Source organism: Anabaena sp. CA = ATCC 33047, from assembly GCF_963870205.1.
Lineage (GTDB): Bacteria > Cyanobacteriota > Cyanobacteriia > Cyanobacteriales > Nostocaceae > Trichormus.
On sequence record NZ_CAWMSA010000040.1, the window covers coordinates 235739 to 293409 of the forward strand.

Sequence of the window (57671 nt, forward strand, 5' to 3'; positions counted from 1 at the left end):
GAAGTATTTTTACTTTGAGTGGTGGACTTTTGACTTTTGACTATGAACTAATATCACTTGCATGATTCATTTGACATTTACCACACAAGCCGAAAAACTCTAGGGTGTGGTAAAAAATTTTAAATTTGTGGGTGGCTTGTAGTTGCGCTTCTAAATCATGCACAGGGCATTGATGAATGGGAATTGACGCACCACATTGCAAGCAAGTAAGATGATGTTTGTCTTGGTGTACTAGACTATACAACGCTTCCCCGTTAGACAAAGTACGTACTTGTACCAAACCTTCGAGCTTTAAGGCTTCCAAGGAGCGATAAACCGTAGCTAAACCCATACTTTGATTACGATTACGTAGTTCCACGTAAATATCCTGGGCGGAAATACCTTGTTTGACGGTTTGCAGCAGGTTTAAAATTCGCTCTTGGCTGCGGGTGCGGATGGCTCTCATAGACATTTTGATAATTTGCCACTGTAGTTGGAACTGTGATACTGGCTAACTCAATCAATCAACACTAACTGTTCCATAATCTTATTTTTACTTAGTTGGGGCAGAAAGTTATCGAAAAAAAGGTCTAAAACCCCGTCATTCTACGACTGCTTTTTGGTAAAATATTATTTAGGTCGCTGACCGTGAGAACGATGTTCGCGAAGCGTCTCGTTCGCGTAGCGTCCCGCAGGGAAGAGAGGAAACAGGGAAAACGTCCTACTCCGTACTGTAAGGACAGAAAAAATCAAATAGGGCGGGGCGCGTCCAAATTAACGCTTGTGGGAGTAGCTCGTCAAGAGGCTTGCCCCTAAAGGGTGTAGTCGAGCTAGACATGATCGTGTAAGACCAAGATTAGCATTGCTAGTGGAGGCAGTGATCAGCCCAAGAATCACCGAACTTTTAGGGCGGTGAGTCGTCAAAGTATAGCGATCGCAGTATTCAAAAAAAGCCCGTGCAAAGCAAGTATTTAGCCAAAATTTTTGTAACTCTTCGTCCTTCAGTCTTAGATCCGGCTGGTGTGGCTGTACAATCTGGTCTAAAGCAAATGGGATACGGCAACGTAGAAAATGTGCGGATTGGTAAGTACATTGAATTAACGATTACCTCATCTGATGGGAGTAAAGCGCGTCAAGACATGGAACGCATCTGCGATCAAATGTTAGCTAATCCTGTGATCGAAAATTACCGTTTTGATTTGATTGAAGTCGAAACCCAAACGGGAGTGTTTTAAGGGCAAGTAGGGGGAGATGAGAGGCAAGGGAGCAGAGGAAGCGAAGGGGAAAAATCCCATCCCTTCCAATCCCCATTGACTATTGACTATGGACTAATCATGAAATTTGGTGTAGTAGTTTTTCCAGGTTCTAATTGCGATCGCGATGTGGCTTATGTCACCAGAGACATACTAGGGCAACCCACGCGCATGGTTTGGCATCAAGACACGGATATCGATGACTTAGATGCGATTATTGTACCAGGGGGATTTAGTTACGGCGATTATTTACGCTGTGGTGCGATCGCGCGGTTTTCGCCGGTGATGCAGCAGGTAGTTAGCCATGCACAGAAGGGTAAGTTAGTCTTGGGTATTTGTAACGGTTTCCAGGTGTTAACTGAAGCCGGACTTTTGCCGGGGATATTGACAAGAAATCGGGATTTGCATTTTATCTGCGATCGCGTACCTTTAAAAGTTGAGAATACAAGTAGTCCTTGGACTCAAGCTTACACCACTGGTGAAATTATCACCTTACCCATTGCCCACGGTGAAGGAAGATTTTACGCTGATCAAGCAACTTTATCTGAAATTGAAGAGCATGGGCAAGTGGTGTTGCGTTATGCTGGAGACAATCCCAACGGTTCATTAAACAACATTGCTGGGATTTGCAATCGTCAAGGTAATGTTGTAGGTATGATGCCACACCCAGAAAGAGCAGCTGATTCTATGCTTGGCGGTAGTGATGGCTTGACTTTATTCAAAGGTTTATTAGAACAGGTGGCGGCGTTGGTGTAATCTTCACCTTCCCATCCCAGTTAAACAACATCAAGGCACAGTCAGACTGTGCCTTTATGACGTTATCTTTCAGGTGACTGTTGACATACTCCCCACCCTAGAAGGGCGGATATTCTAGGTTCAACCAGCGATTGCAGGCTTTGCCCGTCTTATATCGCCTCGCCCAACAGACAATGCCCTGCCTGCTTCTGCTATTCTATCAGAAAGCCGTCCTAGAAGGACGGGGAACCTCAAACCCATTTCTTCGGTAACATCAAAATTTAATTAAATTTATTTGAATTTTATTAAACTTAATTAATTCCGTCTGAATAGTTACTAATTTTAGTGAATAAATAATTTGAATTGGCTCAGATTCAAACAGCATAACATCTGGTGGAGTTGTATATTATCTGTCAAATTTTGTACAGTATTTATCATGCACTATGGCATCCACACTGACTTGATAAATTGCTAAGTAGATCAAGCATATAAACAATTATTTTATCCAAGCAGGTGGATTAACAAATGTCAACCACTGATGCAAGTAAAGAGTTTATACAATGGATACAAACTTTTGATTATCGGTGTTTACATAACAAAGAGGATGTAGAAAAAAATTTTGTTATCCCGTTATTTCGTTATTTATCTTATCCAGATAAATGTTGTGTTAGTAAATATAACTTAAATAGTGACAATCAGCCAAATCAAGAGAAAAAGCTAGAAGATGTCAAAATTTATTTTGCTCATGATGATGTAGCTCAACAAAATGCTGAAACATCTTTGATTATTGTTGTATTTTTAGAATCGAAAGCCAATAACTTTCAATCAGCTATAGAACAAGCGATATTTCATAGCACTTATCTTAAACCCTTATTATTTGTAATTACTAACGGGCATCAAATCAAAATTTTTAAGTATTTTAAATATCATAAAGAAGAATGTATATATGATAAAAATGTTTATTCATTGAAACTTAATTCAACAGCTTTAGAATTTTATAATGAATTTAACTTTTATACTATTAAAACTATTGATAAAGATACAGTTAATCTTTTGAGATATTCACAGTATAATCTGATTGAAAAACATTTACGACGGTATGATTTACAAGAGATTGTAGATAGAACTGATTTTAAACCGGAAATTGTGCGAGAAGGCGATCGCTTAATTGTAGCAAAACCAAAAGTAGTTATCGAGTGTAATCTTCCCAAAGCTTTTAAAGAAGGGAATTGTCAAATTCAATTCAGTGGTGTAATTCTCAGAGGCTTAAAAATTCAATTAAATCATCAGGATATTTTAGGACAATTAATCACAGGTTTAAACACTCGTCCTGAGTGGGGATGTCGGAGATTTATCAAACAAATAGATAGTAACGCGTTTGAAATTTCTTTAGGACAAACCACAGTCATTTTATCTGATGTCGAAACACTAGATTTATGCTTGTGTCTTGATGTGGTGTGTCAAGAATACAAACAATCAATTATCGAATGTGAGAATAGTTTAGAAACCTGGGATTTTGAATTTGTAGAATTTTTAGGAATTCGGGGATTTCATCTGTTTTCTGTAGATGCCAAACTCTGGCGATTAATGCACAATTTTGCTAATGAATTTAATTATATACAAGGTAAAACAGAATGGCATTTATTTCAACAAGAAGAAATGTCTATTCGTGTGAGTCGAGGAATTCGTGATCATGCGTTTATTTTACCTTGTCCAGTTAATTATTTATCTTTATTACCCAACGGCATCATTAATATTGTTTATGAAATCAATGAAATTCACCTACAATCACTAGAAACAGGTGAAATTAATTCATGGAAGCAAGATATAGGAAGACGGGGAACTTGGACAGCTAAATATACAAAAGAGTGGTTATTAAACAGTTTTATTCCCAAAGTAATTGATTACTACTCCCAAAAATATCAACTATCAGCAGCAGAATTAAAGAAGAATATAGCAGATTATGATAATGACCGCACACCCATTGCAGAAATTCATGATATTAGAGAACTAATACCTTATTTGCAAGATATACAAACATGGTTACAGAATTATGTTGAGAATATTCCTAGTTTTTTGCTGAGAGAATATTACCAAGCAATCACAAACTTAGTGCGAAATACTGACTCAGCGATAGCAGGTATAGATTATATTATCCGCAACTTGTCGTTAATGGAGGTAGGTAACACAAAAGATAGAATGAATAGTAATTTTTATAAATGGAATTTTAAAGACGCTTTGTCTTATTTAGATGCTCAAGTCGGTAGGATAAATAATTATCAGTATGAGGAAAGTTTCAAAGCAGATTTAATGACTAGGATTTTTATCTGGATTATTGAACATGGTAGAATTAGATTTTCACAATCTCAGTTAAATGCTGCCAAACAGGCTTTATTACCATTGTGGGAACAGAGTCGGTTTGAGATGCGTTATGTAAATGCACATCGTTAGTTTTTTGTATGAATTAAGGGATTTAGGTAGGGTTGGAATTAGAAAAATCGCTTTGTATAGTTGTCGGACTATTTTTATCATGCAGAGGCGCACAGACGCAGAGAGTTTAAAGAGTTTGTCATGAGAATAGATAAATTTAATTGCCTGTTACAGAAATATTTGCATGGCTAAAACCCACCAAACTCCGCAACATCCCTACTTCATAACACCAAACAAACCACCCTCAAAAAACCTCAGCGTTCCTTTGCGTTTACCTCCGCGCTCCTCTGCGTTAAAAAAAGAAACCCGCTAACACAGCACATTTACTGTAAACAACGAATCGCCACAAGCAAACCTCTAGCCTTATTTAAAGTTTCCTCATATTCCTTCTCAGGCTCAGAGTCAGCCACCAAACCCGCGCCAGCTTGCACAGTCACCGTATTATCTTTAACAACCATAGTACGAATAGCGATCGCACTATTTAATTGACCTTCAAAATCATAATATCCATATACCCCAGAATACACACCCCGACGACTCGGTTCCAACTCATTAATAATCTCCATCGCCCGAATTTTCGGCGCACCGCTAACCGTACCCGCCGGAAAACAAGCCTTTAATAAATCCCAAGCAGTTTTCTTTAGAGCTAATTTCCCTACCACATTGCTGACAATGTGCATCACATGAGAATAGCGTTCAACTACCATTAATTCATCAACTTTAACGCTACCACTTTCACAAACACGCCCTAAATCATTCCGCCCTAAATCTACTAACATCACGTGTTCCGCAATTTCCTTGGGATCTGCTAATAAATCTGCGGCTAAGGCTAAATCTTCCTTGGTAGTTTTACCCCGTGGACGTGTTCCCGCAATTGGACGAACTGTAGCTATTATCTCATCATCTGCATCCCGTTCTGCTTTGACCATGACTTCGGGACTAGAGCCGATAATTTGCCAATCTTGGAAGTGAAAATACGCCATGTAAGGCGAAGGATTAATTTGACGCAGGGAACGATACAGCGAGAATGGATCACCTGTGTATTGTGTAGACAGTCGCTGGGAAATCACGACTTGAAAAATATCCCCAGCTTTGATGTATTCTTTAGCTTTTTCGACGTTAGCGCAAAATTCGGAACGGGTGAAGTTGCTGCTATATTGTGGTGCTTCCCCAATATTGTTACTACTTGGGGGTGTCCATGCCAAGATAGTTTTTTCTGGTGATAGGGGCAAAGATAGTTTACTCACCATTTGGGTGACGCGATCGCAAGCTTGTTGATATGCTGCCTTGATATCGACTGTCGGATCACGTAAATCAGCATAGGCGATCGCCCAAATTTTCCGCTTTACTTGGTCAAAAATCAATAAGTGGTCTACCTGCATCCACAAACCATCAGGAATGTTGCGCTCATCTTGTGGATGTACAGGGACACGCGGCTCAATCCAGCGAATCAACTCATAACCCCAAAATCCGAATAATCCCCCGATGCCTGGGGGTAATTGGGGTAATTTCACCGGCTCAAAAGGAGCAAGACAGTAAGCTAAAGCTGTAAACGGATCTCCTGTAAATTTAACTTGTGAACCGTCGCGGTGTGTCTGGGTGGTAGAGTCACCCCTAGCTTCTAAAATCCAAAGCGGATCACAACCCACCAAACTGTAACGCCCAATTTTTTCCCCACCTTCCACCGATTCCAGCAAAAAGCTATAAGGTTGTCCGGCACAAACTTTGTACCAAGCAGAAACAGGCGTATCTAGGTCTGCGACCCATTCCTGATACACTGGCACAAAATTACCTTGTGTAGCTAGTTGAGAGAATTCGGAAAAATCGGGGAATATCATCGGCAAATTGGGAATTGGAGATTGGGGATTGGGGGTTGGGGACTGGGTACTGGGGATTGGGTAATGGGCATGGGAAATTGGGCATATAGGATAATATTCTCCTGTGCGCCTCAAGTCCCTCTGCTGCTTCTTAGTCCCCAGTCTCCAGTCCCTAGTCCCTAGTTACTACGCATCGTAGGTAGCTTTACCAGAGAATTTCAGTTGTGCAGGGTTGGGATTTTCCCCAATGCTGCGGGGAACGTGACGGACTTTTTCACGGCCAGCATTGACTTTTTCTGGGAATACGCCATCAGCAGGGTGAATAAAGGTAGTTTCGCCACTGGGCAGAATCCGGTAAATTTTATAGTCTGTGATTTTGAATTTCCGGAGTTGACCGCCTAGAGCAATACCATATTCTTTCCGAGCCAAGTATAGGAGGTTTTGGCCTTCCAGCATAGTAGCTGCACCGCCGGTGGGCAGTTCAAAAACTTGCTGCTTGGGGCTAGTCCAGGTGATCGCGTATTTTTCCTCTACTTGTGCTTTGGAGAGCAAGCCGCCTGTGCTGCCCGCAAATAGTGGAGTTTGTCCAGAAAGTGTTTCTGCCATAGGGTATTCTCTCAACTTTTTGTTTTTAGGGCATCCTAACACCGTCATCAACATGATATTGCGATCGCGTCACAGTCTGTAACAGTTGTTCGTCAATTTTGATTTTTGAATAGGGATTGGGGACAAATCAATTCAAAATACCCTACGGGAAGGCAAGCCTACAAAATTCAAAATTCAAAATTCCAGAGTTTTTTGGGAAAAATCTCCCCTGCTTCCCCTGCTTCCCCTGCTTCCCCTACTCTCTACTCCCCCGTTTCTTAACCTTAGAGCGACTGTCCTCTTGGCTACCCTGAACAATGGGAACGGTGAAATGAAACTGACTACCTTGATCTTTACCGCTTGATTCTGCCCAAATTTTCCCGCCCCAACCGTTGACGATTTGGCGGCAAATCGCCAAACCTAGCCCTGTACCGCCAGCAGTTCGCCGCAAAGCCCCCTCTTCTTGGTAGAAACGGTCAAAGACGACTTCTAGACGATTAGGTTCAATCCCGCGCCCGGTATCAGCTACTGTCACTTCTACCATGCGATCGCCATTGTGATTGGCATTGATGGTAATTAACCCTTGGTTGGGGGTAAATTTACAAGCATTATCTATCAGTTTTGCTAATACTTCTACTAACCAATCACCATCAGCTTTAATCAAAGGTAAATTTTCGGCGATTTCTGCGATAATATGCGGTGGTTTTTCAGTTGTGGTACGGGTTTTCAGGCGACTGAGTGCTAAATCTACACATTCTTGTAAAGTCAAAGTTTCTGGATGCCATTCTACGCGACCACTTTCTAGGTTAGAAAGAGTCAAGAAATCCTGTACGAGTTTTCGCATCCGTTCCGAGTCATCTAGAGCCGTATGCAGCATTACCTGACGTAATTCTAAGGGCATATCTGGCTCAGTGGCGAGACTTTCTAGACACACTTGAATTGTTGATAAAGGTGTGCGAAGTTCATGTCCGGTGATAGCGATCAGGTTGCTGCGGGTGCGGTCTAGGGCTTCTAGTTGCTGGTTGAGGACTTCTAAGTTAGCATAGGCTTCAGCTTGGATTAAAGCGGCTCCAATTTGGGTAGTGATCGCTTCTACTAAATCCAATTCTCCTTGTTGCCATTGATGCGGCGGTACAGTGCAGTAGTGTAACTCGACAATCCCTAACAGTCGCCCCTGAAATAATACTGGTTCGATCAACCAAGAACGCACGCCAAATTTTTTCACAATCAAGGACAGTGTTGGGGAACTGGTGACGCGAAAATCATTTACCGTATCACTGACACAAACACCTTCACCTTGTTCTACCACTTCTTGAAATAGGCTATTGTTCTTTAACTCCCAGGTTTCCCCGTAAATGGACACTACCCCAGGCATCAAAAACTCATGCTCAATCGTAGCTTGGGCATCCGAGGCTTGAGCGCGGTAAATTAAGCAACGACTCGCCCCCAGGTGTTGCCCTAGTTCTTGCGCCGCGATTTGTAATACTTGATGCGGGTCAAGCGATCGCCGAATTGCGGTACTAATAGAGTTGACTAAACGTTCCTTTCGTGCTTGGGCAGCGATAGAACGGTAAGCTTTATGTAATTTATACTGACTAGCTTGTAGGTAAGTAACTAAACGTTGGACAAAGGGGTCTGTATCAATATCACAAGCATATTCAGCAATAATACTTGTAGATTTGTTACTGTTACGATCACCAATACCAAATCGCTGACACACGCGCTCAACTTTGCTTGCTAACTCTGGTCTGTAAACCAAAATCCTGTCTAAGAGCAATTGGGCTGCTTTGATACTGACTCCCCGTTCTGATGTCCAAATTCCCTCAAATCGCCTCCCCGTGTCCATCTCTAAATGAGGAAACCAGTCAGGCACTTGCTGATTCTTAGTGATTGAACCCAGACTTTCCCGACACACTAAGCAAGTAGCATAATTATCAGCAATTACTACCAAATGCCACTCTTGGCTTAAAGCATCTTCCGGTTCAAACGCCACCTTTTCATAGTATCCTGAGCTATTGCTAAAATCAGTTTCTGGCGCAGCTAATACGTATATTTGGTTACTGCGTTGAGATAAACGCTGATAACGGTGAGCTTCTTGGCGATAGAATCTCTCTCGTTGAAAACTAGCAATTACTAAGGGCTGATCTAAAGTCGCAGCCAAAACCTGATCTTCCATTGCGTGGGATAGGGCTGTTAATGAAGCCTTAAAGTATAGCTGGGGTCGCAGGTAAGGTAGGGACTGTAGCAGATCACTCAGCACAGAAGTTGAAATGCTCATGAATATCTTTAAATAAGCCCAATCTGAAATATATCCACGTCACATCTGCATTTTACAAATTACAACGTTCTCTCAAGTTAAATAGAAAGTTGCGAAATGTAAATAATTTTAAACAACACTGTCGGCAATGTATTTGTGGTTTACGCTTAAACGTGTCCTATGTCTAGGCACGTTATAGCCACTTTAGTGTTCACCGCAGTTTTTCTTAATCCATTTGCTGGCATCGTGATATTGAAAAAAATAAGCTCCTAAGCCCACTATACATTCTCAAACACTCTGCTTATCAAGCAATTGATTGGGAAGTTTTGCCAATTGGAAATCAATTTAAAATACCCTGCGGGTAGGCTTACGCCTACAAAATTCCCAATTCGCCCATAGCTTGCGGCTAGGCTTACCCCGCCATAGGGAAGGCTTGCACCTACAAAATTAAAGAATTTTGGGGAAAAATCTCCCCTACTCCCCCTACTCCCTCATCTCAAAAATCTAGGTTCTGCCTAAATTTGGATATTGTTGTATCTTGGGTAAGTGTTAGCACTTATCAATGCTGTTTTGGCTTTTCTTGGGATAAAACGACTGAAAGCACGACTTTTTCAAGCTTGACTTCTGATTTAAACAAGATAAATTTATAAACTTATGATGTGGGTTTTATGTCTGGTTTTCTGCCAGCACTAAGTGAGTATTTATCGATCTGTAATAGCTCTTGTGAATTTGTCCTAGCATAGTTTGGCTGTTGACGCTGAATCTGATCGCAAAAGTTTAGACTTGACCTGTACACGGAATTTTGGCTAATGACACCGGATACACTGACAACCCCGGAAAAAGTTTTATTGGATGGAAAAACCTTTATCCCTGCTGATCAATTACCTATCCCAGAGTGGCCTTGTGTGGTGAGTGAAAGACCTCAGCCAACGCTGACGGTGAAGGATGATGATCTATTTTTGGTGACAGACACAATGGGGAACATTTCTGGTTGTTCCCTCCATGATGGCGGTAATCCCAGCATGGGTTTATTTTGCTGTGATACGCGGTTTCTGAGTCGTCTGGAATTGCAAATCGACGGGCGATCGCCTGTCCTCCTCAGCAGCACGGCGGAAAAAGGCTTTTCTCTGTCAGTGTTGTGTACTAACCCCAGAATCGATGAACGCATGACGGCTGATACTGTGGGGATTCGCCGGGAAATAGTACTCAATGGCGCATTATTTGAAGAAATCGAGGTAGCCAATTACAGTACAACCACCGTCAGTTTTGAACTCAGTATCAGCTTTGATGCCGATTTTGCCGATTTATTTGAAGTCCGGGGTTATGACCGCGAAAAACGGGGTAAGCTTTTACGCCAAGTAGAACCCATCTCTGAAAATGTCACCACTTTTCATCCTGATGGTGTTTCTCCGGCATCAACTCACCCTTCAGCCCCGAAAAATGAGTTTTTAACCCTCGCCTATCAAGGTTTAGATGGTTTGGTGATGGAATCCCGCATCCAGTTTCAGTATCGTCAACCAGACTATTTCAAGGGTTACACGGCGGTTTGGCGGCTAGAGTTACCTTCTCACGCTACCCAAAAGTTGGGCTATCGAGTGAATTTGTTGACTAACAACAGTTCTAGTTCCAATGTCAGTGCAGCTGTGACTTTAGGACAGGCTAAAGCAGCTGAGATGATGGAAGAACAACACTGGGTAGAACAAATTACTAGCATTCGCTCAGATAAAAGCCTGTTTAATCGTGTCCTTGAACGCGCTGAACAGGATATGTATTTACTGCGTCAGTCTATTGGCAAGTATAAAACTGTATCGGCGGGTGTACCTTGGTTTTCTACACTGTTTGGGCGAGATTCCCTGATTACAGCTTCTCAAACCCTGATGCTTAATCCCCAAATTGCCAAAGAAACCTTGATGTTATTGGCAGAATATCAAGGTAAGGTTGAGGATGACTGGCGGGAAGAAGAACCAGGGAAGATTTTACACGAGTTGCGCTTGGGTGAAATGGCTCGCTGTCAAGAAATCCCTCATACACCCTACTACGGCACTGTCGATGCTACTCCCCTGTGGCTGATGTTGTATGCTGAATACTACGCTTGGACTCATGATCAGGAAACTCTAGAGCAACTTTGGCCGAATGCACTGGCGGCTATGGACTGGATTGATCGGAATCTGGAAGCTACTGGTTATCTCACCTACTATTGCAAATCTCAACGGGGACTAGCTAACCAAGGTTGGAAAGATTCTGGCGACTGTATTGTAGACCGGAAGGGAGAACTAGCCAACGGCCCCATAGCTTTAAGTGAAGTCCAAGCTTATGTTTATGCGGCAAAGACGCGCTTGGCGGATATAGCTAAAATTAAGAAACGCCTTGACTTAGCTGAACGCTGGCAAGAAGAAGCTAAAAAACTCAAGGTGCGTTTTAACCGAGATTTTTGGCTAGAAGAGCAAGATTTCTGCGCTTTGGCTTTGGATGGTGACGGTAAGCAGGTTGATAGTATTACGTCTAACCCCGGTCATTGTCTGCATTTGGGGATTTTTACGCCAGAAAAAGCCTACAGTGTGGCGGAAAGGTTACGCGCCCCGGATATGTTTAATGGTTGGGGTATTCGGACTTTGAGTAGTTTGTCACCAGCTTACAACCCAATGGGTTATCACATTGGTTCGGTTTGGCCTCATGATAATGCTTTGATTGCAATGGGATTGCGATCGCTGGGTTTAATTGATCAAGCTTTGGAATTGTTCCAAGGTTTATTCGACATGACGAGTCAGCAATCTTACCAACGTCCCCCAGAATTATTTTGCGGTTATGAGCGGAATGGCGATCGCTCTCCTGTACAGTATCCTGTAGCTTGTACTCCCCAAGCTTGGGCAACTGGTAGCATTTTCCAGCTACTCCAAATGATTGCTAATTTAGTCCCTGATGCGCCTAATAACTGCTTGCGAATCATCGACCCTGTTTTACCAGAGTCCATCAGTCGTCTATCATTGCACAATTTGCAAGTCGGTACTACTGTCTTAGATTTGGAATTTGAGCGTTCTGGTGGTACTACAGCCTGTCGTGTAGCGAAAAAACGCGGCAATCTCCGCGTAGTGATTGAAGCTTAACCAGAGAATAGCTCATGCAGTCAAGCGCAATGGGGATATTCACAGATTAGTCCCCATTGTTAGCTTGCGCCCATCATCTTCGGTAAGGAGAATATCAGCTGCAAAAAATCCCGAACAAGTTACTCACAAGTTCGGGATGTAATTCATTTCTAGCTTCACCATCACAAAACAGAAAAAGCTGTGTATATTAATTCTTATGCTACGAATTGTAAAATATTTATGCTTCTTCTGAATTTTCTCTTTTGTGTCCTGGAGAAGATTCATACAGAGCATCTAACTGTTGACGCGCATCTTCAACGTTGATGGAACGCATTACCAACAAAGGCTCTTTGATGATGTTACCTGCGCTATCCAATAATTCTGGATGTGGTGTTAACTGTCTTTTCGCTAAAATTCCCTGATTCCCGATTTGCGCGTTTCTAGCTGGATAATTTCGCTCGCGCTCAAAACTAAACATAATTAAGTTGCGAATTAGGTTAGCAACAGCTATAACCGCAAGAATTGTAAAAGCTAGAATGTAGAGTAGGTGTAACATCGGATTTTCCTCCAGGGATAGCAAATTTCAAACCTGATGAATGTAAAGATTTGTTTAGCCAATGTTGTTACCATTGGCGAGGATAAATAGAAAACACACTTGTTGTGTGACTTTATCTATGATGGGAATTTTGTCAACAACTATTCAGATAATTGTAACATAATATACATTATTAGTTAATAAAAATATTGTTAAGGATTTGCTTTGAGTGCTGTGACTGGCATATCGTCATGCTGACTCTTAGCTAGCCTGTTGAGAGCGAAAGTGAGCCGCTACCTTCCAACATTCTGTGACTAATTGATGCCAGGGGGTTAATGTTGCCATATCAATCCCAACTTGTCCGTCAGTGGCATGAAATAACATCTTGGCTGTAGTCAGTTCTTCCTGGGCTTGCTGAATCCGCAAAAGCAAGTCTAATTGCTCTTGCTCGTTCATAAATGAAAGTTGTTCTGTTTCCAGAAAATTACGCGATCGCGTAAACCAATATTGAAAATCGTCTAACAACGGTTCTAGAACCGCTTTGAGTAGATTAGCGTCCGGTATATTTGAGTCTCGCATAAATTAGAAAGAATCTTTTAACTTCTTTAATAATATTAACGTCTTTTACATTTCTTAATACTATTATAATCTCCCTCCCAAGAAAGATTTCTTTCAAATCCGCCATACATACTACAAGCGTGTAGCATATATTGTGTATAACAGTCCTCATATCCATTGCCCAACTCAGAGGTATATCTGCATACAGAGCCTAATATATAGATGTAGTTGCCAGTAGAGCCAAATACTGATAATAGCTAATGTCTGCATCTACAATGAGTATAAAAACCTCAGTTTATTACGCAGATGCTCAGGTAATAATTGCTAGCAATCTCATGAAATGAGAGTAAACTTTACTCAAGGTGAAACCGCACGCAGCAAGGCAATAACCGCGTGTTATATTTGGGTAGGTTTTCCAGAACATTTATTGATAAATTACTTTTGCAATCACTTCGCCAATGGTTCAGCAGCCAATGTCTTCCAATCAAGACTCCAACAATCAGCCAGCACAACCTGAAAAAATGTATTTACCGCGTACCAGCGAATCAGACACCTTAAAGAAGATTCGCCACACCACTTCCCATGTGATGGCAATGGCAGTACAAAAGCTGTTCCCCAAGGCGCAAGTAACAATCGGCCCCTGGATAGAAAATGGATTTTATTATGATTTTGACAGTCCAGAGCCATTTACTGACAAAGACCTCAAAGCTATCCAAAAAGAGATGGCTAAGATTATCAATCGCAAGTTGCCAGTAGTTCGGGAAGAAGTCAGCCGTGAAGAAGCACAACGGCGCATTCAGGCAATCAATGAACCTTATAAATTAGAAATCCTGGCAGATATTCAAGAAGAACCGATCACAATTTACCACCTAGGGAATGAGTGGTGGGACTTGTGCGCCGGGCCTCATCTGGAAAACACCAAAGATTTAAACCCCAAAGCCATTGAATTAGAAACCGTGGCGGGTGCTTATTGGCGGGGAGATGAAACCAAATCCCAGCTACAGCGCATTTATGGTACTGCTTGGGAAACCCCCGAACAACTAGCTGAGTACAAGCGGCGTAAAGAAGAAGCACTACGACGCGATCACCGTAAACTGGGGAAAGAATTAGGTTTATTTATTTTCTCAGACCAAGTGGGGCCGGGTTTACCTTTGTGGACACCCAAAGGGACTTTATTACGCAGTATCTTAGAAGATTTTCTCAAGCAAGAACAGCTAAAACGTGGTTATTTGCCTGTAGTCACCCCCCACATTGCCAGAGTAGATTTATTTAAGACTTCGGGACACTGGCAGAAATACAAAGAAGATATGTTTCCCCTGATGGCGGAAGATGAAGCCGCAGCAGCTTTAGAGCAAGGTTTTGTCCTCAAGCCAATGAACTGTCCTTTCCACATCCAAATATATAAGAGCGAGTTACGTTCTTATCGGGAATTACCGATGCGTTTGGCTGAGTTTGGCACGGTTTACCGCTACGAACAGTCAGGAGAATTAGGTGGTTTAACGCGGGTACGCGGTTTTACTGTAGATGATTCCCACCTGTTTGTAACTCCAGAACAGTTAGACGATGAATTCCTGAATGTCGTGGATTTGATTTTGTCGGTGTTCAAGAGTCTGCAACTGAAGAACTTTAAAGCTAGACTGAGTTTCCGTGACCCAGCTAGTGATAAATATATCGGTTCTGATGAAGTTTGGAACCAAGCCGAAGGTGCAATTCGCCGGGCGGTGCAAGAGTTGGGAATGGAATACTTTGAAGGTATTGGGGAAGCGGCGTTTTATGGGCCGAAATTAGACTTTATTTTCAGCGACGCTTTAGAGAGAGAATGGCAGTTGGGAACTGTACAAGTAGATTACAACTTACCAGAACGCTTTGATTTAGAATACGTCGCTGAAGATGGTTCTCGCAAACGTCCGGTAATGATTCACCGTGCGCCTTTTGGTTCGCTGGAAAGGCTGATTGGTATCTTAATTGAAGAGTATGCGGGTGATTTCCCCTTATGGTTAGCCCCGGTGCAAGTGAGATTGTTACCTGTGGGTGAAGCACAGCTAGATTTTACTAAAGATGTAGCGGCGAAACTGCGGGCTGTGGGTATTCGTGCGGAAGTTGACACCAGTGGCGATCGCTTGGGTAAACTCATCCGTAATGCGGAGAAAGAAAAAATACCTGTGATGGCGGTAGTAGGAGCTAAAGAGGTTGAAACCAATAGCTTAAGCATCCGTACCCGTGCTTCTGGGGAGTTAGGAGCGATACCTGTAGATGAAGTGGTGCAGAAAATGCAGGATGCGATCGCAAAATTCGAGAACTTCTAACACAACCAGAAGCTTTTAGATTAAATATCCCGCTATCAAAATAGAAATGGTAGCGGGTATTTTTTATAAAATCTCCCTTATACTGGGTGGGCTGTGGCTTAAAGTTTTTATTAAAGATTTAAATGGAATGCGATCGCTAAGGTAATATGATTTCGCATTTCTGAATATTTGGTATGGTAAAGCACTATTTAATTTTCATTCATGGAATCGGTGAGCGTCAGCGCGATGAAAATCCCAATTCCAGCTACGATACACTCTGGGAGCAGTTGATCAAAAAATCGGGAATCAGCCAAGAAAAGTTTGAAAGCAAGTTTGATAAAGTCTTTACAGACTGGCACATAGATTTGCTAGACAACGCAGCTCGTACTATCTTTGATGCAGCATTTCCTAACTTAGAAAAGCAATCCTTTAACCCTATGCGCGGCATCCGTGGCTTCATGACCTTTTTTCTAGGTGATGTAATCGCCTACGTGTCTGAAGACGTAAATTTTATCCGTCGCACTGTGTGGACACAACTCTGGGAAGAACTCAAAGAACCATTGCAGCAGGGCGCAACCTACAGTATAGTCGCCCATTCTCTCGGCTCAGTGATTGCTTTCGATTATCTGTTCCACTTGTTTTATCCGAAAAATCCAAATGATTTTTCATTCATTCCCCAGCTTGATCCCGATGCTAGACCTGAAGACACCAACTTGCAGCCGATAACAGTAAAGCCGGAAGAAATCCAGCTTTTGAGAAACCAATTCCGCCACTTGTTCACAATGGGGTCTCCTATCGGCTTGTTTATGATGCGTAAAGGCTCGTTATGGATGCAAGGAGAGCCATTTGATAAACTTTACAATCCAGTCCAAGGTGAAGGTCGTTCTTGGTATAACTTCTGGGATAGTGAAGATGCAATTGCTTATCCTTTAGCAGAACTGTTTAAACGCAATCCACAAAACCAAAATCAAGTTTTAGTGGACATCCCAGTAGAGACAGGTTTTCTGGTTTCTGCCCATACTGGTTATTGGCGTAATTCTGATGTTGCTCAAAAGATTGTTAACACCATTTTTTGAAACATTGGAGTAAGTGGTAAGTTGAAGAACTTTCTTTTTTACCTTTAGTCTGATTTTAATGCGATCGCCCAACGTGAGTCTTTGATCATCGCGCAAATATGTTGCCAAACTTCCGTACCATACTGATATAGAATTAAATCTGAGGAATTTGCTACACCTTCTGACTCATATTCAATGCCTACCATCAAATCCTCCTCGACTGGATTGCAAATCATCAAACAAACTCGCAAAGAAAAAGGTTGGGCGATTGATAACCCATATTGGTTAGAACAAGCCAGTCAAATTCTCGAACCTGAGCTTAACTGGAAAGATGCGGTAGTCTTTGCAGAGGGGGTATCTTTACCGACATGGAAACGCTTCCTCAAAGGTGATGCCATTAATGCGTCAGTATTTAAAGCATTTTGTCAGGTTTTGGGTTTAAATTGGCAAGACGTAGTAGAACGCCCCATACCTATTACAACCCCAATTCCTAACATTCCTTTATTTTTTGGACGGGGTTACGAATTAGATACACTCAGTCAAGCCATTGAGCAAGGAAAACGCCTAATTGCAATTACAGGAATTGGGGGGATTGGGAAAACGGCTTTAGCTGTAAAATTAGCAGAAAATGGACTATCCCATTTTCAACAAACTCTGTGGTTTTCCTTTCACCACAACCCACCAGCAACAGATACACTACCGACTTTAACACCGCACAGCCTCATAATTTTTGATGGTTGGGATGGAATTTTAGGGGGGGAGCGTGGAGGACAATATCGTGCAGGATATGAAGTATATGCAGACTTTCTCCGCACCGTTGTAGAAACGCCTCATAATAGTTGTGTGATAATCACTAGCCGAGAACAACCAGAGGGGTTAAATCTTTTAACTGCTGCGGGTGCGGTGATTTTCCCCCTCGGTGGACTCATGGAAGGTGCAATTGAACTTTTGCAACATCATCAACTTACCTTTGATGCTCAACAGTGGATAGCTTTAGTCAATCAATATGGTGGTAATCCCTTGTTTCTCAATATGGCTGCGGATTTCATCAAGGAAATATTTGCTGGGGATGTGGGCGAGTTTTTAGCCTCTGGAACATTAGTTGTGGGTGAATTTGAACCCCTCGTTTCCCAATGGCTCAACCACATTTCCCCTTGGGAAAAAATGATCATGAAATTTTTGGCTACCAACGTAGAAGGATTTACTCGTCAAGAGATACTCTTACACCTAGCAAGTCATACTTCCAATGGGGAGATTATCAAAGCACTCTTATCTTTAAAACGAAGGGCGTTGATAGAAACGATGAAAGACGTTGATGTAGAACGCTTTTATTTACAGCCAGTAATTCTCAAATGTGTACAGCGTTTATTTAATTGTTAGCAGAACGACAACTCAACAATTGCGCTTTTGGATAAGTTTTTTGTAGCTGAGATTGTCGTTTTAAATTGGCTCGTCCGTAGGTTGATAACTGGCTGATGACTGATGGTTGTGGTGGTGGTGAAAATTTTTCTTGGCTCAAATCATCAAATAAAATGACTGTGTGCAACTGGGAATTTTGATATTTTTCTGCATAAGTTTGTGCTAGTTTCTGCCATTGTTCGGGAGGACAATAACTTTTATCAATGAGTAAAATTAGAGGTGGAGAAATGTGAGAAATTGCCACTCCCGCGACTAGAAATAATCCCCAACCCGATGCTAAAATGGTGAAGCAATAACGATTCATATATTTACAAGTTGGTTTGAAACAATTCGGTAAATAATGTTTGCAGCTTTTGCGGATCACTGGATTTGACGGTTGTTTCTCGCAAGTTAGCAATCTGTTGCAATTCTGTTTGGTTGACTTCGCCGTAAGCAATGGGATAGAAACGCACGCCACTATACTTGAGAACGTCCGTGATTTCACTTAACTGTAATCCTGTATTCACTTCGCCATCACTCAGCAGTAGCAGATAATATCGCCCATTAGGATCGAGCTTCTGACGTTCCATTAGTTCTGACAAACCGACAATCATCCCGTCGTACATTGCAGTATTACCATCAGCGATCAGGGAATCAGTCGCCGCTAACAGACGTTTGTGTTGTTGCTCATCAAAGGGTGCAAGGGGAAGGATTTGTTGAGGGCGATCGCTAAATGCAACCAATCCGACATAGTTACCAGGATTAACTGACTGTGCAGCAATTCTGAGACTCTTTTTCACAGCTTGTAAGCGATCGCCTTCCATTGAACCACTTGTATCAATTACCATCATCAAGTTAACAGTACGTCCCCCGTCTTTACGCTGTTTCCAATAAGACTGCGCCGCTTGCAACACTTTACCATCTGGAATTGGAGGTATAATATTACTCCTGAAGCGTTCACCAGCATTAAAACCTTGTGCGGTTGCTAGCTGCTGCATTGCTGGCGACAGCGCAAACTCACTAAATCGCTGTAAAGCTTCATTTTGCGCGGAAGTATTCCAACTAAAGCCCACCAAAGGACTATCATGAGGTACTCCAAAGGGGACAAACACCACATCTTCAAATCCTGGCAGTTTTTTGAGGGTTTGAAAACTTTGATACTCTAGGGGAAACGCTTGTAATTTTTGGTTATTGCGGATAAAAATCTCTTTCAGATCAAGTGTTGTTAAAGTTGTAATTAAAACTTGGTTTTGAAATGTATCAAAAACAGAATTTACCTGTGGTGATTGTAATTCTGAGGCTGTGAGAGGTTTACCGTCTTGATGATGTCCTGCACTCCGCCAAAATAAGGTATATAACAAATTTAAAGATGTAGCACTACTGTAAGGATTCGGATAACCAATTGTCAGCTTATCCGATAAAATCGCATCTAGTAGTTTCTCAAAAGTAACATCAGCATTTTTTGCCAGTTGTTGATAAGTTCCACCATCAACCACAAAACCAGCAAAGTCAGATACTAATCGCGGGGTAATAGTTGAAGTTGTGATTCCTTGCTGTGTCAACAGTTGTAATGATAGTTGATTAGCAGGTGTAAACCCAGCCGGACGAGCATTTTTAGCAGCTAAAAGTCTTGTTGCAGTACCAGAGGGAATATTGCGAATTCCTACTTGTATGACTTGTCCAGAACTGGTAGTAATTTTTTTGGCATTAAATGCTTCAGCAACATCTACCAACCAACGCTCATCTTGCTTTTGTCCGTTGGATTTTTCCGCCGAACCAAAAATTTCAATGTAAGTAATATTATTATCAGTTGATGGCTTGGCACCATAGAGGGGAAATTCTGCGATATTGGGTAAAGGTTCTGCTAATTTTTGAATGCTGTAACCTTGGGCGACTGCATCGGAAATTGTGGCTTTGTCGATGGTGATTTTGGGTAATAAAGATTCTTGTAAGACGCGATAAGCACTTTCAAAGGAATCTACTGTGGGCGTGATACAAGACCCTAGTAATGTGACAATTAAGCCGCATAAAAACCATATACCAAAGTGTATTCGGAGTTCTCTGAAAAGTTTCATGGCTGTTTTTGGATGATTGAATATTGGCTCACGCAAAGGCGCAAAGATGAGAAGTTTAATTAAGGGCGGTTTTATTGGCTGTAATTAGTAGTTGCAACGTTTTGGGGAGATTGATATCAGGAGGAGTTTGGTTGAGTTTGGAGAGTAAGATTTGATCCTGTAATTGTTGCAATTGGTTGTGTGTTTGTTGGAGGCGATCGCAACTGGCTTGTAATTGTTGTTTGGCTAAGGGACGATAGGTGGAAGATTGGACTTGATTAACTGCGGTTACGGCGGAAACTACTTGCTGTGTTAACGCGAGTACCGTATACAATGCTTCTAATAATTCGGGGATTAAAGTAGGTTCTCGTTGAGCAATTGCAGTTGCAAATTGTTGGCTTGCTTCTGCCCATTGATATGCTTGTCGCCAAGTGGTTTGAGAACTTTTATCTATTTGGCGTTGGAGTTGGTTCAAATGTGCGAGAAAAGTCTCTCGTTCTAATAGATTGTCTGTTGATTTAGGTGAAACTTGGTTGACAGTCCAAAACCAAACGACTATCATCACCAGTGCGATCGCACCACCAAGACTAATAACTAACCGAGTCGTTCCTAGTATCAGCACAAACCCAACATATCCGATAATTGCCCCAGTTATCAGCCAGTAAGTTTGCTTATAGCGCATCAAATTCAATAAATATCGGGACATAAACCGATTCATCTTGATAACCCCTCAATCTAAAAACTCTCATTCTCTCTGCGCCTCTGCGCGACGGACACTTTGCTCAAGTCGGCAAAGCCGCCCACGCAAGTGTCCTCCTCTGCGTGAGAAAAATCCTCAGCAATATTCCCCACCTCACAGTGCTGTTTCTTACCATCCAGCAGGCAACCAATCGTCATATCTCCCATGACATTGATAGCAGTCCGACAGCGATCAAGAAACCAATCCACTGTAATTAATAAAGCAATATACTGAGTTGGCAATCCCACCGACGTAAACACCAAAGTCATCGTCACCAGCCCAGCTTCAGGAATGCCAGCCGCCCCTACAGAAGCTACGATAGAGGTTAAGACTACCATCAATTGCTGGGGTGAACTCAAATGCAGTCCTAACAACTGCCCAACAAATAACGCAGACATAGCTTCATATAATGCAGTCCCGTCATTATTGAAATTGCTACCTACTAAAGCCCCCAGTGATGCGGAAGATTCCCGTAAACCAACTTTCTCTATCAAAGCTTGGAAGGTGACAGGCATACTTGCAGTAGATGATGCGGTAGAAAAAGCTGTTAACAGTGCGTCACTACTACCACGAATAAATCTCTGTGGACTTACCCAAGAACCATATTTGACTCTGGCTGTATAGTAAATCGCTTGCAGTAATAACCCAAGTAGCACCGCAAACACAAACGCAGCTAATGAGATGAATGGTTTAAAGCCTTGTAACGCAATGGTTTTGGCGACAATACCAAATACTGCGATAGGTACTAAGGCAATTACCCATTTCAACACTGCCATTACAGCCTCAAATGATAGGGTAATTAGTTGTTCAATCGGGCGATAATCTTCTTTGTGTTGTGCGATTTGCTCAGTTTTGATGGCACGTAAAACCACCCCAAAAGCCAAAGCAATAAACACTAACTGAATCACATTATTATCAACTAAAGGCTGTAAGATGGAAGGTGGAATCATATCTTGCAGCAAACCCCAAGGGTCAAGGGTTTTTTCAGTAAGTGCTGCACCTTGGGCTTCAATTTGCCACCAACGCCCAGGTTGTAAGACATTGGCAACTAATAGTCCGATGACAATCGCCATGAGGGTATTTGTCAGCAGCAACAGAGCGAGTTTTCGTCCTGAACGCCCTGGAATATGTACTGTGAGAAATCCGTGCAGAATTGCCAGTAAAATCAAGGGTGTGGCTAAGGCACGTAAGGCTTTGAGTATTAAATTACAGGGAATAATTAGATGATTAATTAGTTCGGTTAGGTTGGGGCTGGGGTTGCCCGCACCTAGTAGAATTCCCAAAACTGTCGCTAGAATGAGAGCGATCGCAATCTGCAACGATAAGGGAAAAGTCTTCCAGAAAACAAAACCTGGGGATTGGCTCATAATTTTCAGCATTATTACTGATTGACAAATGGTCGATTAGCTTCATTTCTAACTGATGACAGCATCAGTCAATCTGCTGTTAATTTGGTTAATTATGTTGATAACCTGTTCGTATTCGGCTGTTTTTCCTTGTTTTTCCAGCAGAACAGCAGCTTGATCTAAATCCTCAGTAGCACCTTTCAAGTCTCCTAATTGCAAGCGGGCAATACCTCGAATAAAGTAGGCTTCACTAGAGTTAGGATTAATGCGTATGGCTTGGTTGAAATCCGTAACTGCGGCTGTCCAGTCTTCCAATTGCAAGTGGGCAATACCTCGAATAAAGTAGGCTTCACTAGAGTTAGGATTAATACGTATGGCTTGGTTGAAAGCCGCGATCGCTCCTTTCTCGTCGCCCGATTGCAAACGTAAAACACCTTGTGTGAGGTAGAGAGCAGCATCGTGAGAATTAATTGTTAACTCTAATGATGATTGTCTGTCTAAGGCTGTAATGGGCGAAGTTTTCATCTGATTGTGGGCTGTTCCCACCGCAGATATAGCTTGTGTAGACAACGAAAGCACTAACGTCACCGTAGCAGCAGCAGTTGAGATAAAACGCTTCATGGATTTCTCCTTAATGCTGAGGTATGTTAGTAATTTCGCTGAATTATTTGGTCTACGCTAGTCAAGTTTTGGCTCACCACATAACTGATCTAAAATTGAGCTTGACAAATTAGTCATTAGTGATTATTCAGTAGAGACGTTGCATGCAACGTCTCTACAAGTCTCTTTCGCTCCCCCAGTTACTATTTTCAACAGAGAGCATTTGTAAAAACTCTGAAAGAAAATGATAAAAAAGCTTTAATTTATAACTTTTAGTCTTAAAATACCTGTATTGTTTGCTTGTCGTCTGGAGTTTATGGCGTACTGCATCAATCCTGATTGTTCACGGCGAAAAAATCCTGATAATTGTGCAGTATGTCAAAACTGTAAAACGCCGCTTATTCTACAAAATCGCTATCGACTTACACATCCTCTACAAGCTGATAGACATAGCTATACAGAAGTATTTGAAATTCAAGATTTACTTAACCCAGAACAGCCGAAAGTTCTCAAGTCTCTCAAGGAAGTTTCACCGGAATTAGAGCGACTGTTTCAACAAGAAGCATCAATTCTAACAACTTTACAACATCCTGGTTTACCTGTGGGTGAAGCGATGTTTCCCCTAGTTTTAAATACAGGTCGTCAATTACGTTGTTTTGTGATGGAGAAAATCCCAGGACAAGATTTACAAGCCTGGTTATCTGAAAATCATTATTTAACATCCTATAAAATAGCCTTAGATTGGCTGAAACAAATAACAGAAATTCTGCAATTTGTCCATGAGCAGAAGTTTTTTCATCGGGATATTAAGCCGGGAAACATTATGCTTTGTCCTGATGGCAAATTGATGTTAATTGATTTTGGGACAGCACGAAAGTTAACCGAAACTATTGTTAACGGGAAGCGTGTGACAGTGATTCATTCAATGGGTTACACTGCTCCCGAACAACTTGACGGTCATGCTGTTGTACAATCAGATTTCTATGCACTGGGTAGAACTTTAATTTATTTGCTTACAGGTATTGACCCAGCAAGCGATCGCCTGCAAAATTTACTTCATTGGTCTAAATATGTCAAAGATAAAAAAACTCCGAAAAGATTGATTGAGCTAATTCAGGCGATGACTGCTTCTAACTTACAGCACCGTCCACCAACTGCTCAAGTTATTCTCGATAAAATCGCTCAGGTTGAAAAGTATCCCCAAGTCCAATGGCAAAAATTCTTACTGACAACTACTTGTAGTATCTTTCTGCTGTTTGGTGCTAAACAAGTATATCAAGAAATTACCATTCCTCGGACTTGTGACCAAAGACTATATGATCATCTCAGTTGTGGTGAAGAAAGTCTAATTCCTAGTAGTTTTTGGGGTAATAGTCAGCCACCAACAGCAAAGCAATTAGCTATAGAAAAATATCGTCAGCAAAATTTTGCGGAAGCTTATGGTTTATTTCAAGAAGCTTTCAACCAAGAACCAGATGCAGAAACTTTAATTTATCTGAATAATACCAAAATTCAAATACAATTTACAGCAGAACAAATTTACACTATCGCCGTTGCAGTTCCCTTAGAACGTCGTACTGCTATAGGTTTAGAAATACTCAGAGGTGCTGCACAAGCGCAAACTCAAGCACTGCAACAAGGTCAACCTTTGCGAATTATCATTGCTGATGATAGTAATCGTCAAGATAGTAAAAGCATCATAGACAATAATGCTCGCAAAATTGCCCAGCATTTAGTAAAATACCGTGATTTACTGGCTGTTGTCGGACACTATAGCAGCGAAGCGACTAAAAAATCCTTGCCTATTTATCGTCAAGCTGGGTTAGTATTAATTTCTCCCACTAGCACCTCCCATCATCTTAACAGTCCTTTTTTCTTCCGCACTGTCCCCAGCAATGGTGTTGCAGCCCAAACAATGGCAACTTATGTATTTTCACAATTAAAACAACGCCAAGCCGCAATCTTTTATACTCAAGGTAGTGAGTATGCAGAATCCCTAGCTAGTGAGTTTCGAGCATCAGCAAAATTGTTGAATGGTAATGTAATTAACCACCAACCAGCTTTTAATCTTGGCAGCGATCGCTTTAATGCCAAAATAGCACTAAATCAAGCCCAAAGCCAAGGAGCAACAGCAATTGTGCTGATTCCTGATGCGGGTGTAGGCTTGCGTGATAGCATTACAAAAGCTTTAGAAGTCATTCAATCAAACATCAACCAAGTTTGGATAATTGCCGGTGATACTCTCTACAACCCTGATTTACTCACATCATATAAGGTGATATCTTCCCCAGGAATTAAACGCACAGCTTGGGCAGTAGCTTGGCATCCCGTCAAAGATATTAACTCACCATTTGCACAGCAAGCTAAAACCCTATGGAAAATTGATAATTTCCCTAACAACAAAGAGATTACTTGGCGCACCGCAACTAGCTATGATGCGGTTTTGGTATTCAGCAAAGCTTTACAGGAAAAACCTACTAGGCTGGGCATTCGCCAAGTATTGACAAAATCTAACTTTTATGTTAATGGTGCAACTGGAGTAGTGCGATTTGTTGGGAGCAATCGCCAAAATAGTACACTGACAATAGTCAACATTCGTCAAAATTGTGATGCTCCTGGTGTAGTGTTTACACCAAGCGATCGCCCTTTAAAATGCCAGTAGTCCAAAGTCCCTACTTCCAAAGCTAATAACTAATGACTAATGACTAATAACTAATGACTAATGACTAATGACTAATCAACCCATAACATGGGATGCTGGTTGATTGGGTAATATGAGTATTGATAAATGTCTGTTGTTTCTTCTGTAACGGTTAAAGTTCCCGCCACAACTGCGAATTTAGGGCCTGGTTTTGACTGCATCGGTGCAGCTTTGACTTTATATAATCACTTCCAGTTCACACGCTTGGATGAAGGCGGGTTAATTATTCAAGTCACAGGTGCGGAAGCTGAAAGAGTACAAACGGATGAAAGTAATTTACTGTATCAGGCGTTTGTTAAGTTATATCAATATATAAATCAGACACCGCCATCTGTGAAAATAGAGATTGATTTAGGTGTACCTCTCGCCAGAGGTTTGGGTAGTTCAGCAACGGCGATAGTGGGGGGTTTAGTTGCGGCGAATCAATTAGCGGGTGAGCCTTTGTCACAGTCGCAGGTGATGGAATTAGCGATCGCAATGGAAGGACATCCTGATAATGTCGTCCCCGCTTTGGTGGGGGGATGTCGGTTAGCCGCTACCAGTAATACAGGTTGGGAAATTTGCGATGTTCCCTGGCAGAGTGATATTGTGCCTGTGGTAGCAATTCCTGATTTTGAATTGTCAACCTCAGAAGCACGGCGAGTTTTACCCACAGAATTTAGTCGTGCAGATGCAATTTTTAACACTGCCCATTTAGGCTTATTATTGCGTGGCTTGGCAACTGGTAAGGGAGAATGGTTAAAGGCAGCTTTACAAGATAAGTTACATCAGCCTTATCGTAAAGCTTTAATTCCTGGTTACGATGCTGTGAATGCGGCAGCGTTGGCGGCTGGTGCTTACGGTATGGTAATTAGTGGAGCAGGGCCGACACTGCTAGCTTTAACAGATGTCACACATTCCCAAGCGGTAGAGATAGCGATGGCTTCAGCATGGAAAGAACAAGGAATTACATCTGTAGTGCGATCGCTTGCTCTCGATACTCAAGGCGCAATTGATAATTCATAATTCAAAATACAAAATGAAAGAACTGAATCCTAGCTTGTCTTTAGAGCAAATTCAGTCAGAGATTACAGCACTCCAGTCTCAAATTCAGGTGCTGGAGCAAGAACGCGCGACTCTGACTAATAATAATGATGTAAATGTCCCGGAAGATGATTCACCTTGGGCAATTGTCGCAGCTTATCGCCACCAAGCTAGGGAAAATGCCCAGTTATTTGCTGAAATCAAGGGTATAGATGATGCGATCGCAGCCCTCAAAACCCAGCTACATTACAAACAGACTCAATTGGCAAGTCTCCCCAGAAAATTACAACGCATTACCCAACAGCAACAGCTAGAAGAAGCTAAAAAAGTTGCTCAACTCCATGCTGAACGTATCAATGAGATAGCGGGGGAACTAGCCACAGAAATCCGTCAACTCAAAGCTTGTGCTGATCAACTCAGCCCTTTGTATTGGCAGGTTTATTATAAGCCCTTTATTACCGGATTTAAAACCATCTCAGTTCCTCATGTACGTTCAGATGGGGAAGTTTGGACGATTGTCAATCGCATCGTATAGAAGGGAGCAGGGGAGGCAGGGGGAGCAGAGGGAGAAATTCTTTCTCAGTCAACAGTCAACAGTCAACAGTCAACAATCCCCATTTCTTAACTTTTGTAACGACAGTCCTAGCTGTCGTTTTTTGTTGACGTTGCAGAACTTTACATTTACCCTGGACTAGCTACCAATTTTGATAAGTATTTATTCTGTTTTATCCTGAAAATAGCAGCTTGATTGAGTATATATTCCTAAACTACCTCAAAATTTAATTTTTCAAGAGTTAAACAACCTTTACAAAAGTACGAATTACTTAATATAATGTAACCAAAAGCGAAAACAAAAAAAGATTGTCATAAGTGATGAATCCCGTAGGATTTCCCTGGCTAACAGCCATAATTGCCTTGCCGTTGGTGGCAGCCTTAGCCATCCCTATAATTCCAGACAAAGAAGGTAAAACAATTCGGTGGTATGGTTTAGGAATAGCGATCGCTGACTTTGCCTTAATGATTTACGCCTTTTGGCAAAACTACGATTTCCAAAGCTCCGCCTACCAATTTGTAGAAAAATACGCTTGGATACCCCAAATAGGCTTGAATTGGTCTGTAGCAGTTGACGGCTTATCAATGCCTCTACTCTTGCTCACCGGCTTAATCAACACCCTAGCAATATTCGCGGCTTGGAAAGTAACCAACAAGCCGCGATTATTTTATGGGTTAATGCTAGTCATGTATAGCGCACAATTGGGTGTATTTGTTGCCCAAGACTTGCTGTTATTCTTCCTAATGTGGGAAATCGAGCTAGTTCCCGTATACTTGCTAATTTCCATCTGGGGAGGCGCAAAACGCCGCTATGCAGCCACCAAATTTATTCTTTACACTGCTGCCGCTTCTATATTTATTCTCGTATCCGGTTTTGCACTAGCATTCTCTGGAGATACATTCACCTTCGACATTGCATCTTTGGGAATGAAAGAATATCCCAAAGCTGTGGAACTCTTAGCTTACACAGGTTTCTTAATTGCCTTTGGCGTAAAACTGCCAATTTTCCCCTTGCATACTTGGCTACCTGATGCCCACGGTGAAGCATCTGCACCCGGTTCAATGATTTTGGCTGGAGTGTTATTAAAGATGGGTGGTTATGCCCTTATCCGCTTCAACATGGAAATGTTACCTGATGCCCATGTTTACTTTGCACCAGTCTTAGCAATATTGGGTGTAGTTAACATTATCTACGGTGCTTGTTGCGCCTTTGCTCAAACCAACCTCAAACGCCGCCTAGCTTACTCTTCAATTGCCCACATGGGTTTTGTACTCATCGGTTTAGCTTCCTACACAGAAATTGGTGTAAGTGGAGCTATGCTACAGATGGTTTCCCACGGTTTAATTGCAGCTAGCTTATTCTTCCTAACTGGCGTAACTTACGAGCGTACCCACACCTTATTAATGGATACAATGGGCGGTATCGGTAAACTCATGCCCAAAACCTTCGCCCTCTACACTGCTGGTGCAATGGCTTCTCTAGCCTTGCCTGGAATGAGTGGCTTTGTAGGTGAGTTGATGGTATTCCTTGGTATTGCTACCAGCGATGTTTACAGTTCCAGCTTCAAGGTTGTAGTAGTGCTGCTGTCAGCAGTGGGTGTGATTTTGACACCAATTTATCTACTTTCCATGCTGCGTAAAGTCTTCTACGGCAAGCAAAGCGAAGAGTTACATTTAGATGCTGTAATTCCTGATGTCAAACCCCGTGAGTTGTTCATCACCGCTTGTTTAATTGTTCCCATCATCGGTATTGGTTTGTATCCCAAATTAATCACACAAACCTATGATGTGAAGACAGTAGAAGTTGCAGCCCATGCCCGTCAAGTGCTACCAATTGTAGGAGAACAACAACCTGCAAGTCTGTACTCACAAATTTTCACAACACCAACCTTAGCTTCTGCTCAAGTTGAAAGTTTAGTTAATATTTCAAAGTAAATATCAGTCCCAACCAGGGAAAGAACAGTAAAATTTAATTCGAGGGGAATGTAGGGGTAGTTATAAAACTACCCCTAAAATTTTTTAGTTAGGGAACACAAAAAAATAAATTATCCAAATTGACTGTTAGTAGGGTGCGTCAGTACGAGAAACCCTAGCTATACCGAGAAAATATTCATACTGACGCAACCTAAATTTTGAATGTTTTTTTTATCTGTAATTCCCTTAAATTTGGGTAATTTACTTAGGCAGTTTTTTAGACCATTCCTGAAAATCTTGTTCATAAGATTCCCCCTGAGTTTGATAAGCCTTCATACCAGAAAAGAACAACAATAAGCCCCAGCCCAGTAAGGGAAAAATTGCCCAGAAATACGAAGGACTTGTCACCAGATTTAAGACAATCAAAAATCCATTGACAGCAATATAAGAAATCAGTTGTGTTTTAAATTCGTTATGTCTTTGGGCGTGGAATTTCTGCCGTTTTTTATCTTCGATTTCTTGGGTTAACCATTCTTGTTCAGCAGCTTGCAAAGATTCCGATGATACTCCTAATTCTGCGGCTATTTCTAAAATCTGCTGTCGTGAAATTTCTCCCTGTTGCTGACGGGCAAAAGCTTTTTGGAGAATCTGTTGCATTTGTTCGGAATTGTAAGTCATATAAATACCCTAAGAATTTGACAAAATAGCTGGGAGAATTAAGTGAATTTTGAAACTTTAGCTACAAAATCATGTACAATATAATTACCCGTTGTGACGAACTGCTGAGACACACATTTTATATCTGAAAAAACAACCCATACAGTAATTGAAAACACAAATATAGTTGTATTGGGTGAGTTGTTATCGTTTTATTTGTTAAATAAAATATTGTTAATTATTCTAGATATTTAGCAAGACTTAATATCTAGTAACACATCTTGCAAGAGTTGCTAGATAATAATTTTCGTAGGGTGGGCATTGCTGGCAATTTGCTTAAACCCTGAGTTTTACGTTGTTAGCTGTGCATCGCCTATTCTGATAGGAAAGTAAGAAAGATACAGCATATTTCATCTTAGTCAAATATATAAGGGCGGGCAGGATGCCCACCCCACAAGATTTATGATATTGAATATGTACCTTTTTTACTTGCAAAGTGCTGTATGACTAGAGAGAGAAGAATACATCCTAGTCACCGTAAGACGGTGTGTATAGAGTTCTGAATACAGAATGAATTAAAAAATATGACGACAAATTTACCCGTAATTACAGAAATTCTACCAATAGTATTGCGATTACCGAGTGCGATCGCCATGAGTGACGAGCAATTTTATGAATTTTGTCAACTCAACCACGATTTTAGTATCGAACGTAACACTATGGGAGAATTACTAATTATGCCACCAACTGGTTCTGAAACTGACCAACGTAACTTTGACTTAATTGTTCAGTTAGGTATTTGGACAAAACAAGATGGTACAGGTGTAGGATTTGGTTCTAGTGGTGGGTTTACTTTACCCAATGGTGCGGTACGTTCTCCTGATGCGGCTTGGATAAAACGCACACGCTGGGAAGCAATACCATCAGAATTGCGAAAAAAATTTGCACCCATTTGTCCAGAGTTTGTGATTGAATTACGTTCTGAAACTGATAATTTACGAATCTTGCAAGACAAGATGCAAGAGTATATAGATAACGGGACTCTGCTGGGTTGGTTAATTGATAGAAAACAACGCCAAGTTTTTATTTATCGCCCTAATACTCAAGTTGAGATATTAGATAATCCTCAGACGCTTTCTGGTGAAACTCTATTACCTGGGTTTGTTTTAGATTTAAGTCAAGTTTGGTAAATGATATCTTGCACCATTCTCAATCATTATAGGGTGGGCAATGGTGACAAGCTCAAATAGGGATTTGAGTTAATCTTCAGCATTGCCCACCTTACTTTAATTGCAATCTTTAAGTCATACTCTCCTTAAATCCATCTTAACCGTTGCTTCACATCGGCAACATTGATTACGGCAGCAACTAATTTATAACAAAAGAGTTTTTCTTGACCAGATGGGGGGAAAGGTTCACTTAAGCTGATAGTCAATATGAATTTATCTGGTTCAAAGTTATACAATTCAGCTTTTTCTATAACTTCTTCACAAGAATATGTTCCCTCTTTCAAAAAAGATATTTTTTCTATCCATATAGGATCTGTAATTGGTAAATCATAACGATTTACACCTAAATAGAAATGACATCTGAATTTCTTTTCATTATCGTAATTTGTCTTAACTACCCACTGAATTATTTCTGGTTTTACCAGTGCTAGTGAAGACTGAGCAGATGAAGTTTCTAGATATTCATAGGGAATTTGTTTCTCTGAATTACCTAAAAGCTCTGGAGAATCAGAATACTTTTGAATTTCTGGACTTAGCAAATTTCGAGCTTGACTTAAAGTTAAACTTCCTACAGATTCCCAATATTTACTAGAATCTATCAACCAATTTTCTGGTTGATGACATTTGGGATCTTCTCTCAGGCAGGGAATTCTGATAATGTCAAAAAGCTCTGGCTCATGACCATTATTGAAAGTGTAATGTTCTGGATACAGAGTACCATCGTGTTTTGGAGAAACTGGACGCAGCCACCCTGAACCATCTGTTTTCAGACCTGCGATGCAAATTCCGCCATGCTTGATAGATTTTGCTAGGCAGATAATTTCAAAAATGGGCATTCTTAACCTCTTTTCTGTACCCTTAGCAAAGATTAGTTTTAGAGGTGATGAATTTTAATTGCTGTGTCTAGCTGACGTTGCAGATACTCAGCAACTAATCGACGATGGCAATTATGAGGCTTGGCCTCACTACACAACAAGCAACCTTCATCTAGAAGATGGGGAGAAACCTTCTTCTCAATCTGTCTCTCTGTAATGAGTTGATTGAACCTCTCCTCATATGTTGCCCAGTTGATGCGCTTCTTTTTATATTCGTCTAAAATCTCTTTGGTAGGAGCCAGATCCAAAATATGGATGTACTCAATTCCTCCAATTCGCCGCAGAAAATACTCTAAGTCTTGCTTCTTTGTAAACCCAGCTAGTTGGGAAGCGTTGTTCAGTCGAGTGTCAATCACTCGCTTAACTCCAGCTTTGATAAGTGTTTCAAAAAACTGCTCCGCTTTTTTCTGTGTAAAGCCGATAGTGAATAAATTAACTGACTTGCTCATTAACTTGCTCTTGATCTGTGTGTTTTTCTTCTACGTATGCTATGCGCTCCCCTTGTAGCTGATATGCTTTCTCTAGTAATTCTTCATGTGAGAGGGGTGTAGAGATTTGATCAACCTGTTGAGCATTAGTTTCATAGGCGTTCATATCAAAAAGTGAAAGTTGTGTGCCTCGTTGACTTTCTTTATGCGATTCTGGAGACAGAGGTAATAACTTATCTAAATGATGTAGCTTGAGCAATCTTGCTTCTAAGCATTGATGTGTTTCTAGTTCGCCATTCTTGCGAATATGCTGAATTTCTAAGCCTATCTTTTGCAAATGCGGACAAACTAAAATAGCTCGATGACAAACGATAGGATCTTGTTCCGCACACATCAAACTAATTTGATATTTTTCAGCACCTTTAGCCAGACGATTTAACCCCTCCGCAAAAGCTTCTGAAGCTGCAATTAAATCATAACGAGCCATACCGTCTACATAACAACTTTGGTCTTGAGGACGCGCACCCAGGCGATCGCCAAGGTAAACATAAGCTATGTTAGCGGTCTTAAGTGCTGCTTTAAAAGCAGCTTGGTTAAATTGAGGAAATCTACGACTATAGGGACTAGAGCGAACATCAGCTATAGCAGTAACTCCATATTGTTTTAAAAGACTAATAAAAATTTCTATTGAATGGTTGGAGTGACCAATAGTAAATACTGTCATAATTAGTCATCATAAATTTCCTGCTGTCATATTAACCCTAAAGGCATTGCTCACCAAAACCTACTGGCGTTACAAGGCTAAAATGATGCAAAAAAATTGTAGGTTGGCGAGCGATCGCCGTGGACGGGTTTCCCGGCTTGGGGCGAATGGCGTTTGACTTCAGGAAACCCAACACCAATATCCTAGTTGGGTTGCGCTGCGCTTAACCCAACCTACGTCTGAAGAAATTTAAATGTCTATAAATTTGAAGCATACATTATGGGCAACCTAACCTAGTGGGTAAATAGTCTAACCGTAGTGGAAAAGCTGTTCGTATTCTCCTAGATTAGAAATAAGATTTTCAAAGTAATGATCTATGACTCAAGCCATACCCAAGCCAGTAACATTTGAGGAATTTGTCGATTGGCTACCCGAAAATACTGCGGTACGCTATGAATTCCATAATGGAAGCATTGTTGAGATGGCACAACCAATAGGGGAACATGAGGAAGTAAAGGGTTTTTTGACAATCAAGCTGAGTGCAGCAATTGACCGATTAAACCTACCTTATATTATCCCCAACCAAGCTATAGTTAGACCTCTAGAAAAAGATTCTGGTTATTTTCCCGATGTGTTGGTGCTAAATCGGGCAAATTTGGTGAATGAAACATTATGGAAAAAAGAATCTATCGTTAGCTTAGGTGCATCAATACCTTTGGTGATTGAGGTTGTCTCAACTAACTGGCGAGACGATTACTACTTAAAATATGCTGATTATGTTCGCGTAGCGTCTCGAAGAGAAGAGATGGGTATTGCTGAATACTGGATTGTAGACTATGCTGCGTTGGGGGGACGGAATTTTATTGGCAACCCCAAACAACCAACCATATCTGTCTGTAATTTAGTGGATGGAGAATACCAAATTAGCAAGTTTCAAGAGTGCGGTGTCTGACGACAAGCCGCAGAGCGGCTACGCATTATCTCCCAAACCTTTCCTGAATTAAACTTCACCCCAACCCAAATTTTTCAAGCTGGTTTAATTTAAATAATGCTTGTACACATAAAAAAAGCGGGCTAACCGCTATGACATGGTTAACCCGTGCAGCTTTGGGAACGCGCAGAGAAATTGTTATTGCAATACTAATTTCACGTTGGCGTTTTGCAAACCGCGCTGTTTTACTTCTGCCAAGGTTTTGTTAACAGCGTATTTTTGGTTAATGGAGTTGATTAACTCGGTTTGGTTGTGCTTCTTAGCAACACCCCACAGGTCAGCGATTAGGTCAAAAGAACCATCGCTGTTGCGAGACCAACCTAAGTCATATTCGCCTTCCAAAACTGCAACGATGTCGGAACGAACGCGCTGACCGTTATAACCACGTACATCAGCTTCTGTTTTTACGGTGATACCCAGGTCACGCAAGGAAGCTTTGAGGATTTCGGCATCGGTGATTTTGGTGCGAAGAGTGCTAAAGTGAGACATTTGGGTTTCCTCCAATGAGAAGATTGAGAAGTTTAAGACAACGGTTTATTTTCAGGGAGCCGCGCTTATCAGGATGCGGCTTTTTTCGTAACTGCTAGCGGGTTAGCTAGCCTTTCCCCCTGGGTTAGCAAGGGAAAGCTTTTAGAACTCCATGCGCTGATATTCAGCTACGGAGGCTGCGGCGGGTCTGGCTCGCTGTCTAGCCCAATCTCTGAGGGCTGTAACTTGTTCTTGCATCGTGCGAGACAGTGGCAAGGTGGCTTTGAGTGCCGCAATAATATCTAGTTGGGTGAACTCACGGTCTTGGGCAAAGGCTTCATACATTGCCGCAACCAGTGCTTGTTCAATTTCTGCCCCAGAGAAACCATCAGACATCTTGGCTAGTTGCTCCAAATCAAACCGAGAGATGTCTTCACGGCGTTTTTTGAGGTGGATATTAAAGATATCACGCCGTTCTTCAGATGTGGGCAGATCCACAAAGAAAATTTCATCGAACCGGCCTTTCCTCAAGAACTCCCCTGGTAAGCGTTCGACTCGGTTGGCTGTTGCCATCACGAACACGGGAGATTTTTTCTCTTGCATCCATGTGAGGAAAGACCCAAATATCCTGCTTGATGTGCCGCCATCCGAGTCACCAGAACCAGCACTACCAGCGAAAGATTTATCCAATTCGTCAATAAACAGAATCGCGGGTGAGATTGATTCTGCTGTTTTTAGGGCATTACGCAGATTAGCTTCACTTCGTCCCACCATCGAGCCGTCGTAAACTCGCCCCATATCTAAACGCAACAGTGGTAAGCCCCACAGTCGGGATGTTGTTTTTGCTATTAGTGATTTACCACAACCAGGAACCCCTAAAATTAGCATCCCTTTTGGTTGAGGTAGACCATATTCTCTTGCTCTCTCTGTAAAAGCGTTTGAGCGTTGCTTGAGCCACTTTTTCAGCTCTTCCAAGCCGCCTACAGCATCAATGGTTTCATCTTCTTCAATGTATTCTAGTATACCATTGCGCTTAATTAATTGCTTTTTCTCAGATAGAACTATATCTACTTCTGCTTCTGTGAGTCGCCCTGTGGTGACTTGCGCCTTGCGATACACTTTCTCAGATTCATCTTTAGTTAAGCCTAAAGCGGCTCTGAGGAGTTTTTCCCGCGCTTCTGTAGTCAAACGCTGCCCACGGTGATGGTCGAGGTGGTAAGTTAAAACTTTGTTTAACTCTGACATATCTGGCAGTTGGAAATCCAGAACCACGACTTCTTTTTCTAGTTCAATGGGGACTTGCTGTATGGGGGACATCAAAATGATGTTCTTTTGCATACCCTTAAAACTAGCGATCGCATCACGTAATGATCTTGTAGTCGCGGGAGCATCAATAAATGGATGTAAATCTTTAAGAATAAATATACCGGGTTCTTTTTGCCGGATGATCCACTCAATCGCCGCCTCTGGCGAAACGGTGTTGTGTTGAGTTACGCTCCGAGGTTGACCATACTCCACGATGCCATGAGTTACTGTCCACACAAAGACTCGGCGTTGCGGCCTTAACACTTGGGAGATGGTGGCGATCGCCTGCTCAGCCCGTTCTTCCTCGGAGGTCACAAGGTAGATTAGTGGGTATTGAGCCTGAATTAAGATGTTGAGCTCTTCTTTCATACATCGACCTACTTGAGACCCTAGTACAGTACAGACATCGTTTTGTTGGTGACAACAACCGAATTTACAAATTACTTACCTTTATTCCTAACTAACAAGGAACTAATTCTTCCTCACCCTTGGGATGGGTTTCATCTTCAGCCATTTCATCAATCGGAAGATGCTCTTTACCGATTACTCCTGGTTGTCTGCCTAAAGCAACTAACTCCCCATCACGCAATACCAAGGAACTGTCACAGGTGGGACAAGAATAAACTCTGTGAGTTCTTCCGTAAGCCGAAGCCTCCAATTCCTCTACTAACTCTGAGTTCGTCAGGTAGAAAACAAGGGCGCGTTCAGCAAGGTCTGACATTGGTTCAGAATCAACTGCTGACCTAATCTTCAGCTTTCTGTGCAGTTCTGGCGACAAATACAACGTAACCTTTTGCTTAGCTTGCATATAACTCTTTATTGGTCTTACCCGGGTATGTATACTACGTTATCCACTGCCAGCTTTGTTGTCAAGACAGTAAGCCGCTTTGATGGCAATTTTGTCACACTTCTTTACAATTGCCACTAATTTGTTACAAAAAAATGTGAGCAAACAAGTTATATAAGAAACTAATGATTAATGCTTTTCTCACAGATTTAATCAGCTAGTATTTTGTTAAAATTTCCCTATATAACCTAAATTTTGGCGATAATTATCAATGTAAGCTTGTTGATTACTACAGTAAAAACATGTAGATTAACTAAAATTTTTATACTATAATTTCTTGAGTTGCTGGCATGGTGTCTAACGGCAAATTGATTGTTTACATTTGTACTTTGTGTTTCATGCTGTGGGGATGTTCTGCACCTGGATGGAAGACTTACAGCAATTCCCGTTATGGCTTTGGGTTTCCCTATCCCAGTAATTGGGAAGCTTTAGCCGCACCCAGCAACGATGATGGCATGGCGTTTGTTTCACCTCGAAACAAAACTGTAGAAATTCGTGGGTGGGCTAGTAATCAGCTATCAGCAGCAAGCAACACCGCAACCAGTCCTAACTTTCAAACTGTCCAAGGAGTGTCCGGGGTGCTGTTGGTGGAAGTGGGTGATACCGTAAGTTCCATGCAACTGACGCTGGAACAGAATCAAGTGAGATACTACTGGCAGGGAAGAAGCCCAAGTCCAGAATTTCCAGATTACTATCGTTTATTTGACTACATAGCCCAACAGTATCGAATTCCTGAATAGCCATCATCAACTGAACATCAGGATTGACGCATACAAGCCTCAAAGTCCAGATGGCAACTGACTTTGTTAATTTTGAATTTTAAATTTTGAATTTTGAATTTGGTATTACCTATTCCCTAATTTCATCACATCCATAAGAATGTTGAGTGAGCAGGTACAGAAAACTGGTAGATTTAGCTAACAGCGAGTACAAACTGGTGAAAATGAAAGTCCTAGTTATTGGTGGCGATGGATATTGCGGTTGGGCAACCGCACTGTATCTTTCCAATCGCGGTTATGAAGTTGGAATCTTAGATAGTTTAGTGCGCCGGCATTGGGATAATGAACTGGGTATCGAAACCCTCACGCCGATCGCACCAATTCAGCAACGCCTCCAACGCTGGCAAGATTTAACAGGTAAATCCATTGACTTGTTCGTTGGCGATATTACCAACTACGAATTTCTGCACAAAGCGTTGCGTCAATTTGAGCCAAATGCCATAGTGCATTTTGGGGAACAGCGTTCAGCACCGTTTTCCATGATTGATCGGGAACACGCAGTTCTCACCCAGGTGAACAATGTCGTCGGTACATTGAACCTGCTGTATGCAATGAAGGCAGATTTTCCCGATTGTCATTTGGTGAAATTGGGAACAATGGGTGAATACGGCACACCCAACATTGACATTGAAGAAGGTTATATCACCATTGAACACAATGGGCGCAAAGATACCCTACCCTATCCGAAACAGCCCGGTTCAATGTATCACCTGAGCAAAGTACACGATAGCCATAATATCCACTTTGCTTGTCGGATTTGGGGTTTACGTGCCACCGACTTAAACCAAGGTGTGGTTTATGGAGTCCTTACCGAAGAAACAGGAATGGACGAACTGTTGATCAACCGCCTAGATTACGATGGCGTGTTTGGGACAGCGTTGAATCGTTTCTGTATTCAAGCGGCGATAGGTCATCCCCTGACAGTTTACGGTAAAGGTGGACAAACTCGCGGATTTTTGGATATTCGGGATACAGTGCGCTGTATTGAAATTGCGATCGCCAACCCGGCACAACCCGGCGAATTCCGCGTATTTAACCAATTTACCGAACAGTTTAGTGTAGGTGACTTGGCATTAATGGTGAAAAAAGCCGGTAATGCTTTAGGACTGAATGTGGACATCAATAACTTAGAAAATCCCAGAGTCGAGAAAGAAGAACATTACTTCAACGCCAAAAACACTAAATTACTCGATTTAGGGTTACAACCTCACTATCTCTCTGATTCTCTCCTCGATTCTCTGCTAAACTTTGCTGTCAAGTATCAAAAACGAGTTGATCACAAGCAAATTTTACCTAAAGTCTCTTGGCATAGAAGTTAAACCAGCACTTAAGCAAAAAATTGCTTCGTTTTCCAGGGGTATAAGGGTTTAAGGGTGTAAGGGTACAAGGGTTGTCAACACCTACACCCCTACACGCCCATACCCCTACACCCTTTTTTTTGACTGCATAATTTTCTATGAGAATTGCCCTATTCACCGAAACCTTTCTACCCAAGGTTGACGGGATTGTGACACGCCTGTGTCACACCGTTGACCATTTACAACGTATTGGCCATCAAGTTTTAGTCTTTTCTCCTGAAGGTGGTATTACTGAACATAAAGGTGCGAAAGTTTACGGCGTTAGTGGCTTTCCCTTACCTTTGTATCCAGAGTTAAAAATTGCCTTACCTCGCCCAGCTATTGGTTACGCCCTAGAACAGTTTCAGCCAGATATTATTCATGTTGTCAACCCGGCAGTTTTGGGATTGTCTGGGATTTTTTATAGCAAATTCCTGAAACTGCCCTTAGTTGCTTCTTACCATACTCATTTACCCCAATATCTTCAGCATTACGGCTTGGGGATGTTAGAAGGGTTGCTGTGGGAACTGCTGAAAGCTGGGCATAATCAAGCAGCTTTAAATCTATGTACTTCTACGGCGATGATGGCAGAACTTTCAGCACATGGTATTGAACGAGTAGATTTGTGGCAACGGGGAGTAGATACAGAATTATTTCACCCCGATTTAGCTAGTTCACAAATGCGCGATCGCCTCACGCAAAATCACCCAGAAAGCCCATTGCTGTTATACGTTGGTCGTCTTTCTGCAGAAAAAGAAATCGAACGCATTAAACCCATCTTAGAAGCCATTCCTCAAGCGCGTTTAGCACTCGTAGGAGATGGCCCCCACCGCCAAGCCTTAGAAAAACACTTTGCTGGCACAAATACTTATTTTGTTGGCTATCTCAGGGGGCGTGAGTTAGGATCTGCCTTTGCGAGTGCCGACGCGTTCATCTTCCCTTCCCGTACAGAAACCCTCGGCTTAGTTCTACTAGAAGCAATGGCGGCTGGTTGTCCCGTAGTCGCAGCCCGTTCTGGTGGCATTCCCGATATTGTTACAGATGGTGTCAATGGGTATCTTTTTGACCCACAAGCTGATATACAAGATGCCATTAACGCCACTATTCGCCTTTTGGAAAACAAACAAGAACGCGACACTATCCGTCAAAATGCTCGCCGAGAAGCTGAAAAATGGGGATGGGCATCAGCCACCCGTCAGCTACAGGATTACTACGAAAAAGTGATATTTGCTCAACAGGCAAGAGTGTAGGGACTCTTGACTCTTGACTGGGAAGACAAGGAAGACAAGAAAGACAAGAAAACCGGGGTGTTTTCAGTACAGAGGAAAAAAATCCTATGCCCAATGCCATCAGCCAATCGACTGATGTATCCCCCTTGTCTTCCTGCCTTCCTGTTACAAGTCTCTCATACCCTTAACTTTTAGGCTGATCGCTTTCGCTTTGAAACGGGTTTTCGCCAATTTGCAGTTGTTTTTTAGTACGTTTTAAGTTTTTCCATAAAACTTTTATTTGTTCATAAGCTTCTTCTGGCGACAGCTTTCCGCCAGTTTCTAAATTACAAATGTAACTAACTCTTTGGGCAAATTCTTGCAAATTGGCATTAAAAACTAAATTTTCTGGCTTTACATGACCGTAATAACGACCACGAGGATAGATAAAATTATCTTTGCTCACTATTCTTTGCTCCATTTATTCAACTCCTCTCGGTTTTCATATTTGAAGTTGAATTACTAGCCGACTGTTTGCTTGACATTGGGTAAATGTTCGGCACTGCTACTAGCAACTATCTCAAAGCTTTTTATTTTTCTCCACCGAAAAATATTAATATTTTCTCAACCGTTTTCGGTCGTGTCGGTGTTGATCGTTTGTAAAACAGGTAATGACTGCAAGTATGCAAGTCACAAAAATTTTTCTGGCAACTAAATTAATTCATCTTTATATCTATCTCTTGTGTGAGAGTCCGTCAAATCCATTTATTATCCTAATCCCGTAGGTATGCTATGAAGAAATTGATTTTTTTAACTTGAACATTAGATAATTACACGGAAAATTTTGTCAAAATCAGATGAATTAACAAAGCCCTCATTATACCTGTCAGCGCAGCTATGAGTCTCTCCCTTTAATTAACGATTTATTTCATCTTATTTCATTTTTTAAAAAATTGTCCTGTCATGTTTTTCTGTTGTAATAAAAGTAAATAGTAACAAAAGATACTTACATCCTTAATCCCAAAGCAATATTGACAAACAAGGCTACCAGTGTATTAGTTAAAAATCAACAGTCAGACTTAAGCTATCACCCATACAAGACAATCCACATCTGCCCTAAGCCAGATATCAGCAGATTATAGTCCTTAGTTGCGCTTTCAAGTGACTATTTGTCTAGAAAAATCTTAGTCTCCAAAATAAACGGATAATGCTTTAACTATGGGTTGATGACTAATTTTCAATAACAAAAGATAAAATAGTTAAGCCTTAAAAGACAACATCTGTCCATCCCCTAACACTTTACGTCCCATCATGTCTGTTCATTCCAAACTATACGAAGGCAAAGCAAAGATTCTCTATACAACTGACGAAGCAGAAATTTTGCTAGCTGACTTTAAAGACGATGCTACCGCGTTTAACGCTCAAAAGCGAGGCAGTATCCTAGGCAAAGGGAGGATAAATTGTAGCATTTCCAGCCAGCTGTTTCAACAATTGGAAGCTTCTGGTATAAAGACGCACTTTATAGATAATCCTCAACCGCACCAAATGCGGGTGAAAGCAGTGAAAATCTTGCCCTTAGAAGTAGTTGTCCGCAATATTGCGGCTGGTAGTCTGTGTCAGCAAACAGGGTTAGCACTAGGTACAGTTTTAAAGCAGCCGCTAGTCGAGTTTTATTATAAAAACGATCAATTGGGAGATCCACTATTAACACGCGATCGCCTCTTACTCATGGAACTAGCTACGGCGGAACAAGTAGACACAATTACCCATCTTGCATTACAAATTAACGAATTCCTGAAAGACTTTTGGTTGCGGTGCAGTATTACCCTAGTAGACTTCAAACTAGAATTTGGTTTGGACTCACAACAGCAAATACTCTTAGCCGATGAAATTAGTCCCGACACCTGTCGGTTGTGGAACACAACAGAAACAGATCCCAATCGCCGTGTCATGGACAAAGACCGTTTCCGTAAAGACTTGGGGAATGTAGAAGATGCGTATGAGGAGGTTTTACAAAGAGTCCTACAAGTAGTAGAAACAAAAAATTAGACATATCAAAAAAACTTACGCCAACCTTACAAAAATTATCACTTTTTGTTTGTAGTGTACCCCTTTGGGGAAGCAAGCTACGCGTAGCGTCCGCACTAGAGGACTAAAGTCCTCTCTTCTTGGCGAACAGACGCTACGCGTACAAGCATCAGGACTAAAGTAGGGGCGGATTCTCAGAGTGAATCTGTAAGAAGACAGAATTATTGATCAACCCGCCCTGACTCAGAACTTAAAATAACTTTACAACTTGTGTAAGTCCTATTGACAATAAACAGGTAGAAGTAAATAGTTTAATTTTCCCTTTGACCTCTGGGATATAAATAAGATTGCTTTGTGATGGTGTGTGGATGTGAAGAGGAATATAAGTAAAATGCGTTTATCTCCAGTATTCGTGGCGGCTGTAGCTATCACAGCACCTTTAAATTGTTCTTTAAGTGCCGATGCACAAACTCCTAACAGTGTAGAGCAGACAGCAGAAGTTTTACCAACTGCGAGCAATCAGCAAGCAGAACAGGATGAAATTTCCTCATCTGTCCCATCCAACTTGACACAAGTGAAGACAGTCGAAGAAATACCCTCTCCTGTAGCTTTATCATTGCCCAATTCAGCAACCGCATCCGCAGCTACAGCCACAAAAGAGGTTGCAGTACCTACCTTAGAAATCTCAACAAACTCAAACCCCTCTCCTCAAAAGCCAAATTCCCAGCCCAAAATTGTACCTGCGGTTGCTGGTGTTGGCACTGAAGCAAGTCAGCAGGAATTAGCTATTGAGCCTCCTGTCGTCATTTCTTCGTCTCAACCAACAGCCACAGCCACAACAGCAACAAAACAAGTAGTCCTACCTACGGGAACTGCAAAGCAACTGGTACAAGCCCCAGAAACAACACCCACTCCAGAAGTTTCACCAACTCCTATTCCAGAAAATTTTAACACTCCCAACGCTACCCCAGAAACGCCCGAACCTCGTGTATTAGTTTCTGAAGTAGTAGTCAGGCCACAGACAGGAGAACTACCACCAGAATTAGAAACCCAAGTTTACAACGTCATTCGTACCCAACCAGGACGGACAACCACCCGCGCCCAACTGCAAGCAGACATTAACGCCATCTTTGGGACTGGCTTTTTCTCCAACGTTCAAGCAGTACCAGAAGATACACCTTTAGGGGTGAGAGTCAGCTTTATTGTCCAACCCAACCCTGTATTGAGCAAAGTAGAAATACAGGCTAACCCTAGTACAGATGTTGCATCCGTCCTACCTCCTGGTACTGCCGATGAAATCTTTCGTAACCAGTATGGCAAAATCCTTAACTTGCGGGATTTACAAGAAGGCATCAAGCAATTAACTCAGCGATATCAAGACCAAGGTTATGTTTTAGCCAACGTCATCGGCGCGCCACAGGTTTCAGAAAATGGAGTTGTCACCCTACAAGTAGCTGAAGGGGTAGTAGAAAATATTAAAGTCAGATTCCGTAATAAAGAAGGGCAGGAAACTGACGAAAAAGGACAACCAATTCGGGGACGCACGCGGGAGTATGTGATTAAGCGAGAATTGGAGTTGAAGCCAGGAGAAGTATTCAACCGTAACACCGTACAAAAAGACCTACAACGGGTATTTGGTACAGGATTGTTTGAAGATGTCAATGTCTCCCTTGACCCTGGTACAGACCCCAGTAAAGTAGATGTAGTCGTGAATGTGGTTGAACGCAGTAGCGGTTCTATTGCGGCTGGGGCTGGTATTAGTTCCGCCAGTGGATTATTTGGTACTGTGAGCTATCAGCAACAGAACCTGGGTGGAAGAAACCAAAAGCTAGGCGCAGAAGTTCAGGTAGGTCAACGAGAACTGCTATTTGACCTCCGCTTCACCGATCCTTGGATTGCAGGCGACCCCTACCGGACTTCTTACACAGCCAATATTTTCCGCCGTCGTTCCATTTCGTTGATTTTTGATGGCGCAGATGACGATATTAGAACATTTAACCCTGCTAATCCTACGGATACAGATGAACAGGATCGTCCCCGCGTCACCCGCTTAGGTGGTGGTATTACCTTTACCCGTCCCCTGTCAGCTAATCCTTACGCCAGGTCAGAATGGACGGCTTCGGCGGGTTTACAGTATCAACGAGTCAGTACCCGTGATGCTGATGGGAATAAGAGAAGATTGGGGGCTGTGTTTAATGATGCAGGTCAACAAATCAGTGAAGATGTACCTCTGAGTTTCTCAGGAACGGGGGAAGATGACTTGTTATTACTGCAACTAGGAACACAGCGCGATCGCCGTAACAATCCTTTACAACCGACTAGCGGCTCATTCCTCCGGTTTGGTGTAGATCAATCAGTACCCATCGGCTCAGGTAATATCTTCCTCACCAGACTCCGGGGTAGCTATAGTCAATATTTACCCGTGAAATTCACCGGCTTTACTCAAGGCCCGGAAACCCTAGCCTTTAACATCCAAGGCGGTACAGTCCTCGGTGACTTACCACCCTACGAAGCCTTTACCCTCGGCGGTAGTAACTCCATCCGGGGTTATGAAGAAGGAGCATTAAGCAGTGGACGCAGCTATGTACAAGCCTCAGTAGAATATCGCTTCCCTGTGTTTTCAGTCGTCAGTGGCGCATTATTCTTTGATGTCGGCAGTGACTTAGGCAGCAGTACCAAAGCAGCTGATGTACTGAACAAAAATGGTACAGGCTACGGCTACGGTTTAGGCGTGCGAGTCCAATCACCATTAGGGCCGATTCGTATTGACTACGGTATAAACGATGACGGTGATAGCCGCATCAATTTTGGTATTGGTGAAAGATTTTAAGTCAATGGGGACTGGGGACAAATCAATTCAAAATACCCTGCGGGAAGGCAAGCCTACAAAATTCAAAATTCAAAATTCAAAATGGGGATTGTTGATGGTTGACTGTTGACTCTTAAAGAATTTCTACCTTGTCTACCTTGTCTTCCTCTGCTCCCCTGCTTCCCCTGCCTCCCCTGCTCCCTTTTCCCTAGTGCATTTACTAAGACTCAGATGAAAAATAACAACCAAAATATACTGACTTTTTGCCTATGCGACAACACACTCTAGCGGCGGCTATCACCCAAACCGGAGTGGGACTGCATAGCGGTGTCAGTACCCAGGTGCGGATACTACCAACAGATGCAGGAAGTGGACGCTACTTTGTCCGGGTGGATTTGCCGGATTCGCCAATCATACCCGCCCAAGTGGCAGCAGTTAATCAAACTGTGCTTTCGACGCAGTTGGGCAAAGGTGATGTTTGTGTGCGGACAGTTGAGCATTTACTAGCAGCCTTAGCCGCTATGGGCGTAGATAATGCCCGAATTGAAATAGATGGTTCAGAAGTACCGCTTTTAGATGGTTCTGCAAGGGTTTGGGCAACTAGCATTGCTGAAGTTGGTTTAATCACACAAACAGACATTAACCAACAAGAACCCTTGATGATTCAAGAGCCAATTTGGATACATCAAGATGATACTTTTGTTTGCGCCCTCCCCTCACCAGAAACCCGCTTTAGTTATGGTATTGATTTTGACTTGCCTGCTATCGGTAATCAATGGTACAGTTGGGCTGTGTCTAGTGAGTTAGCCAAATCTGGCGTTAGCTTTGCCCAAGAAATTGCACCAGCGCGGACTTTTGGTTTATTGCCACAAATTGAATATTTACAAAAGTCTGGGTTAATTAAAGGTGGTAGTTTGGATAATGCCCTGGTTTGTGGCCCTGATGGTTGGTTAAATCCACCATTAAGATTTGCAAATGAACCAGTACGTCATAAAATCTTGGATTTAGTAGGAGATTTGAGTTTATTGGGGTATTTTCCCCGCGCTCACTTCTTAGCGTACAAAGCCAGCCATAACTTACACGTGCAACTGGCACAAAGAATTTTAGCAGGGAATAGCTAGATTTTTGCTCTCATTTCATGTCAAATTCTTAGATATAGTTACGTCAAGTCATATCTAGCACCATTCTCAATCAGCGTAAGGTGGGCATTGCCAAGAAAATAAAACTAAGGGGATTAGCAACTTGCGAGCAATGCCCACCCTACAAAAATTGTCATCAAGCAACTGGTACAAGATGTGAATCAACCTACTCAATACTCAGATTAAAAATCTAACACACCGCTAATGTCAATCCTTTCTGAAGTGAATAGCCAAGACGCGATCGCCTCCGGCGGGGCTTTGCCCATTGCACCTACATCTCAAGGTGACACTACACCTGAGATTAAAACCACTTTCTCATCGGAAGAAATCCAAAAACTACTACCTCACCGTTACCCGTTTTTACTTGTAGATAAAATTATTGACTATGTACCGGGAAAACGGGCAGTAGGTATTAAAAACGTTACGATCAACGAACCGCAATTCACAGGACATTTTCCTGGTAGACCACTGATGCCGGGTGTGCTAATTGTAGAAGCAATGGCACAAGTTGGTGGTGTGGTAATGACACAACTGCCAGAATTGGAAGGAGGACTGTTTGTGTTTGCTGGTATTGATAAAGTCCGCTTCCGCCGCCAAGTAGTACCCGGAGATCAGCTAGTCATGACGGTGGAACTGTTATGGATTAAACAACGTCGATTCGGTAAAATGCAAGCGCGAGCCGAGGTTGACGGTCAACTCGCCGCCGAAGGCGAATTAATGTTTTCTCTAGTGAATTAAAATTGGGCTTTTGTGGTGTATAGTACAGCCGTGATGTACTTTTACGCCATCCCCACTCAGGATAGCAGTAAACAAAACACTCACAAAAGCATCTGATAATTTCTTGATTTTCACTGCCCTCACACTTTGCCTTGCCCGACATTTTTCTACTGAATACTCACACACTCAGTCACGCCATCGGCGTTGGCTTTTAAAGATAGTTCTGGAGATTTACCCTTGAAGACGCTTATTCATCCCACTGCTGTAATTCATCCAAACTCGGAACTACACCCAACGGTGCAAGTCGGTGCTTATGCTGTGATCGGAGCGCACGTTAAAGTGGGTGCGGAAACCATTATTGGCGCACACGCAGTATTAGAAGGGCCTTGTGAAATTGGGGCAGGAAATCAAATTTTTCCAGGTGCAGCCATCGGTATGGAACCCCAGGATCTCAAGTTTGTCGGAGAACCAACTTGGGTCAAAATTGGCGATAATAATTTGATTCGTGAGTACGTCACCATTAACCGCGCCACTGGTGCAGGAGAAGCGACTGTTATCGGTAACAACAACCTGCTGATGGCGTATGTTCACGTAGCTCATAATTGTGTAATTGAGGATTCTGTGGTGATAGCTAACTCTGTTGCGTTGGCTGGTCATGTCCACATCGAATCCCGCGCCAGACTAAGCGGCGTTTTAGGTGTGCATCAATTTGTACATATTGGTAGACAAGCAATGGTAGGAGGGATGGCAAGGATTGACCGCGATGTGCCACCATATATGCTTGTGGAAGGTAATCCCGGACGAATTAGAACCCTCAACTTAGTCGGACTCAAACGCTCTGGGATGCCAGCCAGCGACTTGCAACTGCTCAAAAAAGCGTTTCGTATTCTTTACCGTTCTAATTTAACCTTTAAGGAAGCATTGGAGCAGCTAGAATCCCTCGGAGACACCGAAGAACTACAAAACCTGCGCCGCTTCTTATTACTGTCACAAATGCCAGGAAGACGCGGTTTGATTCCCGGTAGAGGTAAATCAGGCGCGAGTGATGAGGCTTAGGCAGAAAGTAGAGGGGATGAGGGAGATGAGGAAGATGAGGAAGATGAGGGGAATTAAACAGTGCTGAAAAACTTGCTCAAACTTACTCAAAATCCACTATGATTAGGGATAAGCGAAAACCAAGCTAAAAAAATTTTAGGCTTGAGAACCTGTACAAAACTTTTGAGAGTAGCCAGCCTGTAGCAAGGTAATTGAGAAAATCCAGAAATTTTAAATGGCTGAAAATCAGGGAGTAAAGTAGCAAAGCCTCTCAATGTAAAAACTCCAAAATAGGGTGAGTTACGCCCGATTTTAAGCCTGTGGACTGGATAATGCCGACATTACCAGAATGAAACAGGAAGCTAACGTCTTAAGTCTTTGAACAGATTTAAGCAAGTTTAGTTTAACGGAATTACTAATGGCTTCCTATTCCCCATTCCCTATTCCCAGCCTTGAGCCGTTGCAAGTTTTTGAATTTTGAATTTTGAATTTTGAATTTTGAAATGCGAATATTTATCAGCACTGGCGAGGTGTCTGGCGATTTACAAGGCTCGCTGTTGATTGAAGCTTTGCAACTTCAAGCTGTAGCGACTGGATGCGACTTAGAAATTGTCGCCTTGGGTGGCGATAAAATGGCAGCAGCCGGGGCTACGATTTTGGGAAATACCAGTGGTATTGGTTCAATGGGTATTCTGGAATCATTGCCTTATGTGTTACCAACTTTATTGGTACAAAGACGAGCGATCGCCTATTTAAAACAACATCCTCCAGACCTCGTGGTGTTGATTGACTACATGGGGCCAAATATCGGTATTGGTAGCTATATACAAAAGCATTTACCAAATGTACCTGTAGTTTATTACATTGCGCCGCAAGAGTGGGTATGGTCAATGAGTTTGCGGAATACTTCCCGCATTGTCGGCTTTACGGATAAGCTCCTGGCAATATTCCCCGAAGAGGCGCGTTATTTTCGCGATAACGGGGCGAATGTCATCTGGGTAGGTCATCCCCTACTTGACCGAATGCAACACGCTCCTAGCCGCCAGGAAGCCCGGAATCAATTAGGTATTGCACCCGAACAAATTGCGATCGCACTACTGCCAGCTTCCCGACAACAAGAATTAAAATATCTCCTACCTGTAATTTTTCAAGCTGCTCAAACTATCCAAGCAAAATTACCAGCAGCACATTTTTGGATTCCCCTATCTCTAGAAACATTCCGACAGCCAATAGAAGCAGCCGTCAAATCTTACGGACTGCGAGCTACAGTCATATCAGGTCAACAAAAAGAAGTTTTTGCGGCGGCTGATTGCGCCATTACTAAATCTGGTACAGTCAACTTAGAACTAGCCTTATTAAACGTGCCGCAGGTTGTAGTTTACCGACTCAATCCCGTGACAGTGTGGGTGGCGCGAAAAATCCTCAAAGGTTCAATCCCCTTTGCTTCCCCACCGAATTTAGTAGTAATGAAACCCATAGTACCAGAATTACTGCAAGAACAAGCCACCCCAGAGAACATTACACAAGCCGCAATAGAACTACTCCTAAATCCTGAACGCAGACAGCAAACCTTAGCCGATTATCAGCAAATGCGCCAATCTTTAGGAGAAATAGGAGTATGCGATCGCGCCGCACAAGAAATACTACAAATGCTACCAAATTAATTCAGTTTAGATTTTCAATTCTGGTTGATTAATTATACTTTACAGTCAGTTTAGGAAAATAATAGTATCAGTTAGCTATCCTGATAAGGATAAGGAGATAATCATCAGGCTAACAGTTAGTTTTATAAAGCAAAAATATTAAATATGATTGACGATGATATAAAAAAACGACCTATTGGTGTCGATTTATTTGCTGGTGCAGGTGGTATGACACTTGGTTTTGAACAGGCAGGATTTGACATACTTGCAGCTGTTGAACTTGACCCGATCCACTGTGCTACACATAAATTTAATTTTCCTTTTTGGACTGTTTTGTGTAAAAGTATTGAGAATATTAGAGGACAAGAAATTAGAAATAATTCATTAATTGGTGAGCAAGAAATTGACGTAGTATTTGGTGGTCCTCCATGTCAAGGGTTTTCATTGATAGGTAAACGTTTTTTTGAAGACCCTCGAAATTCTCTTGTATTTCATTATATCCGTGTAGTATTAGAGTTACAGCCGAAATACTTTGTTTTTGAAAATGTCAAAGGTATCACTGTCGGCAAGCACAAAGAATTTTTGAAAGAGATAATCAGTAAATTTGAACAGAATGGTTACAAAGTCACTAAAAACTATCAAGTTTTAAATGCGGCTGATTTTGGAGTGCCACAAAATCGCGAAAGATTATTTTTGCTAGGTTGTCGTGATAATCTTGTGCTACCAAATTATCCACTTGCTATCACGAAACATTGCAAAAATCAGCAGTTTAATCGCGAAAATGAACTGGCATTATGTCCTACAGTTTGGGATGCTCTTCAAGATTTACCTGAAGTAGAAAAATATGAAGAATTATATCAACAAGATTGGGTAGTTGCGGATTTTGGTAAGCCTAGTGACTATGGTAGAATACTTCGTGGGCTGAGTTGTGCCAATAATGATTACTCTTATGAACGTCAGTATGATTCGAGAATATTAACTTCAAGTTTAAGAACAAAACATACTTTAGAATCTATCAAAAGATTTGCAGCTACTCCAAATGGAAAAGTCGAGCCAATAAGTCGCTTTCATAAACTTGACCCAGAAGGAATATCTAATACACTGAGAGCGGGAACTGCAAGTAATAGAGGAGCTTTTACTTCTCCTAGACCAATTCATCCGTTTATTCCGCGCTGTATTACTGTGCGGGAAGCTGCACGTTTACATTCTTATCCTGACTGGTTTAGATTTCATGTCACTAAATGGCATGGATTTAGACAGATAGGAAATTCTGTACCTCCTTTATTAGCTAAAGCAGTAGCTTTAGAAATTATTAAACTTCTTAACATATCTCCATCTAAACCTAAAAATATACAAAAATTAGGAGATATTAATTTATTAATATATGATATGACTCAAGCTGCTGAGTATTATGGAGTTCATCCACATATTATAGAACCAAGAAAAAGAAAAGTCTAAAAAAAAGAAAAATTCTAAATATTAACATGAAAAAGCTGAACAAAGAAAATATTTATAATAGTGTTATCTTAGAAATGTTTAGAAAGCACTATCATCCAGGAATAGTTAGCTTTGAATTTACACGTTCTGAAATGGAAGAAGTGGGTGAAAGACTGAATCTTGACCCAAAAAATCTTGGTGATGTTATTTATTCTTTTCGTTTTAGGAGACCTTTACCTAAAGAAATAACAGATACAGAACCTCAAGATTTACAGTGGATAATAGAGTTAGCTGGGCGTGCAGTGTATAGGTTTCGTCTTGAACGAATTAACAAAATTATTCCTACAGTTAGTTTAATGCAAATTAAAATTCCAGACTCTACTCCAGAAATAATTTCAAAATATTCATCTGGCGATGAACAAGCCCTTCTGACTAAAATACGTTATAACCGCCTGATAGATATATTTTTGGGAATTACGGCGTACTCTCTGCAAAATCATTTGAGAACGACTGTTGTTGGAACTGGTCAGATTGAAATAGATGAAATTTATGTTGGCTTAAATCGTAACGGTTCACAGTTTATTATACCAGTTCAGGCTAAAAGCGGTAATGACAAAATTAGTATTGTTCAAACTAAGCAAGATATTGCTTATTGCACTACGAAGTATCCTGAATTAATTTGTCGTACTGTTTCATCTCAATTCATAAATAACAATTTAATAGCAATGTTTGAGTTAACATTAGACGAAGGAGAAGTAAAAATAGTTCAAGAAAAGCATTATAAATTAGTCCCATTTATTCAGATTTCTCCAGAGGATATAATGAATTATAGGAGCTATGAATAAAATTAAATTTTACTTTAAAATTGACCAACCCTAAAACTAATTTTTTATTTTGATTTCATTGCTTAAAAAATATAGAGGCAAGTAGTGATTAAAGAAATTTTGGTAGAAATTTTGAATAATTATCCTATTTTTAAAAAACATTTATTTAAAAGTAATAACTTTGCAAATTATTTAAGAAATGATGTGCCTAATTTGTTAACTAATAACCTCTATCTTCCAGAAGTTTACAACATAAAAGCTTCACCAGGTAATGGAGGTTGGGCATGGATACCTTGGATTGCAGTTTTTAATAGAACTGTGACCGATAGCATGACATCAGGAATTTTTATTGTGTATTTATTTAAAGCAGATTTTTCAGGTGTGTATTTATCACTTAGTCAAGGTACTGCTTCCAAGAAAAAAATTTATGGTTTAGCGGGTGCTAGGGAGTATTTAAAAAAACAAGCAAAGTTATATAGAAGCCTAGTTTCTAGTAATGCTAATTTTGATATTTATAAAGAAATTGATCTAGCTTTGGAGAAAATTCCACGAGATCCTTCAGGAGGAAGAACAGCTAAAAGGTTGGGACAGTCATACGAAGATTGTAATATTTTGGCAACTTATTACTCAAAGGATTCTATGCCGAGTAATGAAAAAATTGTTGCTGACTTAATGTATTTTATTGATATGTATGAAACTATTATTGAGCAACATCCTATAGATAATTCTGATGAAGATTCACATGAAGAAGATATATGGTTTGAAGATTTAAGAAAATATAGGCTTCATAAAAGAATAGAAAGAAACAAATCTTTGTCTAATAAGGCGAAAGAAATACATGGATATAAATGTCAAGCCTGCAATTTTGATTTTGAAAACCAATATGGTGAAATAGGTAAAAACTTTATAGAGGCTCATCATAAAATCCCTATTGCCAGTCTAGAGAAAACCAACATAACTTTAGATCCGTTAGAAGATTTTATAGTTTTATGCTCTAATTGCCATCGGATGATACATCGAATAAAACCTATTCCTAGCTTAGAAGAATTTCAAAATCAAATAAAATTAAAGTTTAATTCATGCCAGCAGTGAATTTTATTTAATTTCTACCAATATTGACTATTTTTATGTCCAAGCACGGAAAAATGTACCATCTTCCCAGATAGTAGCAGTACGTTGGGCGATCGCCTCTAACTCTGATGGTGTTAACGGTTGAAAAGCACGGGCAATTTTCACATTATTCTCTAATTGCTCGACATTTTCCGCCGCAATCACGCAACAATGCACCCCTGGTTGAGACATAGTATATCCCAAAGCTTGCTCCATTCCTGACAAACCACCAGGTTTAAACAAGCGTCCATAAGCTGGAACTTTCATGGCTATTACACCCACATTCTGCGCTTGCGCCACTGGTAAAACTACGGGAATAAATGGACGGGGGTGATGTTTATCGGCGGCGTTTACAGGAATTAATGTTGTGTGGAAAGGATAACGGCGTAAACCTTCAGCAATTACTTCTGGTTCATGGTGTCCGGTAATACCTACAAAGCGGATGAGTTTTTGTTGGATAGCTTCTTCTACAGCTTTAATTGCACCGGAGGAACTAAAGATAGTATCGAGTTCTTCAGTAAAAGAGACATGGTGTAGCTGCCATAAATCAAGATAATCTGTATTGAGACGTTGGAGCGATCGCTCTAATTCTCGCCATGCACCGTCCCGATCTCTTTTATCAGTCTTACTCGCTAAAAATATCTTAGCGCGATGGGGTGGTAAAACTTTGCCTAAATAATCTTCACTCGGACCATAACTTGCAGCAGTGTCAAAGTAGCGAATACCCAGGTTTAAAGCTTTTTCAACTAAAGCTATAGCATCAGCTTCTTTGTTATGCCAAGATAAGGGGGTTTGTCCTGCGCCTCCCAAACCCAATATCGGTAATTTAACTTCTGTACGTCCTAGAACACGTTCTGACATTGATATTGGTGGTGCAGCCTGATTGGTAGAATGCTTAGTTAATGCAGCAGAAGCCACAATACCGCCAGTGACAGCAGCACTGGTGATGATAAAGTTACGCCGTGTTTGTTTTGCTGTCATACTCAGAGCTAAATCGCCACTGTTATTGTATGGTAGCGAGAATCTCTCCTACAAATGTAGAGACTTACCATGCTTAGTCTCTACAAAGCAAAATTCTGTTACCAGAAATGATAAAATTACGCTTGCTTATTCATCTACAGGCGACATTTCAATTATGCGCCTTATATTTTCTGGATGCTGGCGATTAAAAATGTCAATTCCAATTAATTAAAAATATCCCCTACTTGAACATGACAAGTGCGATCGCCTCCGACGGGGCTTTGCCCATCGCACAACAAAAGCAGGGGGTAGATTAAATTGAGTGTAATAATCTCGACTACTTAACAGAGACAGCATCAACATCGATTGTATCGTCAGTGGAGGTAGAATCTGTTGAAGTATTGGTTTCACCTTTCCGCGCTTTCCAACCTTCCATCACTAACCCAGATACCTCAGTCACTAATATGCTCAATAACAAAACATCATCTAGTTGGCCCACAATCGGGATAAAATCGGGGGCGATATCTATAGGACTGAGCATATAGAGTATAGACCCTAAAATCACCCACCAACGATATTTAGGGTTACGTAGCACGTTACGATACCAATTATACAAAGCTTGGACTGAAAAGTTCATGATTTAACCCTCCAATTACCTTTAATTCTGACAAATTATGCTATAAACTCCCGGTGGGAATAACCGCCCAACTGAGTCGAAAAGACCTACTGGTTATATTCCCTCATACCAACTGAGCAATTCTGTATAAGAGTATGGTAATACTGCATTAATCTTTAGAATTAAAATGCTTTGGGATATTTGCTTAAGCAACGGAGGGAGGAATTCTAAACAGTGGATATTATAGATTTGTTTTATAAAGGCGGGCCAGCCATGTGGCCTTTGCTGGCTCTATCGATTTTATCTTTGAGTGTGATTTTTGAGCGGCTTTGGTTCTGGTTGCGAATTTTAACTCAAGAAAAGCAAATAGTTGAGCGTGTTTTGGATGCAGCCCAGGATAACTGGGAAATAGCGGCGGATATTGCCAAACAAGCAACAGATCAACCGATTGGACGGTTTCTTTATGCTCCCTTGCGTCTACAAAAAACAAATGTAGAAACCTTTCGGCTAGCACTGGAAGCCACCGCAGAGGATGAATTAGCTGGGATGCGTCGGGGAGAAAAGCTGTTAGAGGCTGTAATTGCCCTCTCACCTCTGTTGGGCTTGTTAGGTACGGTTTTGGGCTTGATTCAGTCTTTACGCTCAATTCGCATTGGCGATTTAGGAACTGAGTCTGTAGCGGGGACAACTACTGGTATTGGTGAGTCCTTAATTAGTACAGCCGGCGGATTAATAGTTGCGATTACTACTTTGGTATTTTATCGATTATTTCAAGGGTTTGTTGTCAATCAAGTCAAGGTTTTCCGCAAAGCCGGGAATGAATTGGAGTTACTTTACCGCCAGTTCCCGCCTGATTTGAGTGACACTACATCAATGAGTGTGTCAGAAGTATCACAGGATAATCTTCTTCCTCCAGGTAAATCCCGTAGAAGCCAGTTTCCTCAACCTCCTGAACCACCTGTAACTTAATCTCACCCTGAAAGCTTGATATTTCAGGCTTTCTTTGTTCATTTTCCTCCTAAAACACAGGAGGTGTAAGGGTGTAGGGAGAATAGGAAGAAACTAATGACTAATGACTTGAGAGTACAACCATGAAAGTTAACTTACATACACAAGTAGAAGAAGCACAGATTCAAATCATCCCCTTGATTGATGTAGTTTTTTGTATTTTGACGTTTTTCCTGTTAGCAGCTTTGCAATTTACGCGACAACAGGCAATTAATGTTGATTTACCTAAAGCTAGCTCCAATACAGCCGCTAGTATCAATGCACCCGGTGCAAATCAGATTGTCACCATTGATGCTATTGGCAATATTTACATAGAAAAACAACTTGTAAGAAGAGAGGAATTAGCACAACGGGTGAGAAATTATTTGCAAGCTAACCCCAATGCAACTTTAATCCTCAACGCTTCCCGTACAGCGACTTATAACGATGTGATTGAAACATTAGATTTACTCAGACAAGTAGGAGGCGATCGCGTATTTTTAGGAATTATACCTACTTCTTCGCAACCTATCCCCAACGTGCCTAATTTATCTGTGCCTCCTAATTTCCCTGTTGCGCCTGGTACAGCACCAATCCCAGAAATTAACCCCAACCAACCTACAGCCCCTAATCCATTGTCTATCCCGACAATACCCAATCAACCACCCACAGGACAAGATATTTCTCCACAAGTTCCCACGGATAATGCACCAGCACCCCAAGCACCTGCTAGTCAGCCTGTAGCACCTGAGAACCCTAATTAGGTGAAGTCAAAAGTCAAAAGCATAAATATCTTAATAATTTTTTTGGCTTTGACTTTTCGACTGACTAAACCTAAAGATATCCAAAATAAATTCTGAATAAATAAAAAACCTTTGGTAACTTACAGATAATCGGTTGATGGAAAAAGTTATCTATCGATAGAATGAATAATTTCTCGCCAAGCACCATTCACGTTTCAGGGGTTGAAGGCAATGAATGAAATTGTGACACTGTTAATTGTGTGGGTGGTAACATCTATCAGCTTGTTGATTATCAGTAAGTTGCCTTTAGGGGTTGAAGTTGACACACCACAAAAAGCGTTTATTTCCGCAGCAGTTTTAGGTATTGTGACAGCAATAGTCAGACCAATTTTACGCTTAATATTTGTTGTCCCCGATATAATCACCTTTAATTTATTATCGGGATTGTTCACATTTATGATTGCCGTTGTCTGCTTTAGTATTGCGGCTTGGTTAGTAGAAGGTTTTCGTTTACGCTTTGGTATTTGGAGTGCTGTGCTAGGGGCGTTTGCACTCACTATCATCAACAGCTTAATCTATAAATTGCTAGGTATCTAAAAATATAGTCATCAGTCAACAGTCAATAGTCTCAAGTTATTTAATGACTAATGACTAATGACTAATGACTAATAACTACTCATTAGGAGTGGGGGGAGCAACTACAGTAGTTGATTGTTGTTGACGCTGTTCCCGCTTTTTACGATCTGCTGAGATCATATCGGCAATCACCGTCAGTGCTTGCGTCATTTTGTCTAAGTTGGAACGGTATAAGTCTAAATCTTTGTTGAGTTTTTCCTCAGAGATATGTAACCCATTAGCAAGAGTTTTGAGCGCCTCAGTACGTTTTTGTTCGTCTTTGACTAACTCAGGATCAGAAAATTCCAGTAATGAAAATAAACCGATCGCAAACAAACGACTGTATTTAAAGTTAGCATTGTGAGCGATCGCTTGTAGTTGTGCTTGTAAGTCAGGATCTTGCTGTAATTGAGTAGTTTGACTCAGCCATGCAATTAAATCATTGACTGGTAAGCTTGTAGCTAAATTTTGTAACCGTTCAGCATCTTGCCTGTAGCGTTGTGGTTCTTGCTCTACAGCCTGACATATAGCATTAAAAATCGATTCCTTATCCCGTTCTGGTTGATAGCCTTGCATAAAGCGGTCAAAAGTCGTGACAACGCCCAAGGCATAGATCGGATCGTAGCTGAAATCGACATTTACTGACAGTAGGTGCATTTCCACCATCAACTCCTCTACTACCCGACGATAAATAGTATTAATCGGTCGGCTGTGCAGAGAGTAGAAAGTTCGCTTTGTATCAGAAACAGTACGGACGTTATTCACAAAGAAAATGTTAAGGGCGACGTTATATTATTTTGTACCTTAAAGGCTACTTTGCCAAGTTGGGTTTTTGCCTAGCAAAATTAGGGATATCAACCTCTTTTCGCAAAAATTCCCAGAAATATATTGTATTGTGTCACCATGTTGACAATCATGCGTCCATTATATGAACTTATCACTCCAACTCATTACCCTGAGTAATTACCTCGCTGGAGAATTTGATAATCAGCAACAAGCCTTAGCTGAACCTGTATGGTATGTGCATTTGCGCCTGTGGCAAAGGCCAGTTGAACTATGGAGAGAAGATAGCATCACCTTGTTTGCCGAACAAGCCAACATTGTGAATTTAGAACATCCTTATCGCCAGCGCATTCTCAGGTTAATGCCCAACGATGACAAAACATTGCTACAAGTACAATACTATATGCCGAAAAATCCTAGTGCTTTAAGTGGTGCAGGTCGTAACCCTACCTTACTTAAAGCACTCACCCCAGAGCAATTAGAATTATTGCCGGGTTGT

At 41.4% G+C, this 57671-nt stretch carries 51 protein-coding genes and 1 pseudogene (1 of these 52 cut by a window edge); 29 read left to right on the plus strand and 23 right to left on the minus strand.

Annotated elements, in window-relative coordinates; genetic code table 11:
* Positions 1-40 precede the first annotated feature (40 nt).
* Positions 41-445 (minus strand): Fur family transcriptional regulator, encoded by a 405-nt coding sequence (locus AACS98_RS10525; RefSeq protein WP_066379613.1) that lies wholly within the window; start codon positions 443-445, stop codon positions 41-43.
* A 490-nt stretch (positions 446-935) separates the two neighbouring features.
* On the opposite strand from AACS98_RS10525, the gene purS reads away from it, so the two are divergent.
* The 3 genes from purS to AACS98_RS10540 all read left to right on the plus strand — a co-directional run bounded on the left by purS (position 936) and on the right by AACS98_RS10540 (position 4418).
* Positions 936-1214, plus strand: coding sequence for a phosphoribosylformylglycinamidine synthase subunit PurS (purS, locus tag AACS98_RS10530; RefSeq protein ID WP_066379287.1), 279 nt, complete (start codon positions 936-938; stop codon positions 1212-1214).
* A gap of 99 nt (positions 1215-1313) precedes the next feature.
* Positions 1314-1988, plus strand: coding sequence for a phosphoribosylformylglycinamidine synthase subunit PurQ (gene purQ / locus AACS98_RS10535; RefSeq protein ID WP_066379290.1), 675 nt, complete (start codon positions 1314-1316; stop codon positions 1986-1988).
* 504 nt (positions 1989-2492) lie between these two features.
* Entirely contained in the window at positions 2493-4418 is a 1926-nt protein-coding gene (locus AACS98_RS10540; RefSeq protein WP_066379292.1) for a hypothetical protein, read from the plus strand.
* 302 nt (positions 4419-4720) lie between these two features.
* On the opposite strand, the gene trpE is transcribed toward AACS98_RS10540, so the two are convergent.
* From trpE to AACS98_RS10555, 3 genes are all read right to left on the minus strand, one after another.
* Positions 4721-6235, minus strand: coding sequence for an anthranilate synthase component I (gene trpE / locus AACS98_RS10545; protein WP_066379619.1), 1515 nt, complete (start codon positions 6233-6235; stop codon positions 4721-4723).
* 165 nt (positions 6236-6400) lie between these two features.
* Positions 6401-6820: a photosystem I reaction center subunit II PsaD gene (locus tag AACS98_RS10550; protein WP_066379295.1), complete on the minus strand. Its 420-nt coding sequence runs from the start codon at positions 6818-6820 to the stop codon at positions 6401-6403.
* Between the two features lie 235 nt (positions 6821-7055).
* A complete protein-coding gene (locus AACS98_RS10555) occupies positions 7056-9077 on the minus strand; it encodes a DICT sensory domain-containing protein (RefSeq protein ID WP_066379298.1) in 2022 nt (673 codons plus the stop codon).
* A 788-nt stretch (positions 9078-9865) separates the two neighbouring features.
* Between AACS98_RS10555 and AACS98_RS10560 the strand changes: the two genes are divergently transcribed.
* Positions 9866-12160, plus strand: coding sequence for an amylo-alpha-1,6-glucosidase (locus AACS98_RS10560; protein WP_066379300.1), 2295 nt, complete (start codon positions 9866-9868; stop codon positions 12158-12160).
* Between the two features lie 217 nt (positions 12161-12377).
* Here AACS98_RS10560 and AACS98_RS10565 read toward each other — a convergent pair whose 3' ends face one another.
* The gene (locus tag AACS98_RS10565) at positions 12378-12695 is read right to left on the minus strand and encodes a DUF2973 domain-containing protein (protein WP_066379303.1); all 318 of its coding nucleotides are present in this window, start codon (positions 12693-12695) and stop codon (positions 12378-12380) included.
* A gap of 240 nt (positions 12696-12935) precedes the next feature.
* Positions 12936-13253, minus strand: coding sequence for a DUF2605 domain-containing protein (locus AACS98_RS10570; protein ID WP_066379305.1), 318 nt, complete (start codon positions 13251-13253; stop codon positions 12936-12938).
* 437 nt (positions 13254-13690) lie between these two features.
* Between AACS98_RS10570 and thrS the strand changes: the two genes are divergently transcribed.
* Together thrS and AACS98_RS10580 are read left to right on the plus strand one after the other, a co-directional pair.
* Positions 13691-15538, plus strand: coding sequence for a threonine--tRNA ligase (gene thrS / locus AACS98_RS10575; protein ID WP_066379309.1), 1848 nt, complete (start codon positions 13691-13693; stop codon positions 15536-15538).
* 173 nt (positions 15539-15711) lie between these two features.
* Positions 15712-16593: a hypothetical protein gene (locus AACS98_RS10580; RefSeq protein WP_066379311.1), complete on the plus strand. Its 882-nt coding sequence runs from the start codon at positions 15712-15714 to the stop codon at positions 16591-16593.
* 44 nt (positions 16594-16637) lie between these two features.
* On the opposite strand, the gene AACS98_RS10585 is transcribed toward AACS98_RS10580, so the two are convergent.
* Entirely contained in the window at positions 16638-16778 is a 141-nt protein-coding gene (locus tag AACS98_RS10585) for a hypothetical protein (protein WP_157087508.1), read from the minus strand.
* Between AACS98_RS10585 and AACS98_RS10590 the strand changes: the two genes are divergently transcribed.
* Complete coding sequence (locus AACS98_RS10590; RefSeq protein WP_066379313.1) at positions 16768-17952, plus strand: AAA family ATPase; 1185 nt, start codon at positions 16768-16770, stop codon at positions 17950-17952. The genes AACS98_RS10585 and AACS98_RS10590 overlap by 11 nt on opposite strands.
* Here AACS98_RS10590 and AACS98_RS10595 read toward each other — a convergent pair.
* The 5 genes from AACS98_RS10595 to AACS98_RS10615 are packed head-to-tail and all read right to left on the minus strand — an operon-like array spanning position 17942 to position 22730.
* Positions 17942-18295 carry a hypothetical protein gene (locus tag AACS98_RS10595; protein WP_066379315.1) on the minus strand — a complete coding sequence of 118 codons (354 nt, stop codon included), beginning with the start codon at positions 18293-18295 and terminating at the stop codon, positions 17942-17944. The two genes, AACS98_RS10590 and AACS98_RS10595, sit on opposite strands and share 11 nt — an antisense overlap.
* A gap of 4 nt (positions 18296-18299) precedes the next feature.
* Positions 18300-20045, minus strand: coding sequence for a vWA domain-containing protein (locus AACS98_RS10600; RefSeq protein ID WP_066379319.1), 1746 nt, complete (start codon positions 20043-20045; stop codon positions 18300-18302).
* Between the two features lie 55 nt (positions 20046-20100).
* A complete protein-coding gene (locus AACS98_RS10605; RefSeq protein WP_066379322.1) occupies positions 20101-20742 on the minus strand; it encodes a hypothetical protein in 642 nt (213 codons plus the stop codon).
* A 17-nt stretch (positions 20743-20759) separates the two neighbouring features.
* A complete protein-coding gene (locus AACS98_RS10610; protein ID WP_084386897.1) occupies positions 20760-22130 on the minus strand; it encodes a dicarboxylate/amino acid:cation symporter in 1371 nt (456 codons plus the stop codon).
* A gap of 48 nt (positions 22131-22178) precedes the next feature.
* Positions 22179-22730, minus strand: coding sequence for a tetratricopeptide repeat protein (locus AACS98_RS10615; protein ID WP_066379324.1), 552 nt, complete (start codon positions 22728-22730; stop codon positions 22179-22181).
* 295 nt (positions 22731-23025) lie between these two features.
* Between AACS98_RS10615 and AACS98_RS10620 the strand changes: the two genes are divergently transcribed.
* The 4 genes from AACS98_RS10620 to AACS98_RS10635 all read left to right on the plus strand — a co-directional run bounded on the left by AACS98_RS10620 (position 23026) and on the right by AACS98_RS10635 (position 28920).
* A complete protein-coding gene (locus tag AACS98_RS10620; protein WP_066379326.1) occupies positions 23026-25371 on the plus strand; it encodes a bifunctional serine/threonine-protein kinase/ABC transporter substrate-binding protein in 2346 nt (781 codons plus the stop codon).
* Positions 25372-25497: 126 nt separating this feature from the next.
* The gene (thrB, locus tag AACS98_RS10625) at positions 25498-26415 is read left to right on the plus strand and encodes a homoserine kinase (protein WP_066379328.1); all 918 of its coding nucleotides are present in this window, start codon (positions 25498-25500) and stop codon (positions 26413-26415) included.
* Positions 26416-26428: 13 nt separating this feature from the next.
* On the plus strand, positions 26429-26968 hold the full coding sequence (locus tag AACS98_RS10630) for a hypothetical protein (RefSeq protein WP_066379331.1): 540 nt from the start codon (positions 26429-26431) through the stop codon (positions 26966-26968).
* Between the two features lie 338 nt (positions 26969-27306).
* Positions 27307-28920 carry an NAD(P)H-quinone oxidoreductase subunit 4 gene (locus AACS98_RS10635; RefSeq protein ID WP_066379334.1) on the plus strand — a complete coding sequence of 538 codons (1614 nt, stop codon included), beginning with the start codon at positions 27307-27309 and terminating at the stop codon, positions 28918-28920.
* Between the two features lie 240 nt (positions 28921-29160).
* Here the strand turns inward: AACS98_RS10635 and AACS98_RS10640 are convergent, their stop codons facing one another.
* Positions 29161-29577, minus strand: a complete 417-nt coding sequence (locus AACS98_RS10640) for a 2TM domain-containing protein (protein WP_066379336.1) — start codon at positions 29575-29577, stop codon at positions 29161-29163.
* A gap of 563 nt (positions 29578-30140) precedes the next feature.
* On the opposite strand from AACS98_RS10640, the gene AACS98_RS10645 reads away from it, so the two are divergent.
* Positions 30141-30746 (plus strand): Uma2 family endonuclease, encoded by a 606-nt coding sequence (locus AACS98_RS10645; protein WP_066379344.1) that lies wholly within the window; start codon positions 30141-30143, stop codon positions 30744-30746.
* A gap of 125 nt (positions 30747-30871) precedes the next feature.
* Here AACS98_RS10645 and AACS98_RS10650 read toward each other — a convergent pair whose 3' ends face one another.
* Genes AACS98_RS10650 through AACS98_RS10660 form a run of 3 tightly spaced genes read right to left on the minus strand, consistent with a single transcriptional unit; the run spans position 30872 to position 32812 of the window.
* Positions 30872-31621: a dual OB domain-containing protein gene (locus AACS98_RS10650; RefSeq protein ID WP_066379347.1), complete on the minus strand. Its 750-nt coding sequence runs from the start codon at positions 31619-31621 to the stop codon at positions 30872-30874.
* 38 nt (positions 31622-31659) lie between these two features.
* On the minus strand, positions 31660-32109 hold the full coding sequence (locus tag AACS98_RS10655) for a DUF488 domain-containing protein (protein ID WP_066379349.1): 450 nt from the start codon (positions 32107-32109) through the stop codon (positions 31660-31662).
* Positions 32093-32812, minus strand: a complete 720-nt coding sequence (locus AACS98_RS10660) for a DUF488 domain-containing protein (RefSeq protein ID WP_066379351.1) — start codon at positions 32810-32812, stop codon at positions 32093-32095. Before AACS98_RS10660 ends, AACS98_RS10655 begins: the two co-directional genes overlap by 17 nt.
* 355 nt (positions 32813-33167) lie before the next feature.
* On the opposite strand from AACS98_RS10660, the pseudogene AACS98_RS10665 reads away from it, so the two are divergent.
* Positions 33168-33836: pseudogene (locus AACS98_RS10665) on the plus strand (Uma2 family endonuclease).
* 84 nt (positions 33837-33920) lie between these two features.
* On the opposite strand, the gene AACS98_RS10670 reads toward AACS98_RS10665, so the two are convergent.
* The 3 genes from AACS98_RS10670 to AACS98_RS10680 form a co-directional block, all read right to left on the minus strand.
* Positions 33921-34271, minus strand: a complete 351-nt coding sequence (locus AACS98_RS10670; RefSeq protein ID WP_015113818.1) for a DUF1257 domain-containing protein — start codon at positions 34269-34271, stop codon at positions 33921-33923.
* A 141-nt stretch (positions 34272-34412) separates the two neighbouring features.
* On the minus strand, positions 34413-35924 hold the full coding sequence (gene ycf46, locus AACS98_RS10675; RefSeq protein WP_066379353.1) for a stress-responsive protein Ycf46: 1512 nt from the start codon (positions 35922-35924) through the stop codon (positions 34413-34415).
* Between the two features lie 91 nt (positions 35925-36015).
* A complete protein-coding gene (locus tag AACS98_RS10680; RefSeq protein ID WP_066379356.1) occupies positions 36016-36363 on the minus strand; it encodes a hypothetical protein in 348 nt (115 codons plus the stop codon).
* A gap of 329 nt (positions 36364-36692) precedes the next feature.
* Here AACS98_RS10680 and AACS98_RS10685 point away from each other — a divergent pair, with 329 nt between their 5' ends.
* The 3 genes from AACS98_RS10685 (at position 36693) to AACS98_RS10695 (ending at position 39768) form a co-directional block, all read left to right on the plus strand.
* Positions 36693-37142, plus strand: coding sequence for a hypothetical protein (locus AACS98_RS10685; protein ID WP_066379358.1), 450 nt, complete (start codon positions 36693-36695; stop codon positions 37140-37142).
* 203 nt (positions 37143-37345) lie between these two features.
* A complete protein-coding gene (locus tag AACS98_RS10690; protein WP_066379360.1) occupies positions 37346-38500 on the plus strand; it encodes an NAD-dependent epimerase/dehydratase family protein in 1155 nt (384 codons plus the stop codon).
* A 137-nt stretch (positions 38501-38637) separates the two neighbouring features.
* Entirely contained in the window at positions 38638-39768 is a 1131-nt protein-coding gene (locus AACS98_RS10695; protein WP_066379362.1) for a glycosyltransferase family 4 protein, read from the plus strand.
* Positions 39769-39931: 163 nt separating this feature from the next.
* Here AACS98_RS10695 and AACS98_RS10700 read toward each other — a convergent pair whose 3' ends face one another.
* The gene (locus AACS98_RS10700) at positions 39932-40207 is read right to left on the minus strand and encodes a DUF7219 family protein (RefSeq protein ID WP_197480071.1); all 276 of its coding nucleotides are present in this window, start codon (positions 40205-40207) and stop codon (positions 39932-39934) included.
* An 830-nt stretch (positions 40208-41037) separates the two neighbouring features.
* Between AACS98_RS10700 and purC the strand changes: the two genes are divergently transcribed.
* The 9 genes from purC to AACS98_RS10745 all read left to right on the plus strand — a co-directional run bounded on the left by purC (position 41038) and on the right by AACS98_RS10745 (position 52450).
* Positions 41038-41775 (plus strand): phosphoribosylaminoimidazolesuccinocarboxamide synthase, encoded by a 738-nt coding sequence (purC, locus tag AACS98_RS10705; protein WP_066379364.1) that lies wholly within the window; start codon positions 41038-41040, stop codon positions 41773-41775.
* Between the two features lie 370 nt (positions 41776-42145).
* Complete coding sequence (locus AACS98_RS10710; RefSeq protein WP_066379369.1) at positions 42146-44584, plus strand: BamA/TamA family outer membrane protein; 2439 nt, start codon at positions 42146-42148, stop codon at positions 44582-44584.
* Between the two features lie 248 nt (positions 44585-44832).
* Entirely contained in the window at positions 44833-45684 is an 852-nt protein-coding gene (gene lpxC, locus AACS98_RS10715; RefSeq protein ID WP_066379371.1) for a UDP-3-O-acyl-N-acetylglucosamine deacetylase, read from the plus strand.
* 222 nt (positions 45685-45906) lie between these two features.
* Complete coding sequence (fabZ, locus tag AACS98_RS10720; protein WP_066379373.1) at positions 45907-46440, plus strand: 3-hydroxyacyl-ACP dehydratase FabZ; 534 nt, start codon at positions 45907-45909, stop codon at positions 46438-46440.
* A gap of 216 nt (positions 46441-46656) precedes the next feature.
* The gene (gene lpxA, locus AACS98_RS10725) at positions 46657-47475 is read left to right on the plus strand and encodes an acyl-ACP--UDP-N-acetylglucosamine O-acyltransferase (RefSeq protein ID WP_066379624.1); all 819 of its coding nucleotides are present in this window, start codon (positions 46657-46659) and stop codon (positions 47473-47475) included.
* A 482-nt stretch (positions 47476-47957) separates the two neighbouring features.
* Positions 47958-49118: a lipid-A-disaccharide synthase gene (lpxB, locus tag AACS98_RS10730; protein ID WP_066379625.1), complete on the plus strand. Its 1161-nt coding sequence runs from the start codon at positions 47958-47960 to the stop codon at positions 49116-49118.
* 144 nt (positions 49119-49262) lie between these two features.
* Positions 49263-50555 carry a DNA cytosine methyltransferase gene (locus AACS98_RS10735; protein ID WP_066379376.1) on the plus strand — a complete coding sequence of 431 codons (1293 nt, stop codon included), beginning with the start codon at positions 49263-49265 and terminating at the stop codon, positions 50553-50555.
* 26 nt (positions 50556-50581) lie between these two features.
* Entirely contained in the window at positions 50582-51379 is a 798-nt protein-coding gene (locus AACS98_RS10740; protein WP_066379379.1) for an endonuclease, read from the plus strand.
* Positions 51380-51463: 84 nt separating this feature from the next.
* Entirely contained in the window at positions 51464-52450 is a 987-nt protein-coding gene (locus AACS98_RS10745; protein WP_066379381.1) for an MrcB family domain-containing protein, read from the plus strand.
* Positions 52451-52483: 33 nt separating this feature from the next.
* Here the strand turns inward: AACS98_RS10745 and AACS98_RS10750 are convergent, their stop codons facing one another.
* Together AACS98_RS10750 and AACS98_RS10755 are read right to left on the minus strand one after the other, a co-directional pair.
* Entirely contained in the window at positions 52484-53449 is a 966-nt protein-coding gene (locus tag AACS98_RS10750; RefSeq protein ID WP_066379383.1) for an aldo/keto reductase, read from the minus strand.
* Positions 53450-53765: 316 nt separating this feature from the next.
* A complete protein-coding gene (locus AACS98_RS10755; protein WP_066379384.1) occupies positions 53766-54065 on the minus strand; it encodes a YkvA family protein in 300 nt (99 codons plus the stop codon).
* Positions 54066-54278: 213 nt separating this feature from the next.
* Here AACS98_RS10755 and AACS98_RS10760 point away from each other — a divergent pair, with 213 nt between their 5' ends.
* The 3 genes from AACS98_RS10760 to AACS98_RS10770 all read left to right on the plus strand — a co-directional run bounded on the left by AACS98_RS10760 (position 54279) and on the right by AACS98_RS10770 (position 56371).
* The gene (locus AACS98_RS10760) at positions 54279-55013 is read left to right on the plus strand and encodes a MotA/TolQ/ExbB proton channel family protein (protein ID WP_066379391.1); all 735 of its coding nucleotides are present in this window, start codon (positions 54279-54281) and stop codon (positions 55011-55013) included.
* A gap of 122 nt (positions 55014-55135) precedes the next feature.
* Positions 55136-55795 (plus strand): ExbD/TolR family protein, encoded by a 660-nt coding sequence (locus tag AACS98_RS10765; RefSeq protein ID WP_066379393.1) that lies wholly within the window; start codon positions 55136-55138, stop codon positions 55793-55795.
* Positions 55796-56005: 210 nt separating this feature from the next.
* On the plus strand, positions 56006-56371 hold the full coding sequence (locus AACS98_RS10770; protein ID WP_066379394.1) for a phage holin family protein: 366 nt from the start codon (positions 56006-56008) through the stop codon (positions 56369-56371).
* Between the two features lie 75 nt (positions 56372-56446).
* Here the strand turns inward: AACS98_RS10770 and psb29 are convergent, their stop codons facing one another.
* Entirely contained in the window at positions 56447-57154 is a 708-nt protein-coding gene (psb29, locus tag AACS98_RS10775; RefSeq protein WP_066379396.1) for a photosystem II biogenesis protein Psp29, read from the minus strand.
* A gap of 163 nt (positions 57155-57317) precedes the next feature.
* Here psb29 and AACS98_RS10780 point away from each other — a divergent pair, with 163 nt between their 5' ends.
* A protein-coding gene (locus AACS98_RS10780; protein ID WP_066379402.1) for a chromophore lyase CpcT/CpeT crosses the window boundary here: on the plus strand, positions 57318-57671 show its 5' portion. It continues 252 nt past the right edge of the window; 354 of the gene's 606 nt are visible here — the first part of the coding sequence; it begins with the start codon at positions 57318-57320; its stop codon lies beyond the right edge, outside the window.

What these genes read in the sequence shown, in the direction of transcription:
- AACS98_RS10525 (WP_066379613.1), bottom strand. Translation starts at nt 445, where the DNA reads ATGAGAGCCATCCGCACCCGCAGCCAAGAGCGAATTTTAAACCTGCTG.
- purQ (WP_066379290.1), top strand. Translation starts at nt 1,314, where the DNA reads ATGAAATTTGGTGTAGTAGTTTTTCCAGGTTCTAATTGCGATCGCGAT.
- AACS98_RS10540 (WP_066379292.1), top strand. Translation starts at nt 2,493, where the DNA reads ATGTCAACCACTGATGCAAGTAAAGAGTTTATACAATGGATACAAACT.
- trpE (WP_066379619.1), bottom strand. Translation starts at nt 6,235, where the DNA reads ATGATATTCCCCGATTTTTCCGAATTCTCTCAACTAGCTACACAAGGT.
- AACS98_RS10550 (WP_066379295.1), bottom strand. Translation starts at nt 6,820, where the DNA reads ATGGCAGAAACACTTTCTGGACAAACTCCACTATTTGCGGGCAGCACA.
- AACS98_RS10555 (WP_066379298.1), bottom strand. Translation starts at nt 9,077, where the DNA reads ATGAGCATTTCAACTTCTGTGCTGAGTGATCTGCTACAGTCCCTACCT.
- AACS98_RS10560 (WP_066379300.1), top strand. Translation starts at nt 9,866, where the DNA reads ATGACACCGGATACACTGACAACCCCGGAAAAAGTTTTATTGGATGGA.
- AACS98_RS10565 (WP_066379303.1), bottom strand. Translation starts at nt 12,695, where the DNA reads ATGTTACACCTACTCTACATTCTAGCTTTTACAATTCTTGCGGTTATA.
- AACS98_RS10570 (WP_066379305.1), bottom strand. Translation starts at nt 13,253, where the DNA reads ATGCGAGACTCAAATATACCGGACGCTAATCTACTCAAAGCGGTTCTA.
- thrS (WP_066379309.1), top strand. Translation starts at nt 13,691, where the DNA reads ATGGTTCAGCAGCCAATGTCTTCCAATCAAGACTCCAACAATCAGCCA.
- AACS98_RS10580 (WP_066379311.1), top strand. Translation starts at nt 15,712, where the DNA reads ATGGTAAAGCACTATTTAATTTTCATTCATGGAATCGGTGAGCGTCAG.
- AACS98_RS10590 (WP_066379313.1), top strand. Translation starts at nt 16,768, where the DNA reads ATGCCTACCATCAAATCCTCCTCGACTGGATTGCAAATCATCAAACAA.
- AACS98_RS10585 (WP_157087508.1), bottom strand. Translation starts at nt 16,778, where the DNA reads ATGGTAGGCATTGAATATGAGTCAGAAGGTGTAGCAAATTCCTCAGAT.
- AACS98_RS10595 (WP_066379315.1), bottom strand. Translation starts at nt 18,295, where the DNA reads ATGAATCGTTATTGCTTCACCATTTTAGCATCGGGTTGGGGATTATTT.
- AACS98_RS10600 (WP_066379319.1), bottom strand. Translation starts at nt 20,045, where the DNA reads ATGAAACTTTTCAGAGAACTCCGAATACACTTTGGTATATGGTTTTTA.
- AACS98_RS10605 (WP_066379322.1), bottom strand. Translation starts at nt 20,742, where the DNA reads ATGAATCGGTTTATGTCCCGATATTTATTGAATTTGATGCGCTATAAG.
- AACS98_RS10610 (WP_084386897.1), bottom strand. Translation starts at nt 22,130, where the DNA reads ATGAGCCAATCCCCAGGTTTTGTTTTCTGGAAGACTTTTCCCTTATCG.
- AACS98_RS10615 (WP_066379324.1), bottom strand. Translation starts at nt 22,730, where the DNA reads ATGAAGCGTTTTATCTCAACTGCTGCTGCTACGGTGACGTTAGTGCTT.
- AACS98_RS10620 (WP_066379326.1), top strand. Translation starts at nt 23,026, where the DNA reads ATGGCGTACTGCATCAATCCTGATTGTTCACGGCGAAAAAATCCTGAT.
- thrB (WP_066379328.1), top strand. Translation starts at nt 25,498, where the DNA reads ATGTCTGTTGTTTCTTCTGTAACGGTTAAAGTTCCCGCCACAACTGCG.
- AACS98_RS10630 (WP_066379331.1), top strand. Translation starts at nt 26,429, where the DNA reads ATGAAAGAACTGAATCCTAGCTTGTCTTTAGAGCAAATTCAGTCAGAG.
- AACS98_RS10635 (WP_066379334.1), top strand. Translation starts at nt 27,307, where the DNA reads ATGAATCCCGTAGGATTTCCCTGGCTAACAGCCATAATTGCCTTGCCG.
- AACS98_RS10640 (WP_066379336.1), bottom strand. Translation starts at nt 29,577, where the DNA reads ATGACTTACAATTCCGAACAAATGCAACAGATTCTCCAAAAAGCTTTT.
- AACS98_RS10645 (WP_066379344.1), top strand. Translation starts at nt 30,141, where the DNA reads ATGACGACAAATTTACCCGTAATTACAGAAATTCTACCAATAGTATTG.
- AACS98_RS10650 (WP_066379347.1), bottom strand. Translation starts at nt 31,621, where the DNA reads ATGCCCATTTTTGAAATTATCTGCCTAGCAAAATCTATCAAGCATGGC.
- AACS98_RS10655 (WP_066379349.1), bottom strand. Translation starts at nt 32,109, where the DNA reads ATGAGCAAGTCAGTTAATTTATTCACTATCGGCTTTACACAGAAAAAA.
- AACS98_RS10660 (WP_066379351.1), bottom strand. Translation starts at nt 32,812, where the DNA reads ATGACAGTATTTACTATTGGTCACTCCAACCATTCAATAGAAATTTTT.
- AACS98_RS10670 (WP_015113818.1), bottom strand. Translation starts at nt 34,271, where the DNA reads ATGTCTCACTTTAGCACTCTTCGCACCAAAATCACCGATGCCGAAATC.
- ycf46 (WP_066379353.1), bottom strand. Translation starts at nt 35,924, where the DNA reads ATGAAAGAAGAGCTCAACATCTTAATTCAGGCTCAATACCCACTAATC.
- AACS98_RS10680 (WP_066379356.1), bottom strand. Translation starts at nt 36,363, where the DNA reads ATGCAAGCTAAGCAAAAGGTTACGTTGTATTTGTCGCCAGAACTGCAC.
- AACS98_RS10685 (WP_066379358.1), top strand. Translation starts at nt 36,693, where the DNA reads ATGGTGTCTAACGGCAAATTGATTGTTTACATTTGTACTTTGTGTTTC.
- AACS98_RS10690 (WP_066379360.1), top strand. Translation starts at nt 37,346, where the DNA reads ATGAAAGTCCTAGTTATTGGTGGCGATGGATATTGCGGTTGGGCAACC.
- AACS98_RS10695 (WP_066379362.1), top strand. Translation starts at nt 38,638, where the DNA reads ATGAGAATTGCCCTATTCACCGAAACCTTTCTACCCAAGGTTGACGGG.
- AACS98_RS10700 (WP_197480071.1), bottom strand. Translation starts at nt 40,207, where the DNA reads ATGGAGCAAAGAATAGTGAGCAAAGATAATTTTATCTATCCTCGTGGT.
- purC (WP_066379364.1), top strand. Translation starts at nt 41,038, where the DNA reads ATGTCTGTTCATTCCAAACTATACGAAGGCAAAGCAAAGATTCTCTAT.
- AACS98_RS10710 (WP_066379369.1), top strand. Translation starts at nt 42,146, where the DNA reads ATGCGTTTATCTCCAGTATTCGTGGCGGCTGTAGCTATCACAGCACCT.
- lpxC (WP_066379371.1), top strand. Translation starts at nt 44,833, where the DNA reads ATGCGACAACACACTCTAGCGGCGGCTATCACCCAAACCGGAGTGGGA.
- fabZ (WP_066379373.1), top strand. Translation starts at nt 45,907, where the DNA reads ATGTCAATCCTTTCTGAAGTGAATAGCCAAGACGCGATCGCCTCCGGC.
- lpxB (WP_066379625.1), top strand. Translation starts at nt 47,958, where the DNA reads ATGCGAATATTTATCAGCACTGGCGAGGTGTCTGGCGATTTACAAGGC.
- AACS98_RS10735 (WP_066379376.1), top strand. Translation starts at nt 49,263, where the DNA reads ATGATTGACGATGATATAAAAAAACGACCTATTGGTGTCGATTTATTT.
- AACS98_RS10740 (WP_066379379.1), top strand. Translation starts at nt 50,582, where the DNA reads ATGAAAAAGCTGAACAAAGAAAATATTTATAATAGTGTTATCTTAGAA.
- AACS98_RS10750 (WP_066379383.1), bottom strand. Translation starts at nt 53,449, where the DNA reads ATGACAGCAAAACAAACACGGCGTAACTTTATCATCACCAGTGCTGCT.
- AACS98_RS10755 (WP_066379384.1), bottom strand. Translation starts at nt 54,065, where the DNA reads ATGAACTTTTCAGTCCAAGCTTTGTATAATTGGTATCGTAACGTGCTA.
- AACS98_RS10765 (WP_066379393.1), top strand. Translation starts at nt 55,136, where the DNA reads ATGAAAGTTAACTTACATACACAAGTAGAAGAAGCACAGATTCAAATC.
- AACS98_RS10770 (WP_066379394.1), top strand. Translation starts at nt 56,006, where the DNA reads ATGAATGAAATTGTGACACTGTTAATTGTGTGGGTGGTAACATCTATC.